General features: G+C 44.9%; 37 protein-coding genes and 2 tRNA genes. 35 read left to right on the top strand and 4 right to left on the bottom strand.

The features are described 5' to 3' along the window. The 4 genes from HUU58_13395 to HUU58_13380 all read left to right on the top strand — a co-directional run. Nucleotides 1-690 (top strand): PorV/PorQ family protein (locus HUU58_13395; GenBank protein NUN46665.1); only part of this gene is annotated, 690 nt, incomplete at its 5' end. A gap of 15 nt (nucleotides 691-705) precedes the next feature. After that, entirely contained in the window at nucleotides 706-1263 is a 558-nt protein-coding gene (locus tag HUU58_13390) for a hypothetical protein (protein ID NUN46664.1), read from the top strand. 27 nt (nucleotides 1264-1290) lie between these two features. Then, nucleotides 1291-3408 (top strand): adenylate/guanylate cyclase domain-containing protein, encoded by a 2118-nt coding sequence (locus HUU58_13385; protein ID NUN46663.1) that lies wholly within the window; start codon nucleotides 1291-1293, stop codon nucleotides 3406-3408. Between the two features lie 125 nt (nucleotides 3409-3533). Further along, nucleotides 3534-4484 (top strand): hypothetical protein, encoded by a 951-nt coding sequence (locus HUU58_13380; GenBank protein NUN46662.1) that lies wholly within the window; start codon nucleotides 3534-3536, stop codon nucleotides 4482-4484. 114 nt (nucleotides 4485-4598) lie between these two features. Here HUU58_13380 and lpxB read toward each other — a convergent pair whose 3' ends face one another. Further along, nucleotides 4599-5804 (bottom strand): lipid-A-disaccharide synthase, encoded by a 1206-nt coding sequence (lpxB, locus tag HUU58_13375; protein ID NUN46661.1) that lies wholly within the window; start codon nucleotides 5802-5804, stop codon nucleotides 4599-4601. Between the two features lie 11 nt (nucleotides 5805-5815). Here lpxB and HUU58_13370 point away from each other — a divergent pair, with 11 nt between their 5' ends. The 17 genes from HUU58_13370 to HUU58_13290 all read left to right on the top strand — a co-directional run bounded on the left by HUU58_13370 (nucleotide 5816) and on the right by HUU58_13290 (nucleotide 24121). After that, complete coding sequence (locus HUU58_13370) at nucleotides 5816-7039, top strand: site-2 protease family protein (GenBank protein ID NUN46660.1); 1224 nt, start codon at nucleotides 5816-5818, stop codon at nucleotides 7037-7039. A gap of 17 nt (nucleotides 7040-7056) precedes the next feature. Then, nucleotides 7057-7902 carry a rhomboid family intramembrane serine protease gene (locus HUU58_13365; GenBank protein ID NUN46659.1) on the top strand — a complete coding sequence of 282 codons (846 nt, stop codon included), beginning with the start codon at nucleotides 7057-7059 and terminating at the stop codon, nucleotides 7900-7902. Further along, nucleotides 7899-8720, top strand: a complete 822-nt coding sequence (pyrF, locus tag HUU58_13360; GenBank protein NUN46658.1) for an orotidine-5'-phosphate decarboxylase — start codon at nucleotides 7899-7901, stop codon at nucleotides 8718-8720. The genes HUU58_13365 and pyrF overlap by 4 nt, the downstream gene beginning before the upstream one ends. A gap of 90 nt (nucleotides 8721-8810) precedes the next feature. Then, nucleotides 8811-8885, top strand: a tRNA-Val gene (locus HUU58_13355). A 488-nt stretch (nucleotides 8886-9373) separates the two neighbouring features. Next, on the top strand, nucleotides 9374-9604 hold the full coding sequence (locus tag HUU58_13350) for a hypothetical protein (protein ID NUN46657.1): 231 nt from the start codon (nucleotides 9374-9376) through the stop codon (nucleotides 9602-9604). A gap of 115 nt (nucleotides 9605-9719) precedes the next feature. Continuing rightward, nucleotides 9720-10190, top strand: coding sequence for a hypothetical protein (locus tag HUU58_13345; protein NUN46656.1), 471 nt, complete (start codon nucleotides 9720-9722; stop codon nucleotides 10188-10190). A gap of 226 nt (nucleotides 10191-10416) precedes the next feature. Continuing rightward, nucleotides 10417-10483 (top strand) — tRNA-Val (locus HUU58_13340). Between the two features lie 344 nt (nucleotides 10484-10827). Then, the gene (locus HUU58_13335) at nucleotides 10828-11262 is read left to right on the top strand and encodes a hypothetical protein (protein NUN46655.1); all 435 of its coding nucleotides are present in this window, start codon (nucleotides 10828-10830) and stop codon (nucleotides 11260-11262) included. 224 nt (nucleotides 11263-11486) lie between these two features. Beyond that, the gene (locus HUU58_13330) at nucleotides 11487-11705 is read left to right on the top strand and encodes a hypothetical protein (GenBank protein NUN46654.1); all 219 of its coding nucleotides are present in this window, start codon (nucleotides 11487-11489) and stop codon (nucleotides 11703-11705) included. Nucleotides 11706-11903: 198 nt separating this feature from the next. Next, complete coding sequence (locus HUU58_13325) at nucleotides 11904-12395, top strand: hypothetical protein (GenBank protein ID NUN46653.1); 492 nt, start codon at nucleotides 11904-11906, stop codon at nucleotides 12393-12395. A 92-nt stretch (nucleotides 12396-12487) separates the two neighbouring features. Further along, nucleotides 12488-13690 (top strand): RHS repeat-associated core domain-containing protein, encoded by a 1203-nt coding sequence (locus tag HUU58_13320; protein ID NUN46652.1) that lies wholly within the window; start codon nucleotides 12488-12490, stop codon nucleotides 13688-13690. Then, the gene (locus HUU58_13315; GenBank protein ID NUN46651.1) at nucleotides 13690-14241 is read left to right on the top strand and encodes a hypothetical protein; all 552 of its coding nucleotides are present in this window, start codon (nucleotides 13690-13692) and stop codon (nucleotides 14239-14241) included. The genes HUU58_13320 and HUU58_13315 overlap by 1 nt, the downstream gene beginning before the upstream one ends. 114 nt (nucleotides 14242-14355) lie before the next feature. Beyond that, entirely contained in the window at nucleotides 14356-16068 is a 1713-nt protein-coding gene (locus HUU58_13310; GenBank protein NUN46650.1) for an RHS repeat-associated core domain-containing protein, read from the top strand. Nucleotides 16069-16077: 9 nt separating this feature from the next. Further along, nucleotides 16078-16509: a hypothetical protein gene (locus HUU58_13305; protein ID NUN46649.1), complete on the top strand. Its 432-nt coding sequence runs from the start codon at nucleotides 16078-16080 to the stop codon at nucleotides 16507-16509. A gap of 633 nt (nucleotides 16510-17142) precedes the next feature. After that, a complete protein-coding gene (locus HUU58_13300) occupies nucleotides 17143-17367 on the top strand; it encodes a DUF433 domain-containing protein (GenBank protein ID NUN46648.1) in 225 nt (74 codons plus the stop codon). Nucleotides 17368-18142: 775 nt separating this feature from the next. Beyond that, nucleotides 18143-20779 (top strand): glucosidase, encoded by a 2637-nt coding sequence (locus HUU58_13295; protein ID NUN46647.1) that lies wholly within the window; start codon nucleotides 18143-18145, stop codon nucleotides 20777-20779. Further along, nucleotides 20780-24121, top strand: a complete 3342-nt coding sequence (locus HUU58_13290; GenBank protein NUN46646.1) for a caspase family protein — start codon at nucleotides 20780-20782, stop codon at nucleotides 24119-24121. A gap of 77 nt (nucleotides 24122-24198) precedes the next feature. On the opposite strand, the gene HUU58_13285 is transcribed toward HUU58_13290, so the two are convergent. Next, on the bottom strand, nucleotides 24199-24564 hold the full coding sequence (locus HUU58_13285; GenBank protein NUN46645.1) for a hypothetical protein: 366 nt from the start codon (nucleotides 24562-24564) through the stop codon (nucleotides 24199-24201). 254 nt (nucleotides 24565-24818) lie between these two features. On the opposite strand from HUU58_13285, the gene HUU58_13280 reads away from it, so the two are divergent. The 11 genes from HUU58_13280 to HUU58_13230 all read left to right on the top strand — a co-directional run bounded on the left by HUU58_13280 (nucleotide 24819) and on the right by HUU58_13230 (nucleotide 38281). Continuing rightward, nucleotides 24819-25262, top strand: a complete 444-nt coding sequence (locus HUU58_13280; GenBank protein ID NUN46644.1) for a DinB family protein — start codon at nucleotides 24819-24821, stop codon at nucleotides 25260-25262. Nucleotide 25263: 1 nt separating this feature from the next. Further along, nucleotides 25264-25992, top strand: coding sequence for a DUF547 domain-containing protein (locus tag HUU58_13275; protein NUN46643.1), 729 nt, complete (start codon nucleotides 25264-25266; stop codon nucleotides 25990-25992). A gap of 31 nt (nucleotides 25993-26023) precedes the next feature. After that, complete coding sequence (locus HUU58_13270; GenBank protein ID NUN46642.1) at nucleotides 26024-26710, top strand: TIGR04283 family arsenosugar biosynthesis glycosyltransferase; 687 nt, start codon at nucleotides 26024-26026, stop codon at nucleotides 26708-26710. 354 nt (nucleotides 26711-27064) lie between these two features. Beyond that, nucleotides 27065-27922 carry an RNA polymerase sigma factor RpoD/SigA gene (locus HUU58_13265; GenBank protein NUN46641.1) on the top strand — a complete coding sequence of 286 codons (858 nt, stop codon included), beginning with the start codon at nucleotides 27065-27067 and terminating at the stop codon, nucleotides 27920-27922. A gap of 60 nt (nucleotides 27923-27982) precedes the next feature. Then, entirely contained in the window at nucleotides 27983-29317 is a 1335-nt protein-coding gene (gene dgt, locus HUU58_13260) for a dNTP triphosphohydrolase (GenBank protein ID NUN46640.1), read from the top strand. Between the two features lie 6 nt (nucleotides 29318-29323). Then, entirely contained in the window at nucleotides 29324-30262 is a 939-nt protein-coding gene (locus tag HUU58_13255; protein ID NUN46639.1) for a hypothetical protein, read from the top strand. After that, a complete protein-coding gene (gene tsaD, locus HUU58_13250) occupies nucleotides 30243-31277 on the top strand; it encodes a tRNA (adenosine(37)-N6)-threonylcarbamoyltransferase complex transferase subunit TsaD (GenBank protein ID NUN46638.1) in 1035 nt (344 codons plus the stop codon). The genes HUU58_13255 and tsaD overlap by 20 nt, the downstream gene beginning before the upstream one ends. A 93-nt stretch (nucleotides 31278-31370) precedes the next feature. Beyond that, complete coding sequence (locus HUU58_13245; protein NUN46637.1) at nucleotides 31371-33080, top strand: PD40 domain-containing protein; 1710 nt, start codon at nucleotides 31371-31373, stop codon at nucleotides 33078-33080. A gap of 97 nt (nucleotides 33081-33177) precedes the next feature. Then, entirely contained in the window at nucleotides 33178-34752 is a 1575-nt protein-coding gene (locus tag HUU58_13240) for an acyl-CoA carboxylase subunit beta (GenBank protein NUN46636.1), read from the top strand. 35 nt (nucleotides 34753-34787) lie between these two features. After that, nucleotides 34788-37094: a TonB-dependent receptor gene (locus HUU58_13235; GenBank protein NUN46635.1), complete on the top strand. Its 2307-nt coding sequence runs from the start codon at nucleotides 34788-34790 to the stop codon at nucleotides 37092-37094. A gap of 11 nt (nucleotides 37095-37105) precedes the next feature. Then, nucleotides 37106-38281, top strand: a complete 1176-nt coding sequence (locus HUU58_13230) for a hypothetical protein (GenBank protein ID NUN46634.1) — start codon at nucleotides 37106-37108, stop codon at nucleotides 38279-38281. A 279-nt stretch (nucleotides 38282-38560) separates the two neighbouring features. On the opposite strand, the gene HUU58_13225 is transcribed toward HUU58_13230, so the two are convergent. Both HUU58_13225 and HUU58_13220 read right to left on the bottom strand, forming a co-directional pair. After that, nucleotides 38561-40684, bottom strand: a complete 2124-nt coding sequence (locus HUU58_13225) for a thioredoxin domain-containing protein (protein NUN46633.1) — start codon at nucleotides 40682-40684, stop codon at nucleotides 38561-38563. Between the two features lie 70 nt (nucleotides 40685-40754). Further along, nucleotides 40755-42791, bottom strand: coding sequence for a S9 family peptidase (locus HUU58_13220; GenBank protein NUN46632.1), 2037 nt, complete (start codon nucleotides 42789-42791; stop codon nucleotides 40755-40757). Nucleotides 42792-42950: 159 nt separating this feature from the next. On the opposite strand from HUU58_13220, the gene HUU58_13215 reads away from it, so the two are divergent. The 3 genes from HUU58_13215 to HUU58_13205 all read left to right on the top strand — a co-directional run. After that, a complete protein-coding gene (locus HUU58_13215) occupies nucleotides 42951-43628 on the top strand; it encodes a hypothetical protein (GenBank protein ID NUN46631.1) in 678 nt (225 codons plus the stop codon). Nucleotides 43629-43661: 33 nt separating this feature from the next. Then, nucleotides 43662-44657, top strand: coding sequence for a hypothetical protein (locus HUU58_13210; protein NUN46630.1), 996 nt, complete (start codon nucleotides 43662-43664; stop codon nucleotides 44655-44657). A gap of 170 nt (nucleotides 44658-44827) precedes the next feature. Continuing rightward, a partial coding sequence (locus HUU58_13205; GenBank protein ID NUN46629.1) for an insulinase family protein occupies nucleotides 44828-45466 on the top strand: 639 nt, incomplete at its 3' end.

Here is a 45466-nt window from a genome sequence, read left to right as displayed (position 1 = left end):
ATCGGTTCAGGTTTTGCAAGTTATGTCCAGCCGTTGCCGCGTTGGGGTGGTAATATAGGCGTAGGAATAACGTATTTCACATACGGTGAATTTGAAGGTTATGATGCCAATGGTGCTGCGACGTCATCATTTCATGCCAACGATATGGCGTGGCATGTTTTTTATGCGCGCATGTTGGATGAACACATTTCCGTCGGCGGGACATTCAAATATATTCGGAGCACGATTGATGAATTCACATCTTCCGCATGGGCGATGGATGCCGGTGTGCAGTATTCACCTGAGGAACGTGTGCGCCTGGGCATTGTTTTGCTCAATGCGGGTTTCGTCAGTGATCCGTTTATCCGCCATAAAGAAAGCCTGCCGTTATCATTGCAAGCCGGCGTAAATTATAAACTGCGGAATGCCCCGGTTACGGTCAATCTGACATTTACCGATATACAAAATGATCTGATCAAAAGCCCGGTAGTCGGCGCAGAGTGGATGCTGCACGAAAGTTGGTCGGTACGTCTCGGTTACAGCTTACAGCGTGACCGTGAATTGCATGCAGGTTCTTCGGATTTTTTGGATCGTATGGCCGGAGCCTCCGCCGGTATAGGATTTAAATACGATAAATATATCGTGGATTATTCATTTGCATCATGGGGCATCGGTACACTCAATCGTTTTTCAATTCAATATCAATTCTGAAACATACGGCACGGTATGACCTTGTTCGAAAATCATTCTTTTATGCTGCTGATCTTCAATGCGCTTGTGGTATTTACGGTATTGGCCAATATCTATCAGGAATTATATGCGGTCATCCGATTTAGTGAACGCACGATGGGCAAAGCACAGTTTTATCAGGCGACCGCAGGGCGTTTGGAAACCATAGTGTACTGGTGCGGATTTTTTGTCACGTTACTTATCAGTGCGCTGATTCTCTTATCCGATGCCGAAAATCACACCAATCTGGTCGCATGCATAGCATTAGCCGTCGGTTTTTTTGTCAATGCGGTTGTGTCACGCATCTGCTTTTTCAATGAAATCGGCATCGGGAGTGTCAATGTCCAATCGGAAATGGAATTTCAGTGGAATGAAATAAAATCGTTTTATTGGCAAAACAACGTACTGCATCTTCAGTTGCGCCGGAAATTATTCGGCCACATTCGCATGCGGTTTAGCGATAGCACGTCTATTCTATTAATCAATGAACGCCTGCACCGCTTGGTGGACTCGGGCGTATCTCTGCGCACGGAAAGTGCGCCGATCCAAGGATAAATTGTTCCCCATTTTCCGGAGTTGTGTATGAAGTTAGAAGTCAAGCGCCATAATAAAAAATTGTGGCTCAGCATGATCGTCGCCGTCGCCGTATTAGTCGGGCTCAATGTCGCGCATGCACCGGCATTTCGTAGCTGGGAAGAAAGCGGTTTGGATTTTTTGTTTAAGATACGAACCGATGTGCCCGAACAAATTCCTGTCGTGGTTGTGATGGTGGACGAAAAGGCGTACGAAAAGGATTTTGGGTATTATGACCCATTACCGCGGCGTTATCTTGCGCGATTGATTGATACACTCAAGGCCAAAGGCGCGAAAACAATCGCTCTTGATATCGCCTTTTATGATAAGTTAGATCAACTCGACGCCCGGGGCGACACGCTTTTGCGCGATGCGATGCGCCGTGCCCGCAATGTCGTTTCGGTTTCGATTTGGCATCAACGTGAAGACGGTTCCATACGCATACAGGAACCGGATCCGTTTTTCCGTCCCGCTTTGCAAGCCGTGGGATATGCCAATCTTCAGATTTCCGGCGGCGGCGGTTTAGCGAGTGTGCGCGAAGTGCGTCCGGTGGCTACCATGTCCGACAATACCATGTTGCTTTCTTTTTCAGCGGCGGCTTACTGCCAGATGATGGATCTTCCGGCGGAGGAATTTATCCGTGATATACGTGAAAATCGCTGGCAACTTTTGCCGCGTATTCCGCGTGATGCCCAAGGCAACATGCTGATCAACTATATCAGCGCACCGAGCGAATGGGTGAAACAGGAGGACGGTACGTGGACGCAAATGACGCCGAGCCGCATTACGACCTACCGCAGTAGTCAGCTGACCGGCGATATCGAATGGCCGGAAGATATTTTCAAAGATAAATTGATCGTTGTCGGAAACGGTTCGGAATTTGTACCCGATCGGTTTATCACCCCGTTTTTCGAACAAACACGCCGCAATTGGATGTACGGCGCCGAAGTACATGCCAATGCATTTCTCACCCTGCTTAATAAGTCATTTATTGATAAACCCGGCTGGCCGGTGATCGCACTGTGTATGCTGCTGCTCAGTATCACTATGGTGATGGCTACGGTACGTTTGGGATTCGCCGCCGAAATGGCCACGCTGACCGTTCTTTTAATCACCGTATGGACCGGAGCGCATATTCTGTTTGCCGGGGGATGGTGGATTCCCGCCGTAAGCCTGTCTCTGGTGGTTCTGCTTTCATATTTTATGACATCCATATTTCAGGCGTTTACGGAAGAACACGATAAAAAGCAGATCAAAGGAATGTTTTCGCGCTACGCGCCACCGGCGTATGTAGACCAACTTGTGCTGGATCCGTCGAAACTGGAGCTTGGCGGCGAAGAAAAAGAAATCAGTATTCTGTTTTCGGATATCGAAGGATTCACGTCCATTTCAGAGACGATGGCACCGAAACAATTGGTCGAATTGCTCAACGATTATCTTAACGCGATGACGCAACGTATTTTTCAACAAGGCGGTACGTTGGATAAATATATCGGCGATGCGATCGTGGCCGTATTTGGTGCACCATTGCCGCAAAATGAACATGCGCTGCATGCGTGTTATGCAGCGCTGGACATGCAATCTTCCTTAGAAGAATTTCGTGCTAAATGGATGGCTAAAGGTATGCCGGCCATTCGCAATCGTATCGGTGTGAATACCGGCCGGGTAGTGTTTGGTAATATCGGTTCGGATATCCGATACGATTATACGGGCATCGGTGATGCCATGAACCTGGCATCGCGCCTCGAGGCGGCGAATAAACAATATGGCACCTATCTGATGATCAGCGAATTTACCCATGCTCAGGTGCGTGAGCGGGTGATCGTGCGCGAACTGGATATGATCGTCGTCAAAGGCAAAACCAAACCGGTCAAAGTGTACGAACTTTTGGGTCGTGCTAATGAGCCTTTGCCGGAAAACACACGCCATCTTTTGGCACGTTATCAGGAAGGTATTGATCTGTACCACAAACGTGAATGGAGCGAAGCGATCCGCCGATTTGAGCAAGCGCTTACCTATGCGCATACGGATGAACCGTCCAAGCTGTATATTCACCGCTGTAAGCAGTTTATCGCAGAACCGCCGGCGCCGGATTGGGATGGTACATACCATCTGACATCGAAATAAGCCTTGAGTTTACAAGAGGTTTTAAATTATATTCGCGCGAAGCGGTTTACCTGATGACTTTCGTTTGTATTCACATCAGTTCAACAAAGTTTTGAGATGAGTATTCTAACATAGAGAGGTGAGGTATGAAGTCATTTATGTTAACATGGTTCGTCGCATTGGCTTTGAGCCTTTCGGCGGTTAACGGGCAGGATAACGGTGTCGCGTTCCTGTCATCCATCAAAGGCACTATCAAAGTAACCGATGCGTCGGGTAAAGAAAAAAAAGCATCGCCCAGCCTCAAATTGCTGGCCGGCGATAAGATCACAGCCAGCGCCAACAGTTCCGTCAGCGTCATGTATTACAGCGGCAAAGAAGTCGTTCTGAAAGCCGGACAAAATCACGTGATTACGGCCGTCAAAACGGAAGATTCATTCCTGTCGGGATTGTACAAATCTCTGTCGGGAATGTTGTGGGGAGAAGCTTCTAATTCGTCCATGGCCGGAGCGACACGCGCTTGGGCCGGTGATGCCAATCGTAATATCACCGCGGTATATCCTTCAGAATCCAAAGTCATCAACGATAGTCCCGTTTTCGAATGGGCCGACCACCGCGCCACACCGGGCAATGACTATGTGATCACGATTTCGAGTGAAATTTCTGATTTTAAATACGAAATGACCATCAAGGGGTCAAAACAAGCTGCGTATCCTAAAACAGCGCCCAAATTGAAGTCTGATGAAAAATATCAATGGTCCATCAAAGATGCGACCGGCGCTGAAGTTTCTCCGACAGCCAAGTTTTCATTACTGGCTCCGGAAGATAAAGAAACGTTGGAAGACGACATCAAAGAAGTGGCCAAAGTTTGCAATAATGATAACACCAATCCGCAGTGGTATCTTTTGAGTGCGGCATTGTATCGCGATTACGGTTTGATGAAAGAAGCCGAAACAGCCATCAAAGCTTTGATCGCCATGAAGCCTGATATGGTGCAAGCGCACGTCATGCTCGCTACACTGTACAAAGAAACAGGCCGACTGGAAGAGGCCAAAGCCGCCGAAGAGCAAGCACGCAAATTGAGCGAAGGCAAAAAATAAAATTTAATACGGTTCAGCTTTTAAGAGGCTGTTTCAAAAGTTCAATGGGTAAGATTTTTTCGTCGCATGAAAAAATCAAGTTGAGCGGCTGAAACAGCCTCTTTTATTTTTCTGTTATCGGCAAATTATACTGAGCATGTCTGCGGCGATCTGATTTACAACCGATGGGGATTCCGATTCTGGAAATAGTGAGGCGCGCAGTTTATCCAGTTCGTCGAGCATGTGATGGCGATACACGTCATTGAGAAGTAATTGCTCGATTTCTTGCGCGATGGATTCAGGCCGGGCGTGGTGTTGTATAAATTCACGCACGACGGTATTTCCTGCGAGGATATTGATCAGCGAAATATGACGAATACGCAACCAGGCGCGTGCGATCAGGTAGGTGAGTGTGCCGGTACGGTACACGATCAACGACACTTTACGATGGTAGATCAGTTCGAGATTGACGGTTCCCGATTTGGCCAAGATGGCATCACTGTGAGTTATCACCTCATCGCTCGTATGGCACCATGTAATATTTAATGTCGGAAAATGCCGATGGGTCGTTTCATAGATGGACGCATCTACTTCGCCGACGCGACTTATATACAGATGAAGGGGTTGCCTTGATCGTTGCGAATAAAGAAGGATACTTTGTAACATGATAGGAAGTATGCGTACAACTTCCTGGTTGCGACTGCCTGGAAGAAGTCCGAGCGTTATGTGGTTATCTTGCTTTTGATGCGGGTTTTGGGGATATTTTCCGGCGCTAAGCATGTCGCGAATCGGATGACCGAAGTAGCGACTTCGTATTCCGCGGCTTTGATATAAGTCGTTTTCAAATGAAAAAAGCGGGTACACGGTATGGCATAATTTGGCGATGCGATGGATGCGTTTTTTTCGCCAAATCCAAACTTGCGGCGGAATAAAATAAAAAATAAAAGGACTGCGTTCTCCCAGCGTTTTTTTTATCAAGCGTGCGACGGATAGATTGAAATCCGGGAAATCAATCAGAATAATAGCGGCAGGTTTTTCGGCAATGATATGGCGGATTACTTTTTTTCGCAGTTTTAACCAGTAACGGATCGAACGAAAAACTTCAACGAAGCCCATGACAGAATGATACGTGGTATTTTCCCATAGTTGCACACCGGCTTTTTGCATCGCATCACCGCCGATACCGGACAGTCGGCTAGTCGGATTGATACTCAGAAGTCGCTGTGCTAATAATGCGCCATACAGATCGCCCGATTTTTCACCGGCGAGTAAGATGATGTGCTGTGGCGGAGTGAGGTTATGCATCGGTGCGATGATAATGTAAATAAGATTTAAAATCACGGATAATGATAATGGATGAACAATTGCGCGCCGCGCTGGGCGATCTGATAGCTATCGAAGAAATAGTTTTCGAGTGGGATACCGCCTACGTAGCTTTGCGTACACCGCAGATCAACACGGATCTTATGGCGCAAATCGAGGCACGTTTGGCGCCGCTCGGACTTAAAAGTTCGATTGCCAGCATCAACCGCATTCCGCGCGGAATGGAAGATACGATCGTGCTCAGGATCGAACCCGTAACGGCCGCATGGAATCCGATACGACGTTACACGATGACGCAGGAGGTCGAAACGCCCAGCCGCTGGGCATGGCTAAGCAATCCTTGGGTAAATGGCATCTTGTTTGTTATTACGTTTGCTGTCGTATTCATGACGGGCGCCGCAACGATAACCAACAGATCATTGTCCGATGACTGGGATTGGGTGATGGGTTTTCAGTTTTCTTTTTCGCTGTTAGGTATATTAACAGCGCATGAATTCGGACATTATTTTGCCGCGCGTTACCATAAGCTTAATGTGACATTGCCTTATTATCTTCCGGGGATTCTTATTCCGCCGATACCGTGGTTGGGTTTTCTTGGGACAACAATTATGCCCGGCACGTTTGGTGCTTTTATTCGTATCAAGTCGCCGATTATTAACAAACGCCAACTCATGGATGTCGGTGCGGCAGGACCGATTGCGGGATTCGTGGTGTGTTTATTCGTGCTCATATACGGTTTTGCAACCATCCCGGATAAAACATGGGCGTATCAGTTTTACAATGTAGAGGAAATTTTTTCGGGCCAGCCTGTGATGTATTTTGGTGATTCGTTGCTGTTCAGATGGCTTGGCCACGAACTCGCCGGTGATCGTATGCCGGCGATGTATGATATCGTGCATTATCCGTTTATCTTCGCAGGATGGTTTGGATTATTGGTCACCGCGCTTAATATGCTTCCGATCGGCCAATTGGACGGTGGTCATATTTTATATGCACTGATCGGATCAAAGCAACGTTTTGTGGCATATGGGGCATTTGCCGTGATCATTACGATCGGTTTATTCTATGGCGCGGGGAGCTGGTTTATCTGGGCGCTCCTGATTTTATTTTTGATTCGATTTAAACATCCGCGGGTGATGGATGAAGACGAACCGCTGGATAACAAACGAATTGCGATTGGTATTGTATCGTTCCTTATTTTTTTTGTAAGTTTTATCCCGTTGCCGGTGTATGAAAAAATACCGATTCCTTAAATAAAGAAAGTTAATGCATGCGTTATCATTCCCGATTTGACAGTTATAACCGGTGGTTGGGAACCGACTATCCGATGGTCAAACTTCTTATTTCGATCAATGTCGTGGTATATTTTATCCAGTACATCCTGATATTTTTTGGATTGGGACGATGGGTATCCATGCATTTGGCCTTGTCACCCTACATCTGGGATGGCGAAATCTGGCAACTTGTGACCTATATGTTTTTGCATAGTGCCAATGATCCTTTTCACATTTTGTTTAATATGCTGGCTCTGTGGATGTTTGGCAAAGAACTGGAAATGGTGTGGGGCAGTCGTGAATTTGTGAAATATTATTTTATCTGCGGCGTGGGTGCGGGTCTGACATTTTTATTTTTTTCGAACGGCATTGTCGTTGGTGCGTCGGGTGCGGTGTTTGGCATATTGTTGGCTTTTGGCATGACCTTTCCCGATCAAATCATCATGATGAGTTTTTTATTTCCCATCAAAGCCAAATACATGGTGATGATCTACGGTGTGATTACGTTTATGAATATCGCCAATCCCAGCGGAGATAATATCGCCCACCTTGCGCATCTTGGTGGTATGGTCTTCGGATTTTTGTATTTGAAAAAAGAGTGGTTCAAGCGGAAAATGCAGGAAACTCCGAAACCGCGCACCGCAGAACGTCCTCCGGTTACACCGCCGGTAATGACCGTTCAGAGCCGACCCAAACCGCCTGAACCCAAGCAGGTTATTCGTGATCGGGTGGATGAGATATTGGATAAAATCAATGAAGTAGGTTACGATAAACTGACGGCGGAGGAAAAAGAAATATTACTCCGTGCGAGTCAAAACTATGCGGAGCAAAAAAAACCATGAGCTTTCGCGATCGTTTGCAGCAGGCGATGCAGCTGAGCCCGGTGTGTGTCGGGCTTGATACGGACATGCGTTTGATACCGGAATTTCTGCATTCGGCTCCTAATCCGATTCTGGAATTTAACTGCCGCATCGTGGATGCGACGATAGATTTGGTAGGCGCATATAAGCCTAACTTTGCTTTTTATGAAGGGCATGGCGTGGTGGGCATGGAAGCGTTGCGTGAGACGGTAGCCTATATTCGTGCCAAAAATCCGGATATCATCACCGTGGCCGATGCCAAACGCGGTGACATTGGCAATACGGCGGCCATGTATGCGCAGTCTATTTTTGAAGACCTTGAGTTTGACTGTGTGACGGTCAATCCGTATATGGGATGGGATTCGGTGTCGCCTTTTGTCAAAGATCCCGAATACGGGGCGTTTATTTTATGCCTGACGTCCAATAGCGGTTCGCACGACTTTCAATACAAGATGATCGACGGAAAACCTTTGTATCGTCATGTTGCCGAAAAATCGCAATTATGGAATACATCCGGCAATATCGGATTGGTCGTCGGTGCGACGCATCCGGACGATATGAAGTCCGTTCGTGAAGCGGCGGGGGATATGCCTTTTTTGGTGCCGGGCATCGGAGCGCAGGGGGGCGACCTGGCTAGCGTCGTCCAATCCAACGCATCGGGGGAGACGCTGCGTGCATTGATCAATTCGTCCCGCAATATTATTTATGCTTCTAACGGAAAAGATTTTGAAGATGCGGCACGTAAGGCGACAGAATATTTACGCGATCAGATAGGAAAACTCTTGCAATCGGGGGTTTGAGGTATTATATTCGCCCCGCGTTTTTTGAAGTACATACTTCGGGCGCTTAGTCACGCCGTTGGCGTGACGTCTCGCTATCCACATTTTTTCGGGCGCTTAGCTCAGCTGGTTTAGAGCGTCTCGCTTACACCGAGAAGGTCCTTGGTTCGAATCCATGAGCGCCCACTTCTATTAGCATCTTCCTTCATCGTTTCAATCATTTTTTTACCACAGTGTCTTTTATAAGACGTAAGGTTTTTCTATTCTGCATATATTGATCCTATCGCAGAAAGCAGATCCATACTATGAAATTAGAGCAAACTAAAGATAAAGTGGGTTTATATATCAACCATTGTATTGCTCAGCTATATATTTCAGAGGTTTTTGTTCTACCTGTGGTCCCATACAGGTGTGGGCCCGTATCCATTTTGGAACATGAATCCGTTCACGCCTAAACTATTAGTACTGTTGGCAGCAAAAAACTTGGTGGAAAAGTTACTTAAAGAGTGTAGATGAAGCTGTTCAAGTGCTAGATGATACTCATGCAGGAGAAACATCCAAACACAAAAAGGTTTAAGTAAAAAATGACAATTGAACAAAAAAAACACAAGTTATACTCAATTGCTCTTAAATTTTTGACATTTAAAATAACAAACAATTTAAGAAGAATCGACATGGATGTCTATGTCGATTCAAACAGGATACTGCTAACTGCAGTTTATGCTACGGACCCATCTGAATTGGAATTAGAACTTTTAGATGATATAGTAACAGACACTAACGCTCATATCCCAGATTTTTTTGTAGAAAGTATGGTAGTAGCAATGAAGGACTACGATATAAATAAAGATCATGATTTTGTTCTATTTGCAGCATATGACGAGTATTGGGAAACAAATTTGTAAAGTATTTTCCGTAATGTTTCATTTGGTTTTTTTTGAAATAACAGCATGTTTGTGATGATTTCACTGTTATTTCCTACGCCGCCGGAAACAAGCATTTCAATAATGCAGTTACAATATGGAAAAAATAGAGAAAATAAAGCAAGCCAAAATAAGAGAAATCATAAAGGTTGTTTTACAAGACATACTTTTAGAACTCCATTTTAATGTTAGTTATTTAGATGAAAAACTTACTTTTAAATTAAGCATCGGCGATGATGGTGAAATAGTAGCCTTCAATATAGAGGAAAAATGGTTGTTTTTAAATGACATAAAATATGACTCTTTTTTGGTAAGTTATGTGACTGACCGCGATGCCGATTTGTTTAGATTGCTGCAAGATAATATTTTAAACATAAAGTTTGGATTAGAGAAAACTTTAGACACTAACAGTTGCGTTATTTATTATGTTAAAATTAATACAGATAGAAATGAGTTCTTGTTTTTTAATAACGGTGATGAGGGAGCGTATTCGTTTAATTCAAATATCAAAGATATCTTAAATAATGATATTTATGGTTATGAATGGTCTGACAAACCGCAGTGGTGATGCTAATTGGGCGATTAGCACTAAATGAAAGAATTACGCTCTTGAACGATGGTAAAGAAAAGTCTTTAATAAGATTAGTTGGATTCTGGAATTAAACTGATTTTTTCAATAAAACAGATTTTGAGGGTGTGGCGTGTAGAATGAAGAAAAAATTAAAAAAATATTACAATCGTTTCTTGAGGTATTGAAAATTTAGTTTATTTTTAACCGCATGTTTCGAACACATAGCTCAGCTGGTTTAGAGCGTCTCGCTTACACCGAGAAGGTCCTTGGTTCGAATCCATGAGCGCCCACATCATTTTTGATGTGTCAAAATGTAAAACCGATCATTAAATTATTAATGGTCGGTTTTTTAATTTTTATTAATTGAGAAACTTTAACATTAACTTAAAATTTTCAATGAATGTAGTTCTTCGTAACGGAGAGTTTTGCCGGTTTTAATCAAAAATCACAGATGATTTCGGGGGCTTTAAACACCAATATTTTTTCATTCTACAATCATTTCAGATAAAAATAATTTACATAGATAGGAAATGAACTTATGTACCACGTAATATTTTCTCGATTGAGCAAAACGATACTCCTCTTTTTGAATGTAGTCATTTATTCCTCTTGTTCCAGTTCGTTCTCGGTGAATATGGAAAACGCATCCAATCGAGATGCGCTTACTTCTAAATTAAATGACCGTACATGTGAAATAAACGTCAAAAAAAAGGGAACGATAAAGGCCGATCACATCACACTTACGGACACACATATTATCTGGTCACATGTGAAAACCACTCAAAGAGACAGTGCGGCATTAAAAGATTTGATCATGCTGTCATGGCGCAATCGTAAGGAAGGTATGTACCGCGGATCGGCGATCGGATTTGCAACCGGGGCAGTCGGAAGCGTTGCATTGACAAAACTTGGAAATTCCGGTGTTCCTTTTTCTACCGGTGATTATTTCCTGATTGCTATTTCTAATGGCTTATTGGGAGGATTGGTTGGAATTCCGACGGGATTGCTTTTCGGAACAAAATATGAAGTATATCCCTGTTTGCCGAATTCAAAAAGAGATTGTAAGTAATCGTTGAATATGGATTACATAAAAAGCGTGCTTACCTACTCTGCTCGTCTGATCCGCACAAGCGGGAGCGAATTAGCTTTTTTGTGTCCGAGGACCTATGCTACAATCAATTGGATATGAACATTAATGATAATTAAAAGTGTAAAGCGAGGGGATGGTTTTATATTCAAGCTGGTGGAGTAGAAATTGATATAAAACTAACTGATATAAAAAAGTAATTAAAAATGGCAGACAAACTTTATGATTTATTAGTTAGTATCGGAATTGATCCTATTTATTTTTCAGCAATAGTTGCACTACTAATATCGTTGACTTATTTCAAACACTGGCATGACTGGGAGAATTTACCAGGTTATCAGATGCGTTGGATAATCACCGTATTTATTGGAACAGCTTTTTTGGTATTTTCTAGTTTGATCAAATTCGCTTGTAATCACATGTAATTATGTTCACTCACAGTGGACAGTATTAAGTTCTAGATATACGTCTGTTGTGTTGGCGAGATAGTTATCCTGCATCTATTACTCACACTAGATGCGCTGTTTTGACTGAGCGTGACGTAGTTAACGGAAATAAGAGAGACGCCGAGGATTGTCACGCCTGACTGCGTGAAAGCCGAGGCGAGGAGAGAGGCCTCTAAAATGATTAAAACGACAGAAGATATTCGAGTACAATGGAAAATTGTATGGAAATTATTTATGCTTTGTGGTATTTGTTTGGCCGCTTATTTCACAATAAAATACTTTAGTTTTGATTTTCTAGTGAAAAATTGGAAAGGCATCTTTAGCACAATTTTTATGTTTTTAATTTTAGTTGTTATTCTAACTGATCGTACTTCTTTAAATACTATAGGAGGCATTTCATCATGGGGATTTAAGTATAGAACGAAATGGATTGGAAAAAAAAACGCATTTAATTGGACTGACATAAAAAGTGTTAATTGTTTTAGCCCATCATGGATGCCTCTTAAAATAATTTGGATAAATGTTATAACTTCCAGTGGTTATTTCAGTTTTAATATAGGTTTTTTTTGGTCAAACTATAAAAAGGCACTCAAACTCATAGCTTCGAAAGTTGATCGTTCTAAATTTGATACCAAAACTAAACAAATAGTAAATAAATATAATTTTTAAAAATTCCTTAGTTACTTTTATCTATTCACGTCTTGATCAGAGGTGCTTCCGAAAAAGCTTTATTTGGGTTTCATCAAAATGTCAATGGTAACATGACTTCCGATAAGAGCAAGGGAATCACGAGCATCGAATACAACTATCTCAATCTGCCGACGAAAGTCGAATTTGGAAGCAGCAATAACAGGATTGAATGGACGTACACGGTATCGGGCGTTAAACTTGAAAAACGTGTTTATACAAGCGGGAATCTCACACTGACTCAGAATTATGTAAGCCGGTTTGTGTACAAAAACGGAATTCTCGATTTCTTTTCTACAGAGACTGGTCGCATCAAACGCAAATCCAACGGTATTCTGAGGTACGAATACACACTAGCCGATCACTTGGGTAATGCACGTGTGACATTCACCGATGATGATGCCAACGGCTCGGCTGAGACACTCGAATACTCGGCGTACTATGCATTCGGTATGCGAATAGAAGGGCTTTCCACATCCAATCCGGATAATAAATTCACGTACAACGGAAAAGAACTTGAGAATGATCTTGGGCTTGGTTGGTACGATTATCAGGCTCGATATTATGATCCGCAACTCGGAAGATGGCACGCGATTGACCCAGCTGGTGAATTTATTTCACCTTATGCCTATGTCGGCAATGATCCGGTGAATTTGGTCGATCCCGACGGCACAGAAAGTGAAGGAGGAAACAATGGTGTAGCTCTGATCATAGTTGGTGGGGATGAGTCTGGTTTAAAAGACAAAAATGGGCACGAGGCTTGGGAAGGTTTTCAGGCTTATGCAGAAGCCAGAGCAAGGGAGCTGGAGGCTGCAGGATATCAAAAAGATAATATTAAAATAGTAAATGTTAATAAAGCATCAGAAGTTTCAAGTATCCCTAAAGAGATTGGCAATGTTCAACAAGTTACAAAAGTGATATTAGTGTCTCATGCAGGAGAGGGTATTCTTGGAGATCATTTTGGATTCAATGCCACAAAAAATAGTAGTGGTACGAAGGATATAACGGAACAAATGTCGGGGACCGAAATTTTTAAGACGCTTTCGGATGGAGGTGTATCTTTTAGCAAAGATGTTTCTGTGGAATTAGTAGGCTGTAATTCTGCTGGCGCAGTAGGTCTGGTATTTGCCAATCTTTTCCAAGGCAGTAAAAACGTATCTGTTACAGGATACGATGATTATATTTGGGTTGGAGACACAAAGGATGGAAAACCTGTTCTTACTCCTCTAAACCAGAAGAAAACATTAGAACAAATTACTGTTAAGAGAGGAAAGTGATGGCAATGTATCTTTTTCTTATAGTAGCAAGTATTTTGACACTAAATTCGTGTGTTAGTGAAAAAGTAAAATTGAGTCCAATTCAACAACAGCAACGAAACTATCTTTATGATAGAGATAGTGTATATGCCAGATTCTTTACTGAAAAAATACTAGCCATAATTGACAGCAGTGAAAATGCTGTAATTTATTTCTTTGATATGGATAGTTGCGTAAAAAAATTTAGCCATTGGGTGCTTCCTGAACAGTATGAGAATTGCGTAACGGATTCGATATTTGATTTATCTACTCTTGACATGGAGCAGATTAGGCAACAAGTCCATGATTTGAATAACTATGAAGACGGTGTGTTCAAGGGCCCAACCCATTATTTTATGAAACTCAAAATTGATTTCACACTACATCAGGATACAGTAAGTTTATATATAGGTCCGGAAAGCAACATCTTCTATCTTTCGTTTAATAAGAGATCGATTGGATCACACTATTATTCAAGAGGATCTATATTTACAGATTGGCTGATGTATCGATTTTATCGCAAGCCGAAATAGATTTGTTTTGAAAACATAACTGGTGCTGTCTTAAAGGGGTATTACAAGTACAACATCCGCGGCTGGATGACAAAAATAAACGACCCGGCTAATCTAGGGACAGATCTTTTCGGTATGGAACTCAAATACGAATCAACGGATGCGGCTATCGCGGGCACGGCGCAATATAACGGTAATATCAGCCAGCAAATATGGGCCTCATCTACCACAGTACGCCATGCCTATGGCTACACATACGATCAGATCAATCAGCTCTCCATCGCCGAATACGAAAAATACAACGGCTCGTGGAATCAGGATGCGGGAAGGTTTAACGAACAAGCGACGTATGATCTCAATGGGAATATTCAAAGTTTGATTCGCGGTGGAGCGACAGCTTGGTCGAGCGGGCAGCCTTCAGGGTATGGTACGATGGATAATCTGACGTACAAGTACAAAGGTAACCAACTGATGTCCGTGGGAGACGCGATCCCTGTGATCTCGGGAAATAATAAATATGATATGGCAGACAACGGCTCCAATCTGGTCTATGATGTAGCTAATCCCGTGGCAACGGCTGAATACAGCTACGATGTCAATGGTAATATGACCCAAGACAAAAACAAAGGCATCACGAGTATCGAATACAACTATCTCAATCTGCCCACCAAGGTCGAATTCGGGGCCGATCATCAGAATAGGATTGAGTGGATTTATACCGTGTCGGGTGCTAAGCTTCGTAAGACTGTTTATAAGAATGGAACAATCGACCTCACACAGGATTACGTATCAGGATTCGTGTATAAGAATGGGACGCTGGATTACTCCTTTACAGATGTAGGAAGGATAAAACGCAAGTCAAACGGCTCAGTAAGGTACGAGTATACCCTTAGTGATCATTTAGGTAACGCTCGTGTTATGTTTATAGACGATGATAATAATGGCGTTGCTGAGGTAGAAGACGAGTCTCATTTTTATGCGTTTGGCCTTCGTATAGAGGGTCTTGGAACACCTACAATTGACAATAAAGTCATTTACAATGGTAAAGAGATTGAAGAATATCTCGGTCTAAATTGGTACCATTTTGGTGCTCGCTATTATGATCCACAGCTTGGCAGGTGGCATTCAATTGATCCACTTGGCCAATATCTTTCTCCTTATCAATATGTAGGAAATGATCCTATGAATTTCATGGATCACGATGGCACTTGGGGAGATCCTTCCGATGGCGGTGGATTTTGGGATACTTTTGTAGATGCAATAGGAACTTTCTTCAGCGGCGGAATGGATGAACAAAAAGATAAAACTGAAGCTAAAATGACATCTCAAGTTGGAAAGCTTCAACAAAATGTCAATGAAGCTTTAACAACTACTGCAATTGTTGGTGCGGCAACGACGCAAGTGGTTCGCGCTGTTGATGAAAAAGTTCAACAATCTGGCGATATGTCTCTTTATGTCGGCACGGCTTCACTGATATTGGCTTTGCCGACTGGCGGTGCAACATTGCCACTTGCGGGCTTAGCCGGTGCTTATAGTTTGGCAGCAGACGCGACCTCTACACTCATAGAACAAACTGATGCCGTGTTGTTAGGCGGATCAGAGAATAAAGCAAACCTCCAACTGGTAAAGACCGCAACAGGCGCAGGGGCTGCAATTCGATTTGGGTTTGCGGCTGATAAAATTGTTCGAGGAACGGGCTTTGCTACGGGGCCTCAATACAGAGCTGCAAGTAATACTCTCGGTTTGGTTAACGGCAGGTTTGTTAGCAATAGTTTCGGAACAGGGGTGATTGCAACAAAAGAAGGGTTGGGTGCTGCGATAGATTGGGGTTGGAAAATTCTAAAATAAGGAAAGAATGTGAACAAAACATATCGAGGAATTTGGTATAGAGACCACCCGCAATTGAAAATGAACTTTGAGGAGGCCTTTAAAAGAGATAAAGGGAAATTAAGAATAGAGCACGGTCAAATCAGTTTCATTGGGAAAAAAAATAAAATAGAAATATCGAACTTGATTGCTTTGCATCTAGGTTTGCAAGGGACTGATCCTGTGAATTGTTTTATCAAAGTGACTTATAAAAGCGGAGATTCAGTTAAAACCTGTTACTTTGCAGATGGGAAGCTTTTCGGCTATTGGGGCGCATTCGGTGGTACATATCGACTATTTAAAGCCATATCGATTATTATGCCAAGGAACGCAACCGTCACGGCAAATTATTCTTTCGTTTACACACAAATAATCTTGTTTTTAATTCTCCTGTTTATGGTGTTTAAAATTCTTTATCTCTAAATGTTTTATCTTGTGGTTTACACGGGCTATAAGTGGTTTTCCGCATCGTTGTTGCTGATTGCGGTGAATTTTTCTGTGTGCTTGATCCTTTGGACCATCTCCTGCTGCCTTATCATTCTTGAATCCGAACGACATCTCGCTTTCGCGTGCTTTCGCCTAAGCGCCGCTACACCCCGCGTTTGGTGCGCGAGGCAGGCTCATGCTTTCGATTGACATTTTTTCATCGCTTTCCTGATCTACCACGCCCTTACTGGACGCTGACATTTCCACGCCGTAAGCGTGGCCACGTCGCCTATCTATATCTTAGGCGAGGGGAGAGACTTCTCCCCTGCATCATTTTTGGTTTTTAATTTGCTCTCACCGGCTAGCGATATGACTCGTACAACACACGTTGACCCACAGAGTTCCGTGACGTTTACCTGGTCGCAAGCCAATCGATGAACTGCGCACGTGTACTCAGGCAAAATTCTATTTCACATTGAACACAATTTCCCTCCGAAGTTTTTCTCTTGAATTTCTTCGCTACACTGATAGCGCGATGGTGCAATCCAAAGTTTATATTGCGTTAGCTGAAATATGGGTTTGTATTGCTAAACATACGGGAATGTTTTATAATTAAAACGGAGGTATTCTATGGATTATCGCGAACGCATCACAACCGATCCCGCCATCATGCTTGGAAAGCCGATCATTAAAGGTACGCGCATTACGGTGGAATTGGTTTTACGTAAATTATCAGATGGTATGACGATGGAAGCCTTACTGCAAGGGTATCCGCATTTAACAAAGGAAGATGTTTTAGCGGCGCTTTCCTATTCGGTGGACGTCATAGCCAAGGAGGAAATGCTTGTCCATTAGGATACTGGCCGACGAAAGCGTTTAATTACAATCTTATCAAAACTCTACGCTGCACATCCTTCGAAGTCATTTCCGTTCTCGAAAAATACCCAAGCGTTTCCGACGAAACGGTCTTAGCACTGGCGCGTGATTTTGCGGCCATCCTCCTGACCGAAGACAGCGATTTTGGAGAATGGATATTTGCGCATAAAGCCAAAGCTCAAGGCGTAATTTTCCTTCGGTACCGATCTGAGGAACTGGATAAAATTGTAAGCGCTTTACATACCGTTCTTGAAAAATCGAACGAATTGCCCAACCGTTTTGTCGTACTTACGGCCAAGAAAGTACGATATAGAGATGTCTTGTAAAATAGAACCGATGTAACGATCATCGAAATATTTTACATTTTTTTTAATATCCACATGATCGCAAGCTAACAGATGAACCGCACGTGTACTCAGGCGAAATTCTATTTCGCATTGAACTCAAATTTCCCTCCGAAGTTTTCCTCTTGAATTTCTTCGCCCGGTCAGATAAACTACCTGTACCAATCTCCGTCTACCTAAGTATTTATACGTTCTCATAAAGTTTTACACTGCGAGGTTCCATGCCTTCTGAAAAGTCCAAGTCGCAAGGAAAAAAAACGTCTTCAGCCACACCCAAAACGATGATTTTCGGCGTAGAAGATGCCAAAAAACTGCGCGAGGCCATTGCCGCCAATCCGACCGTCAACCCTTCACCCAATGAAGCCGATGCCAAAACGGCGGAGTCCAAAGAAACCGCCGAACACAAGCGGATGAAAGAATTTACGCCCGGCGTACCGCCGTGGCGCCGATGGGGCCCTTTCGTGTCGGAACGCTCCTGGGGTTCGGTGCGCGAAGACTATAGCAAAGACGGCAATGCATGGGCGTACTTTTCTCATGACCATGCACGCAGCAAAGCTTTTCGGTGGGGCGAAGACGGCATCGCCGGATGGTGTGACCGCTATCAGGTCGTGACATTTGCTCCAGCATTTTGGAACGGCAAAGATCCGATTTTGAAAGAACGTTTGTTTGGCCTCACGCCGCTGGAAGGCAATCACGGCGAAGACGTGAAAGAATATTATTTTTATCTCGACAGCGTACCGTCGCACGCATACAATAAATATCTTTATAAATACCCGCAGGCGGAATATCCCTATCAGTGGCTGATCGACGAAAACAAACGCCGTCAGGGACAAGGGGAAGAATTTGAACTTTTGGATACGGGTCTTTTTGATGAGGACCGGTACTTTGATGTTTTTATCGAATACGCCAAAGCCGGGCCGGAGGATATACTTATTCGCGTGGAAGTGCATAACCGCGGCGATCAGGATGCACCGTTTCACTACGTGCCCAACTATTGGTTTCGCAATCGCTGGGGCTGGAGTAAACCGCGTACGGGCGAACCGACCATCGTACCGGGTCCGAAAGGAAAAAACTTCGTCAGCGTCATCAGCGACGATACGACGATGGAGACATTTAAAAATCTTCCTTTTCTGTATCAACTCGGCAAACGCTATCTCTACGCCGAAGGCAATCCGGAAATTTATTTTACGGATAACGAATCCCATCACGAAAAACTCTACGGCGTACCGAGCGCCAAACCGCATGTCAAAGATGCTTTTCACCGCTATATCGTGAACAAAGAAAACTGCATCAATCCGGATCATATCGGGACGAAGTCGTGCTTTCACTACACGGATACGATACCGGCCAAAAGCAGCAAAGTATATCGTCTGCGGTTGACGCCGGAGACACTCCAGGCGCCGTTTGAAAAATTTGACGAAAAAGTAAGAACGTCCCAAAACGAAGCGGACGAGTTTTATGAAACCGTGTACCCGCCCAAACTCAGCGCCGATGAACGCAATGTCATGCGCCAGGCGTATGCGAGCCTTTTGTGGACCAAACAAATCTACCTGTACGATGTCAATCGCTGGCTGACGGGTGATGATCCTACGATGCCGCCCTCCGAATCGCGCTGGACGATACGCAATCACCACTGGCGCCATCTGAACTCGATGCGCATTATCTCCATGCCCGACAAATGGGAATATCCTTGGTTTGCCGCGTGGGATCTGGCGTTTCACACGATCGCTTTTGCCGATCTGGATATCGAGTACTCCAAAGAAATGTTGTGGATCATGCTTTTCGAGCAGTTTCAGCATCCCAACGGGCAAATCCCGGCGTACGAATGGGAATTTTCCGATCTCAATCCGCCGGTGCACGCCATGGCCGTGTGGAAAGTCTATACGATGGATCGCGATCGTACCGGCAAACCCGATCTGGTATTTTTGGAAAAATGTTTTCACAAACTGCTGATGAACTTTGCCTGGTGGATCAATAAAGTGGACGCGTCGGGCAATAATGTGTTTGAAGGCGGATTTCTCGGACTGGATAATATCACCGTCGTGGATCGCAGCGAAAAACTGCCCGGCGGTGCGGTGCTGGAGCAGTCCGATGCGACCGGATGGATGGGTATGTTTTGCCTCAATCTCATGCGCATCTGTCTCGAACTGGCGCGCTACAATAAAGTCTATGAAGGTCTTGCCACAAAATTTGTCCAGCACTACATCTACGTCGGTGCCGCGATGAAAAACATGGGCGAGCAAGGCATCGAACTGTGGGACGAACAGGACGGATTTTTTTATGATGTATTGGTCTATCCCAATCACAGCGGTTACGAAAAATTTCGTGTGCGCTCTTTGGTCGGTCTCATCGCCATGTACGCGATAGACATTCTCAATGCCAAAGATGTCGAAGCGAATAAAGAATTTGTTTCCAATCTGGATTGGTTTGTACGCAATCGCCCGGACATCGTTCAGCGCTGCGTGTATATTGACGAAACGGATGCTTCCAATCGCCGTCACATTTTGTCCATCGTGGATGCGCATCAGCTGCAGCGTATCATGGAGCGTATGTGCGATCCGGAGGAATTTTTATCACCGGCAGGACTGCGCAGTTTGTCCAAATACCATGCCGAGCATCCGTATTATTTCGGTGAGAAAAAAGTGGAATACGAACCGGCCGAGGCGACCAGCAAAATCAAAGGCGGGAATTCCAATTGGCGCGGCCCGATCTGGTTTCCGACGAGTTACCTGATGATCAACGCTTTGCAGAAATTTTCGGAAGCGTACGGCGATGATTTCGGAACCACACGCGACGGCAAATTGATTCGCCCCAAAGATCTGGCAAAGGACATCGCGGAGCGGATGATTCGCATTTTTACACGCGACGCCAATGGGCATCGTCCTGTCTATGGCGACATTAAGAAGTTTCAAAACGATCCGTATTGGAAAGATTATGTATTATTCTTCGAATATTTTCACGGCGATACCGGGCGCGGGCTGGGCGCTTCCCATCAGACGGGATGGACGGGCCTGATCGCGACGTTGCTTCAGGAATGGAGACGATAAATGAATGCATTGTGGTCTCTGGTGTTACGCTTGTGTTTTTATTTCATATGCGTCGCTTCATTTTTATCGGCACAGACTCCAACTTCCGGCGCTCTCAGCATATTCGTTCAAACCGGTCATTCGAGCCAAGTACTCGGGCTTGACAAAACATCCGATGATCGTTTTTTGGTGACGGGAAGTACCGATGCTACCGTCAAACTTTGGGAAATCGCGTCCGCCAAGGAGGTGCGAACGTTTCGAGGACACACCGCGCCCGTGACGCATGTGGCCATTTCTCCGGACGGGAAAACCATTGTTTCGGCATCGTCGAAAGATTCGAGTGTCATGATCTGGGAGAGTGTTTCGGGTGTTCGAAAATTGAAAATACGGTTGAATTACGAAATGACCGCCATGCTGGTGCGGCCCGCATGGAATTCGATTTTGGTATCGTCATCGGAGGATGCGGTCATCGAATACAGTCTACAAACAGGAAAAGAAGAACGTCGCTTTCAAAATGTCGGATCCCTCCTATGTATATCGGATGACGGTAAAAAAGCCATCTCCCGTCTCTATGACCGACCCGATGGGGTGATCGCCACCACGGCAGAGCGATTGCACATATGGGACTTATTGAGCGGACAAACCATCCGGAAGTTGGATTCATCAAACGCCATGACGGCCGCCATTACGCGCGATACGCGTTATGTCGTAACGGGCGAAAGGAACAATACAATCAAACTTTGGGACATCACGGCGGGGCTAAGTGTGCGCACATTCGGTTATGAAACCGAGCCGGCTATGTTTGCCAGTGATGAAATGGATGAAGCCATTTCGATTTTTTTCTCTCCGGATGAAAAGAAAATTCTATCCGCTCATAAATTATCAGGGTATTATGTATGGGATAGAAAGACCGGCGAACCATTGCGCCAACTGCAAGCGGATTCGTATCGCAAGGTCGATGAAATGAAAGCTGAGAATGGGGTCGTCAGTATCAAGGCCTGTGCATTTATGAAGGACGGGTCTACGATTTTTGGTATAGACGGTCGGCGTATTCATATGTGGAATAATGATACGACGGAACCTATCCTGCGTTATCAGGGTGTCGTGCAAGGTCGAATAAATGACGTACGCACAACCCCGGACGGTGGATCGCTCATCCTAGCAAATTCCGAAAACAGACTCCGCTTTTTTGATGTCCGCTCCGGAAAACCTGCGGCGGCCTTTCTTTCGACAGTCAGTGACGTGCAAAGTGTTGCGATTTCAAACAATGGGAAGTTTGCTTTGTTAGTGGATCACGCATCCGTGGCATCCCTGTGGGACATCACGGCCAAACAACCCTTGCGCACCTTCAAAACAGAAGTCCCGTTTGCGGCATTGTCCGATGATGGCGAAATAGCTATTTCGGCCAATGAAAATGAATTTGCGGCTTACCAGACCCGCGACGGTGTGATGTTGAGTACATGGCGATCGCCGCACATCACTTGGAGCGACATAACGTTTATTCCGAATTCGCGGCGGGTGGTCATCGGGTTTTGGAAAACGCCTTATGCGCCGTTCGACGGATTATTGACCGTGTGGGATATACCAAGCGGGCAATTGGTTTTTGAGTTGCACAGTGAAGCGGGAACACCGCGGTGCGTCTCCGTTAGCTTCGATGGAAAAATGATTCTTTCGGGTCATGAAGATAATACCTTGAAACTATGGGACAGTCAGTCGGGAAAACTGATTCGCAGTTTTAATACATTGATCCCGCTGGCTTTCATGAAACCGTATGAGGGAATTACGGCGGCAGGTCTTTCACCCGACGGAAGGTGGACTGTGTCCGGAAGTGCGGACGGAACAATCAAGATTTGGCGTAATGATAACGGAACGGAATGGCGCACATTAAAAGGACATACCGGCACGATAGGATTAGTATGTTTTTCTCCGGACAGCAAAAGCGCATTTACGGCAGGCGCGGATGGCAGTGTTCGCATGTGGGACGTCGAATCCGGGGCGGAGTATGTTTCATTCATTTCGCTCGGTGATGCGGATTGGGTCACCATGACACGCGAAGGGTACTTTGATGCCGGCGGTGCAGGCGCCCGTAATATCAATATTTCGGCCGGCGATCAGGTGTACACGATTGATAATTTTTTTGAAACCTATTTTCGGCCGGATATTATACAGGCTAAGTTAGCGGGTCGCGCTATTGAAACCATGGGTAGCTCGGACGGCCTGCTTCAAGGCGTTAAAATACCGCCGACGCTTAAACTACTGGCATTAGGTCATAACGGTCAGTATGTACCACTGGTTTCCGAAAACGAAAAAACGGCACATATCAGCAACGGGGTCATCCGAATAAAAATTATCGCCGAAGACGCCGGCGGCGGGGTTTGGGGTGTGCGCTTGTTTAATAATGGCAAGGCGGTCGGAGAAAATATTCGAGGATTTAAAACAACCTCACGTGATAAAAAAATAGAACATGAATTTTCCGTCACTTTGTCGGAAGGCGAAAATAAACTGTCGGCTATCGGAATGTCGGATGATAAATCGGAGTCCAATCCCGTCATAGCGCTTCTTACATACCGTAAGCCGATCTTATCAAAACCGGATATGCATATTTTGGCTGTCGGTATCAATCAGTATCGTAATGCCAAGTATAACCTAAATTACTGTGTCGGCGACGCGCAAGGTTTTGTCGATGCGATTACGCCCAAAGCGAAGAAAATATTTTCCAATATACATACCACACTTTTACTTGATCGAGAAGCCAACCGGGCCGGCGTTTTGGCAGCATTGGCATCCATACAAGCCGCGGCGAAACCGGAAGATGTGTTGATTATTTTTTATGCAGGTCATGGCATGGCCATGGATATCGAAGAAAACGGTCCATCGCGGAATGAATTTTTTTATATCCTCAGTGAAGTTACACAAATGTCGGATCCGATGAAGTGTGCGCAGGAAGGTATTTCCGGGACCGAAATGCGTAAAATTTTGTCTGATATCAAAGCGACCAAACAAGTCATGTTCGTGGATGCCTGCAATTCAGGCGCGTTTGCTCAGCAGTTTGCCGTGCGCGGTGCGGCAGAGGAAAATGCCTTAGCCAAACTGAGTCGGGCTTCGGGGTCGGTGATCTACGCATCCACGACGAAGGAACAATTTGCCACGGAGTTAGCCGCACTCAAACACGGCGCTTTTACGTATGTTTTGATTGATGCGCTGGGCGGTCAAGCCGGTTTACCCAACGGTCAATTGACCGTCTCAAGTATCAAAGCGTATGTGGATGATAAAATCCCGGAGATCACAAAAAAATATAAGGGAGAAGAACAGTATCCGACGATTTTTATTTGGGGGCAGGATTTTCCGATAGGAATGAAGTAATCATCATAGATACGTTTCGCATACAAAACAAAAAACCCGCTTCGTGAGCGGGTTTTTTTATCGGTTGCAAATCGCGATTAAGCAACGTTTTTGGAAACGAGCTTGGCGAGATCAAACATGGAGACTTGGCTCTTGCCGCCGAAAAGGGCGCGGAGTTTGTCGTCTGCATTGATCATGCGTTTGTTCGTTTTGTCCTGGAGACCATTCTTCTTGATGTAGTCCCAGATCTTTTTGATCATTTCCGTACGGGGACGGGCTTGATCGCCGATAACAGCTGCTAAAGTCGCGCTGGGCGTGAGTTTAGCCATAAACGCCGCATTGGGTTTACGGGCTGTTTTTTTCTTCGCCGGTTTGGCTGCTTTCTTCGGTTTAGCAGCTTTTTTTACGGTCTTCTTCGCAGCTTTTTTAGCTGGTTTTTTCTTGGCAGGCTTCTTTGTTGCCATGGTGGTACTTCCGTTGTTTAGTTAGTGAGAGTAAGTTAAATGACCCTATATTATCTCGTAAAAAAAGGAATTTTTCAAAGTAAAAATTAAAAAAATTAAAAAAACTCGCCCGTTGCCTATTATGAAAAATAATTGCCAAAATGATAATTAATAGATAACATCGCTTCATTTCTTCGTGCGATGTGAAGGACGTCGTCTAAATAATTTTCATAAAAAAAAGCACGTAGTTTTTTATACCAAACTTAAGGAAAAATATGAAATCAGTATTTGATCCTGCAGCGCGTCAGGAAATCATTGATCGTGTAAATAAGCTCTCGCCCGCGACACAGGCCCAATGGGGTAAAATGAATGCGGCGCAAATGCTGGCACATTGCGGCATCAGTTTTCGTGTTCCCACCGGCGACTTTACGATCCAAAAGACGTGGGTCAGATTTATCGGCCGTTTTTTTAAATCGCTTGCGACAAACGATAAACCGTTTCAAAAAAATTCACCTACCGCGGCAGAATTTTTGATCACGGATGAACGTATTTTTGAAACAGAAAAAAAGAATTTTATTGATAACTTTCAAAAAGTCAGTCGTGGTCCGGAAGCGATCACCTATTTCGAACACGGCTTTTTCGGTTATCTGACCGCGGAGGAGTGGGGCAAAATGATTTATAAACACACCGATCATCATCTTCGGCAGTTTGGCGTATAATATGATTAAAATTTTTTGTATAGCTAGCTGGCTTTTTTCATCCGTCGTTTTCGCGCAGTACAATGACAGTGAATTATACGTCACCGTTTTATCGCAACATGTTCACTCCGGAAAAGTGGATTATGCACGATTACGCTTGGATCGTCGATTTTCCAATTATCTTTTCAGCCTGACGGAAGTGAATCCCGATACCATTCAAAATTTGAACGCCAGGAAAGCATTTTGGATCAACGTATATAATGCCTATACCCTGAGCGTGGTGCGCGAGCATTATCCCGTCAAAAGTATTCGCGATATTGACACCGGATTATTCGGTACGAGTGTTTGGGATAAACCGTATGTCCATGTAGGCGGAAAGAAATATTCTCTGAATGATGTCGAACATAAAATCTTGCGACCGATGAATGATCCGCGCATTCACTTTGCCCTGGTATGTGCAGCTAAAAGTTGTCCGGTTCTGCGCAATGAACCGTATCGTGCCGAAAAATTGGATGAACAGTTGAACGAAGCCGCTCGTCAATTTATGAACGACCCGGTACGTAACAGGGTAGATCATCAAGCCAAGGTCTTATACTTGTCGTCCATTTTCAAATGGTACGGAACGGATTTCGGCAAAAGTACTGGGGATATGGTCAGGTATCTTTTGCGGTATATGGGTATAAACGATACGGATCGCGTGGCGTCTTATCGTGTAGAATATCTCGATTACGACTGGTCACTCAACGAATAAGTGGCCGCATCCGGCGGCAAGGTACGGCTATTTGATTTCTATTATCATTCCTACGTATAACGAAATCCAAAACATCCCTATTCGGATCGAAGAATGCAGTGCATTGACGGATGCACAAATCATCCTTGCTGACGGCGGTAGTACCGATGGCACGGCGGAATACGTTCGTGATGCCGCCATACGGAATAACCACTTAGATTGGGTACAATCCGGTAAAGGGCGTGCCCTACAGATGAATGCCGGAGCCCGTTTGGCTTCAGGGGTATGGTATGTTTTTTTACATGCGGATACTTCTTTATCTCAAAGCAGTTGGGAGGTATTACGTAAAACCATCGAAGAAAAGCGACAATTAATTGGTGGTGCATTTTATTTGCAAATGGATCATCCGGGGTGGAAATACAATTATTTGGCGTGGTATTCAAAGCAGCGGAGCCGTTTATTCAAAACACCGTTTGGCGATCAGGCCGTATTTGTGAAAGCCGATGTATTTCGGGCATTGGGTGGATACCGCGAGGATTTTCCGATCATGGAGGATTTGGATTTTGTCCGGCGATTAAAAAAAGCCGGAGATTTTGAAATGCTGCCGGCTTATGTGGTGACGTCAGCGCGTCGCTTTACGGCGGAAGGTTTTTTTAGGCGCAGTTGTAAAAATCTTTTCATGCAGACGTTGTATTGTTTTGGCGTTTCGCCGTCGAGGTTAAAACGATGGTATGAATAGAACATAATTTGAACGAAATTGAAAAAACGAGTATAACTAATTTAAGAACTAAAGTTCATTTTTCGGTCAAATACCTTAGCACGGTTAGGCTATCAGAAAACGCATCATTTTACGGTTTAATAATATAATATTTCAATTCTCCCGATCCTTCATTCAGATCAAACCTTTCGCCTGTTTTTTAACTCATATCAGTTAATAAAGTTCACTGTGTTTCGTTATCCGGAAAGCGTAACATTATTTATTTTCAAATTTTCAAAAAAAATGGAACTAAGTGGAACTTTCGGGCGTTTAATGAAAGCAACCAAGAATTAAAGTATTTGTAAAATATAAACTTAACACGAAAGAGAATGTATAATGGCCCGCATTAAAATGCGCATTAACAGCCGTGAAGATCAGTCTATCGAGCGTTATCTGGAAGAGATAAACAAAGTACAACTTTTAAAGCCGCATGAAGAAATCGAACTTGCCAAGCGGATCAAAAAGGGAGAAAAAGAAGCGCTCAAAAAATTGGTAGAAGCCAATTTGCGTTTCGTGGTGAGTGTGGCCAAGGATTATCAGAATCAAGGTTTGCCTTTGAGCGATCTGATCAATGAAGGTAATCTCGGCCTTATGAAAGCAGCGGAACGTTTCGACGAAACGCGCGGGTTCAAATTTATTTCGTACGCCGTGTGGTGGATTCGTCAGTCTATTTTGCAGGCTATTGCTGAGCACTCACGTATCGTGCGTCTTCCGCTCAACCGTGTCGGCATGCTCAATAAAATCGGTAAAGCGTATAACGAACTCGAGCAGGAATTTGAGCGTGAACCGAGTACGGAAGAAATCGCACACGAACTCGAAATCAAAGATTATGACGTATCCGATGCGTTGCGTATTTCCAAGCGCCACTTGTCCTTGGATGCGCCGCTGCAGGAAGACGAAAAAAGCGTACTGATGGATACCGTGCCGGATAAAGTCAATCCGCTTCCGGACGAAACACTTATGCAGGAATCGCTGCGCCGTGATATCGAAAACACGCTGGCTTCGCTGAGTGAGCGCGAATCCAAAATTATCAAATTGTATTTCGGCCTCGGTATCGAGCGTTCGCTAACCCTCGAAGAGATCGGGGAAGAATTTAAACTGACCCGCGAACGCGTGCGGCAGATCAAGGAAAAAGCCATCAATCGCCTGCGCCACAAATCCCGCAGTAAGTCGCTGCGTTCATATCTGGGTTAATGTTGTCTCGGGTCCCGATGCTAAGCGTCGGGACTTCTTTTTTGATCGAAAGTATTAACTATGGTTCAGGAAACACTCCACCCGCAAAAAGTTTTTTTTGAGCGCGGACGCCAGTTCGTCGAAGATTGTGAAGAACAGTTTCTCGCGCCGTACGCCTGTAAAAGCAAAGATGCGCATAAAACGCGCCAGCATGGTGAAATGGAAGACGTGCACCGCACGGCGTTTCAGCGCGACCGCGATCGTATCATTTATTCCAATTCGTTTCGTAACCTGTCCGACAAACGCCAAATTTTGGTCGAGCACGACAGCGAACGAAACCGCAGCCGTCTGACGCATACCGTAGAAGTCGTACAAGTTTCCAAAACCATCGCTAAATCAATGGGTCTCAACGAAGATCTTACTGAAGCCATTGCGCTCGGCCACGATCTCGGCCATCCGCCGTTCGGGCATACCGGCGAAGCGATTTTGGATGCGCTGCTCAACGGCGAAGATACCGCCGAAGGTACACTTCCGGGCGACGATTTCGGCGGATTTAAGCACAACTATCAAAGTTTGCGCGTGGCGGATATTCTGGAAAAAAAATACGAATACGAAGGGCTTAATCTGACTTCTTTCGTACGCGAAGGCATTCTCAAGCATACCAGTATTCGCTCCGAACGATACCGTTATCCTGATATTGATACGGACAAACTGCATTGTGATCAATTTGTTTCGCTGACGCTGGAAGGGCAGGTCGCCGCGATAGCTGACGAAATCGCGCAGCGCACATTTGATCTCGAAGATGCATTGCGTGCCAACTATATCCGTCTCAAAGATGTGCGCGAATTAAAACTCGTGCAGGATGTGGATCGTTCATGCAGTATCGCGCATTTTTATGAAGAAGATCCGGATGAATACATCAATTTTATGATCAGCGGATTGGTGCGTGTTTTGGTGAGCGACGTGATTCAAAACACCATTCGCCGGGTGGAGGAATTCTGCGGACGTAAGCAGCGCACCGATCACTTTGACGAATGGCTCGTGATTTTTTCGCTTGATATCAACCGTAAACAGAACGAACTGGAAACGTTTATTCAGAAAGAAATGGGTAATAATTTTCTGGTCAATCGCTACAATAAAAAATGCGAAAAAGTCATTCGTAAGTTATTCAAAGCGTATTACAGCAATCCTTTGCAGATGAATGATAAATTTTTGATGCGTTTTACGCAAAAACAGGTCGATGCTAAGTTTGATCTGCGCAAGCTCCCGCCAAAAATGGTGCAGGAAAAAGTCAGCGAGTTCAAAAAGAACCCGCTCTATGCGCGCCACATCGCGGACTATATCGCCAGTATGAGCGATAGTTTTGCGATTCAGGAGTACAAAGCTATCTACATTCCCGAAGCTTCGGTATTATAAACTGCCATGCGCCTTCTCAAAAGCCATCGCATTTTTTTTCTATCGCTGTGCATCGCCATATTTCTTTGGTTATACGTGCGCCTCGGCGCGACGTACCAGATGGAGATCCACGTCCCGTTTCAAGTGACCAATATCAAAGACGGTTACGGCGTAGTCTCCGATATTCCGGAGGCCGTCGATATTCTTTTTGAAGGCGACGGCAAATCCCTGCTTGGTATGCGCTTTCTCAATCCGCCGCGTTTTGTTTTGGATATGGCACAGCACAAAGACAAAAGCCGTTTTATACTTTCGGAACATCTCCACGAAATCGTGTATCCGTCCAAAGTGCCGGTGCACGCCATCGCCGTACAATGGCCGGATTCGGTCATCGTACGAATGGACCGCATGATCGCGCGCCGCGTTCCGGTGGTAGCGGATGTGCAGATCACATGCGAAGCCGGTTTTATATTAGTTGGCGGCATGCAACTCATGCCGGATTCCGTGACAGTGACAATGCCCTGGAGTTACCGTGACAGTGCGGTTGTTATCGGCACCGCATCGCACCGCTGGGAAAATCTCAATAGCGATGTGCGCACGGAGCTGCGACTCACAGCGCATCCGGATAAACGCATCAACGTACTTCAATCCACAACTTCAATTTTTCTGGATGTACAGCCTTTAGGCGAAATCGTTCTGGAAAACTTGCCCGTGCGATTGATCAATGTGCCGCCTTTTACGACGGTAGCGGTACAACCGTCCACTTTTTCCGTACGTGTACGCGGCGGGGTGGACTATCTTTCCACGTTGCCTAAAGAGAGCGTCGTCGGAGAAATTGATTATCAAAAAGAATACAATTCCGTCCAACCGCGTCTGGACATCCGCGTTCCTGCGGATCTTACCTGGACGCAAGTCACACCGTCGCGATTTAACCTCGTGCGTATCGAAGATGATAGCCTCGAACGATGATCTGATCACACTGGCGATCGAAACTTCCTGCGATGATACGTCGGCGGCGGTTTTGCGGGGATCGTCGGTATTATCCAATATCGTATCGTCGCAAATTGACGGACTTCGTTTCGGAGGCATTGTCCCGGAACTGGCTTCCCGCGCACATCAGGCCAATATTGTACCCGTTATCCGGGCCGCACTTTCGGCAGCCGGTATCTCGCCGGATGATATCGGATTGATCGCGGTGACCAAAGGCCCCGGGCTGATCGGCAGTCTTTTAGTCGGTGTCAATTTTGCTAAAGCGATAGCCTTTGGTTTACAAAAACCGCTCGTCGGAGTCAATCATATCGAAGCGCATGTATTGGCCAGTTTTTTGGAAAAAGACAAACCGGTTTTTCCCTTCATCGCACTGATCGTGTCCGGAGGGCATACGTTATTGGTGGAAGCACAAAATCCGGGTCAATACCGTATTTTGGGTGAAACCGTGGACGACGCGGCCGGTGAGTGTTTTGATAAAACTGCGCGATTGCTAGGTTTAACACCGGTAGAAGGCGCTTTGATGGCCGGGCCGGTTATAGATCGTCTTGCATCGCAAGGCAATCCTAAAGAGATCGCCTTTCCCAGACCGATGCTCCAGTCCGGCGATTTGAATTTTAGTTTCAGCGGCTTAAAAACCTCGGTTCTCCATTTTGTGCAAAAGCAAAATCAACCGCTTGCGCAAAATTTGCTGGCGGATGCGTGCGCAAGTTTTCAGGAAGCCGCAGTGGATGTTTTAGTCGGAAAAACACGTGCCGCCTTAAAAACGACGAGCATCCGTCAATGCGTATTATCAGGCGGTGTTGCGGCCAATAGCCGCTTACGTGCCAGGCTTACGGAAGTATGTGCACAGGACGGAGTACAACTATTCATGCCCGCCCGCCAGTATTGTACGGATAACGCCGCGATGATCGGTATCACGGGTCTGATGCATTATCGTATGGGGCGTACCGATAATTTGGGTCTATCTCCTAAAGCTTCGTTGCGTATCGCCTAAAGGGCTTTTTTTCAAAAAATAACTGTAGAGCTTTTCTATCGTTTTGTGTATGTTGCGTCAGCAATATTTTCATTTGAAATCGTAACGTCCCACATGCCCAAAAGTTTTATTCTTGTCGCACTGGTCGTCGTGTCAGCCGGTTGCAATCCCTTTAATCAGGAACAAATTACGACCTTATCGTGTTATGAAGGTCAGCCGGCATTTTCACCGAACGGCGATGTGATGGCATTTGTCACTACGCAAACCGGCGATCGGCACATCTGGCTTTACGATTTGGGCGAACGTATTACGATCCCCGTAACCGTCAATGAAGGTGTTGATGAGCATCCGTCGTTTGCACCTGACGGAGAGCGCATCATTTTCACGTCACGTCTCAACGGACAAAACGACTTGTGGATTGTCTCTCCCAATGATGAATTGATTCAGGTTACCAAAACGGATTCGGTTGACGAAATTTTTCCGGTGTATTCGCCCGATGGCATGTATATTTGGTATATAGCCATAAGCAAATCGGCGGTCGACGGCGGATATGCCATCCATCGAACCGAAGCCCGTAATTTTTCCAAATCAGAAGTTATTTATCGCAGCCGCGGGCCATTGGAAAAAATTACTGTCGCTAAAGACAAAATTGTGTTTGGTGAAAAAAACGAAGCATCGTGGGTTTTAATGCGTTTGGATCCCGCGACAGGGTCCGTCGCACGATGGAGTGACGGATATCGTGATGTGCGTCATGCAGCGCTTTCTCCGGATGGCAAGCATTTGTTCTTTTCTTCCGATACCAACGGCTATGCGCAGATTTTTTTTACACGTGCCGATACGTTCAATCCGGTGCTGATCAGCGGCGAATCCAAACATTTGGATTTTCCGGCGTGGACGCCAGACGGGCATGCGATGGCCTATCAGGCAGAGACCTCGTATGATATTCGCCGTATCGAAGTCAAAACACAAATGGAACAAATGCTGATCGAGACCAATGGCGATGATCGTTCTCCGGTCATGTTGGCGGATGGCAAAACACTGTTATATGTGAGCAATGCGGAAGGCCGCTACGCGCTGTATGCGCGTAATCTGAGCGCCAATAAAGCAATTCGCATCGCCTATTGGCCGGATGCCGATGTGACCGAATGCGACTTACGAAATGACGGCAGGGCCGCGGTGGTTTCCGTGGTTCGCGGCGGGTTATCCACGCTGTATGAAATGCCCATCACGCAAGCCAATCTGATCGAGGAGTATGCGGCCGGAAAATCAGCCTACGCTTTATTTCAAGACAGCGTACACCGCTATGCAGCGCATTATGCTATAGACGGCAAAGCGATCACATATGTTTCCCTAAAAGGCGGCAGTCCCGATATTTGGGTGTACGATACCGCGACCAAAAAAGAGAAACAGTTGACCATAGATATGCGAACCGAAGCGAACCCCGTTTTTTCAAACGATGGCGCGTATATTTATTTTGACGCCGATTGGGCCGGTCGCTGGAGCATTTGGCGCGTGCCTGTTTCCGGAGGAATGCCTTCACCTGTGACGCGCGATAAAACGCCCTACGGCTCCGATCGGGAACCGAGTTGGTCACCCGACGGCCAATGGCTTGCCATCACGCGTACGTGGTATGACGATGCGGATATTTGGCTTTATAAAACCGACGAAGGAGAAAAAACGTCGCGTACTTTGTCCAAAGACAATAACCATCAAGAACGTCGCGGTCGATGGACGCATGACGGAAAATATATGATCTACGAGTCAGGTGGGAACACCGACATCTGGATGCAAAGTGTGGCTAAACTTTTGGAAGCAACGAAATAAATCATCAGCCTGTGTGTATAAGGAGTGCAGTATGCCCGTGATAGGATCACCGGCCGGTCAGTGGAACCCGGAAAAGTATCAGAAGAATCGTAGCTTTATGGAACGTTTGCTGAATGCCCTTCGTCAAGATGGCGAGGCGATCAAACGCGGCGGCGGTCAAAAAAATATTGATAAACAGCATGAAAAAGGACGGCTCACGGCCCGTGAGCGTATTGTTAAACTTTTGGATCCAAATGCCCATTTCATGGAACTGGGGCTTTTTGCGGCTTACGAAATGTATACTGATTTTGGCGGTTGCCCGTCGGCGGGTTGTGTGTCAGGCATAGGTTTGATTCACGGCAAAGAAACTGTCATCGTTGCACATGATGCGACAGTCAAAGCCGGAGCGCATTTTGAAATGACGGTCAAAAAAACATTACGCGCGCAGGAAATTGCGATGAAAAATTTTCTGCCGATCGTGTATCTCGTGGATTCCGCCGGTGTATTCCTTCCGCTTCAGGATCAGGTTTTTCCCGATGAAAATCACTTTGGTCGCATTTTTTATAACAACGCCCGCATGAGTGCGATGGGCATTACGCAAGTAGCGGCCGTGATGGGGCCGTGCGTCGCAGGCGGCGCCTACCTGCCCGTAATGTGCGACAAATTTATCATGGTGCAGGGTGCGAGCTTGTTTCTCGCCGGGCCTGCGCTAGTCAAAGCGGCCATCGGGCAGGTGATCGATGCGGAAACTTTAGGCGGAGCGACCACGCACAACGCGATCAGCGGTACGGCGGATTATCATGAGCCCAATGATGACGCCGCATTGGACCGAATTCGGGATATCTTGAGCAAAATAGCCGAGCGCCCCAAAGCCAATTTCAACAAAATCGCTGCCGTTGCACCCCAATGGGCGATGGATGAAATCGCAGGTATTTTACCCGAAGGTCTAGGTCAATATGATGTGCGTGAAATCATTGCACGTCTGATTGACGGATCGGATTTCAACGAATACAAAGCGACTTACGGCAAAACCGTTGTCTGCGGGACGGCACGCGTCGGCGGTTATGCGGTCGGATTTGTGGCCAATCAAAAACTGGTCCAACGCACGGTCAAAGGCGAAATGCAAATGGGCGGCGTGATGTACAATGAAGCGGCGGACAAAGCGGCGCGATTTGTGATGAATTGTAATCAGGACGGCATACCGCTGATTTTTATGCATGATGTAAATGGTTTTATGGTAGGCCGCGATGCGGAATATGCGGGCATTGCCAAAGACGGCGCGAAGCTTGTAAATGCCGTAGCCAACTCCGTAGTGCCAAAAATTACGATCGTGATCGGCGGAAGTTATGGTGCAGGGAACTATGCCATGTGCGGAAAAGCATACGATCCGCGGTTTATTTTTACATGGCCTACAGCGAATATTTCCGTGATGGGCGGAGCACAAGCCGCATCAACGATTACAGAAATCCGATTGGCCGGTAAACAAGTCAGCGAAGAAGAGAAGAAAAAGCTTTACGAAGAAATTCGTTCCAATTATGAAAAACAGGGCAATCCGCGTTATGCGGCGGCACGTCTCTGGGTTGATGCGATCATCGAACCTACAGAGACACGTGACACGTTGATTCGATGTTTAGATGCGGCCAGCAATAATCCCAATGTACCGCCCCCTAATTTTGGTGTATTACAAGTTTAAGCTTAAGATATAATGTCATAACAACGGAGGTACGCATGATCTATCGTTTAAGTCTTTCGGGGTTGTTTCTGCTTGTGGGTATTTTTTCTCTTTCAGCACAAGTGACATTTTCATTGGATGGAACAGTCAAAGATCTCTACACGGGGCGTCCTATGCCATCGGTCAATGTGTACGTTCAGGAAATTCAAAAAGGCACTCTCACAGACACAGCCGGTTATTTTGCAATCAAAGATCTTAAGAAAGGCTATTACACACTTGTACTCACGCGTGTAGGCTATAAGCGTGTGACGCGCAAAGTGCAGCTTTTCAAGGATATTAACTTTCCCATTAAGATGGAGGAGCAAGCGATCGTTTTCGAAGCGCAGGAGATCACGCCCGGCGTGACGGAAATGTCCATAGATGAAGGGGCATCATCGACGGTAACAACACAGGAAATTATGAATTCTGTACAAGTTTTCAGTAAAGATGTTTACCGTACATTACAGACGGTTCCCGGTATTTCTAATAGTGAGTGGAGTTCTAAGCCGCACGTCAAAGGCGGTAATCCGGATGAGACGGCGGTTATTATTGATAATCTCGAAATTCGTGAACCATTTCATCTTGAAGAAATTGACGGACCTTACAGTGTTATAAGTTCCGATCTTGTGAAAAGCATGAAGGTTCTAACCGGAGGTTTTGCGCCGAAATACAGTGATCGTATGTCCGGTGTTCTTTTTATTAACACCGTAGACCAGATTCAGGATGACTCGATTAAGGCGACCATAGATTTTAGCAATGCTTCGGCAGCCATTCATCAGCGCATTAATGATCGGACCAATGTTTTCATCAGTGGCCGCAGAAGTTACCTTTTTCTTCTTGAGAATGCGATTGACAATAATTTTCCTGCTATAGTATGGGACTTTTGGTCCAAAGTAGACTACAAAGCAGACTCCAAAAACAAACTATCGCTAAATTATATGGTATTAAGTGATAAAATATCATATAAAAAAGACTCTAAAATTATTCGAAACGAGTTTTTTAAAAGCAATAAGACTAATTATTACACATGGTTAAATTGGTATCACTACACGAATGATGATCGTTTCTTTTCGACAACTGTCGGTTACCAACATTTGGATAAAGCCGCATCCTTTTCTTTTGATGGCAGTTTTACTGACGACAACCGCGATACACGTAGTACACACTTGATTACGGCCAAGCAAGATCATTTTTGGAAACTAAACAAGAAAAATATCGTCGAATTTGGAGGTGAGTTTAATCAGTTCTGGAGTGATTACTATTACCGTGAATTCAGATTAGACCCGACAGAAACTACGCCTATCGTCGTATCAACCGACATCATTTTTGTTGACAGCAAGTTTTCAGGATATACAGGGGCCGGTTATCTTCAAAACACACATAAGTTTACGGATAGGACCTCCTTTCTTATAGGGGTGAGGGGTTCTACGCAAAGTTATAGCACGGGATTTCAAATTTCCCCGCGTGCGGCGCTAAGCCACGATATAACCGAAGCCATGACCTTGCGTTTTGCTTATGGATGGTATTACCAGCCTGATAACTTTCAAAAATTACGAACCTATGACAATCAACACCTTCCAAACAAAAAGCCTGAAAAAAGTATTCATTACATTGCATCTTTGTTATATCAATACGATGATAATACAAGCATGACCTTAGACGGGTATTATAAAGATTATCCGGTTTTATTCGATGATTTTACATTTGATTTTTCAAATCGCATCGAAGGTGTAGGGGTTGTGGATAAGCCGTATCAAACTCGAACAGGATTTGCAACCGGAATTGATCTGCTAATCAAGCATAAGTACAAGACGCAAAACTTAGTAAGCATTGCCTATTCACTGGGCACGAGCCACATACGAGATGAGAATGATTTTGAGACGTATCGTGACCTCGATCGAACGCATATGCTAACAGTAAATAATATTATTGACTTGGGGAAAATGGTGAACTTTTCCGGAATGTTTAGAGTGCGCAGTGGAGATCCTTATACGCCGAGTAATGTAAAAATCATAGGTGATGGCACAGTGGAAAACAGTAAGGTCTATTATCAAACGCAAACGAAGAATAGCGGCCGTCTTCCGACTTTTTACACGGTTGATCTGCGCATTGACAAAAAATGGGTGACAGGGCAGATGAATTTCGTTGCGTATGGGAGTATAATCAACATTACGGATCATAAAAATGTTCGACAGCGCGCATGGAAACGCCATGTAAAAAGCGATGGTACGCTTGCACCTTTTACGGTCGAAGATCAGGAGTATTTTCCTAGATTCTTTTCGCTTGGAATTAGCATGGAGTTTAGTTTACCACGCACGAAGTAAGGAGAACGACAATGAAGAATCATATAATAATAGGAATGATTATAACGATCATATTGTCCTGTGAGGAAGTAAAGACAATCCAAAAAGAGACAATGATTGATTTTGGTAAAGACGAATATGCCGTATCCTCTACTGCAACTTTTGACGGAGGCATGGTTATCGGCGGAACGACAACGAGTATCCGAGACAATCAAGAGATGCTATTTATGAAGTTTGATAAAGATAATCGTAGGCTGTGGGCAAAAACTATTGGTGGACATACGATTGATAAATGTTATGACGTGATGGAATTGAAAGATCGATCTATAGTAGCCATTGGGAGCGTGGAATATTCGGCTTTTAATACGGACATGTTGGTAGTGAAGATGAATGAAAGAGGTGAAGTGTTGTGGTCAAGAACATTTGGGGGGCGGAATACGGACGAGGGTCGGGCGCTGGCGCAGGCGGAGGATGGTGCGATCATGGCGCTCGGAACAACGTTAAGTTTTGGAGCGGGAGGAGGAGATATGTTTTTAGTTAAAATAGGCCAAGACGGAAGCCTGATTTGGCAACGGACGATAGGTCAGGTTTATGCGGATGCGGGGCGTGATATACAAGCGTTGGCCAATGGAGGATACATAATAGCCGGAAACCGCTCTGACGGTCAAACACCTTATCAGGCATCACTTACTCAGATAACTTCAGATGGAGAAGAAGTGTGGAGTAGAGTTTATGCGGCCGGATCTGTATCTGAGGCACGAAGCGTGATCGTATTACCGGATGGCGGTTTTATTTTTGCCGGGCGAGCTCGTGTTAGTACTGTGGTGGGCTCGACGTCAACGTTCGCTGTTAAGACCAATGCTATCGGAGATGTGAGTTGGGCGCAGAATTATTACACAAGCAAAAATAATGAAAGTAGTTGTATAGTTGCGATTAATGATAACGCAGCGTTGATAGGCGGATTCATTGATACAAGAGTTCGAATGACACAGGCTTTTTCAGTAATCGTAAAGATAGAAGATGGTTCAGAAATGGATATGAACACGTATAATGACAGTACCTACAGCCTAGGTTATTCGATCGTACGACGTGATAATGTCTTTGATTTGATAGGTGGTGCAATTCCGAAAGGCACGGCCGTTGGTGCCGATAAACTTAATGTCGTAATTAATAGAGTTAAATTACCGACTGATGTATTAAGTAAATAAAAGTTGATAGTATTGCTTCGCTTTCAACGTCAATATGTGTAGCCGATTTGGCGTAAAAAGTTGATTCATAATTATTGATAATAATTGCTATAACAGCATTTGCTCAATGATAAATTAAAATCGCTTGTTGAAAGCGCAGTGTGTATGGTTGGTGGGGAAGCGTTGTAATTATTATACTATATACATGCTCATGTACATGATTTGGAGATATAATTTGAATCTATCAACAAGAAATAGCGTGTATCTTTTTTGATTAATTCGTGTTTTGACGTGCTTGAGTTAATGCATATTTAATAGATTCCTAAATTCTTCTGCCGTCGCTGTCGGTGCCTCACAATGAAAATCGCGGCATACATAGGCTTTAGCATTATCTGAATTGTTCGGATAATTTTTATACTGAGGTGACAAATCATCCCACGCATCCGATGATTTGATGATTAAAGTTTTGTTCGCATGGTATGTGTGATGTGCCAAAGTTGACATAGCCTGAAATATAGCGTTGCCTTTTGTTCCCGTGATAATGATCTCCATCGGCGCTTGGTGCAGTCGATCCCATCCGCTCAAAAATTGTGCATACGCCATAGGCATGCGATGAATGGTATCGGCGAATGATAAACCGATACGTTCTGCTTTTTCGGCTAAAGCCGGTTCGTGCAGCAAGCGGCTCATACGGTACAGATTGGATAGCATTACGGAGTTACCGGAAGGTATTGCGCCGTCGTATAGTTCTTTAGCACGGCGGATCAAGGATTCACCGTATTGCGAGGTAAAATAAAATCCGCCGTTGTCGCGATCTTCAAATTCATCAATCACGATAGTTGTTAATCGTCGCGCTTCTTTTAGAAATTGTACTTCGCCCGTAGTTTCCACAAGTTCAATCAATCCCCATATCCAAAACGCGTAGTCGTCCAAATGAGCCGGTAATCCGGATTCACCCAGACGATGACGTTTATACAGGTGACCATCCTTCGTCATCATACGCGTGCGGATAAAATGTTCGGCACGCATCGCGGCATGTACATAGGTTGCGTCGTCAAAAACCTGAGCGGCCTTGCATAATGCGGCAACCATCAAGCCATTCCAATCCGTAAGAATCTTATCGTCTTTTAAAGGCCGCGTGCGACGTGAGCGTACTTCAAGCAGTTTTTTTCGCATTAGGTTTAGTTGTTCACGCAATGCATGTTCAGTAATTCCGGTTTCGGTCGAGATCTCTGACCATTCTTTGGTCAAAAATATGATGTTCGACCCATTGGGCTCGCGTGTGGCTTCATCATAATAATTACCATCTCGATCCAGGTTATATACCTTTGCAAATAATTCAGCGTCTTTAGTTCCAAGTATGGTCTCGATTTCACTGAACGTCCATAAATAAAATTTTCCCTCTTCACCCTCGCTGTCGGCATCTTCGGCCGAATAAAATCCGCCGTCCGGCGCTTCCATGTCGCGTAGTACATACTCCAAAATATTCTGTGCTGTTTCTTTAAATCGAGCATATCCGGTCACTTGATAGGCTTCGGTGTAGGCGATAGCCGTTAAAGCCTGATCGTAGAGCATTTTTTCAAAATGCGGTAAAAACCATCGTGCATCGGTGGAGTAGCGGTGAAATCCAAATCCGATATGATCATAAATACCACCCCATCGCATAGCGTCCAATGTTCGTACGACCATTTGGAGGACGTCCGCATCATGCGTGGTATGATAATATCGTAGTAAAAAAGATATGTTATGTGGTGTGGGAAATTTGGGCGCATTTCCGAAACCTGCATAACGCTGATCAAATTGGTTTTTAAACATCTCCACCGCTTCCGACACGATCACCGTACGTAAGGGCTTAGGCTCGCTTGCTTCGGCTTTTGATACAGATTCAACGATTTGACGGGCATTGGTCAAAACATCGTCTTTACGGTGCAGCCACGCGTCGTTGATAGCTTTGATCAGATCATTCATGCCGATGCGGCCGTGCCGGCTGCGTTTGGGAAAGTACGTTCCGGTAAAAAAAGGTTTTTTATCCCATGTCATCAGTACCGTCATCGGCCATCCGCCATGACCTGTCATGGCTTGCGTGACGGCCATATAGACATGGTCAATGTCGGGCCTTTCTTCGCGATCTACTTTGACGCAGATAAACGATGCGTTCATCGCTGAGGCAATTTCGGCATCTTCAAACGATTCATGTTCCATTACATGGCACCAGTGGCATGTCGCATAACCGATGGATAAAAAAACAGGCTTATCTTCGGCGCGTGCTGTTTCAAACGCTTCGTCACACCATGACCACCACTTTACAGGATTACGTGCGTGTTGGAGCAGGTAGGGGCTTTTTTCAAAAATTAGCCGGTTATATTCAGTGCCACCGTCCGGGGGCAGTTGGGATAATTCTTCGTTTGTAAGTACAGGCAGCATAGTGATGAAGTAAAAAAATAAAGGTCAAACGTAGTCGTTTGACCTTTTGTGCTATAATTATATGAAATGTTTATTTCAACCAACGTGCGAACCAATCGCGCACTTCTTTGTTCCAATAAATGGAATTTTGCGGCTGCAAAATCCAGTGGTTTTCATTGGGATAGTACACGAGACGCGCGGGAACGCCTTTACCCGTAAGTACACCGTATATTTCAATACCCTGAGTGACGACGACGCGATAATCTTTTTCGCCATGAATAATCAACATAGGTGTTGAAAAATTATGAGCAAAAAAAGCCGGGCTCCAACGGTTGATTTGTTCGTAACGACCGGCCCAAGGTGATCCGTCATAATTGATAACACGATCAAAAGTCACATCGGAGGCAAATTGGCCCATCAGGTTATATACGCCGGCATGGCTGATGAGGCATTTGAAGCGATTGGTATGGCCGGCAATCCAATTGACTAGATATCCGCCGTAACTTCCGCCGCTGGCCGCCATACGTGTGCTGTCGAGAAAGCTGTATTTTTGCAGCAAATAATCCGTACCGCGCATAATGTCGGTAAATGGCTTATCTCCGTGTGCACCGACGATGGATTTCATAAAGGATTTACCGAAACCGGTCGAGCCGTGAAAATTGATCAAAGCTACGACATAACCCGGCGCGGCAAAGGCATGCGCGTTCCAGCGGTAACTCCAGTCATCGCCAAAGGCACCATGGGGGCCGCCGTGAATCATATGAACCAGAGGATATTTTTTGTTCGGATCAAAATTTGGAGGGTAAACTACGTACATCTGGACATCGTCATTGTCCGCGCCTTTGAAAGTGAGCGATTCCGTTTTACCGAAATCCAAAGAATCCAAAAGCGATTTGTTAAACGACGTTACCGCTCCGGCTTTTTTGGTTTTGAAATTATATTCCCAGATTTCAGCAGGGGATGAAATACTTGTGCGTAAGAACCAAAGTTTGTCGGCGCCCACATTCATATTGGCCATGCCGCCTTCGGTGAATATTTTTTCAATTTTCTGGTTTTGCGTATTGTAGTTATATACGGACGTACGCCCCATGTCTTCCGCTACAAAGTACCAGTCTTTTTTATTATCGGACTCCGTGTAGGAACCGAAACTGCGATCCATTTTATCGGTTATGACTTTATGTTCTTTTGATGTCAGATCATAGCGGACGACATGGCTCAGATCGGGATGATTTTTCTCAAACGAACGGCTATACCACAACGATTTACCGTCTTTGGAAAAAACCGCACCGCCGTCATCATCGAGATTATCTGCCGTGATATTAACGGCCGAAGCGTATTCGCCGACCTTAAAGAGAAAAACATCGCTGTTGAGCTGTGCGTAGGGAGGATGAGAACTATTACGGGTAAAAGTTATCCATTGACCGTCCGGGCTGATATCGTAATCCAAAGAGCCATCGGAACTGACCAACGCATTGAGCCCCGGTGTGAGGTCTTTGCGTTCTTTAGTTTCGATGTGATAACTGTATAAATGCGGGACATAACCGTCTGTCAGCCATGTATCCCAATAACGGAAAAAACGATTTTCAGACACTTTAGCCGACATTTTGGAATCTTTGCGTTCTTTCAAATTTTTTTTCATCCCGTCAAAATCATTTTCATACGCGGGCAATATCGTACTCACGAAAGCAATGCGTTTTCCGTCAGGAAAAAATTTCGGAGCGGCGGCTCCCATCGGCATCTCTGTGATCAAGGAGGCTTCGCCGCCGTCAATGTCTATCTGATGAAGTTGGGCGTAATCGCCTTCACGTTTGGAAATAAAAGCTATCGTTCGACTGTTGGGGTGCCATGCAGGCGAGTTGTCGCTGCCGACATTGGTTGTAAGGCGTTTTGTTTTTCCTGTGGCCAATTCGATCAAATACAGATCTGAATTACCTTTGTTTTCTTTCACATTGTAGTCTGTGACAACAAAACAACCATATCTATTATCGGGCGACACGGTGAAACCCGACAGACGCTTAAATGCCCATAAGTCGTCGGCAGTAATTGGGCGTTTACCTTGCGCCTTTAGCGTGTATCCAAATAACAAAAAAATACTGATCATCAAATAATAGCGACGTACTTGAGGCATGGTAAGCTCCTTTGATTATCGTGGGCTAGGGATAAAATGACCCGACAACATATCCATTCCGTAACTTTTATGCAACTACATAGATATTGAAAATGGAAGGCAAAAGAAGTACAATAATAGCGGATTTTGTGATGTATTACTCTTGTTTGGATTTTAAAAATGTCAAACCCTCTGCTATGGGTGTGGGAAGCCGTCCAGAAAAAAGCCGCACGGGTACTTGCCGAAAGACTCAATCGGGATCTTATCAGTTATCACTTACGTACACGCAATAACATGGAAAACCTTAAGCGAGCACTGAAGCCCGGTGATGTTATTTTGGTTGAAGGTAATAAATTGATTAGCCGTGTTATTATGGCCGTGACCCATTCGACATGGAGTCATTGTGCGCTTTATGTGGGTGACGGGAAGATCATTGATCCGTTGCCGTCAACGGGAACGGTAGTCAATCCGGTTGAGGCGCTTGCGCACCTCAATATTCGAGTTTGCCGCCCTTTCGGATTGAGCGGTGAGGCCATAGACAAAGTAGTTTCTTTTGCCATGTCACATGTCGGGCGGGGTTACGATCACATCAATATCAGTAACCTACTTTTCAGTTTTTTTAAAAAGAAAGTGGATTATACTGAGTTTTTAGGGGATATTTCCGGTTCCAATGAAGTATGCTCCGGCCTGATCGCTGAAGCGTACAATCAGGTGGGATTTCCTGTTTTGCCGGGAGTTAATTTTTCACAAATCGTACCCGGTGATTACGATTTGAGTCCCAATTTTGAGATCATTAAGTTTAATAAAATTTATTTTAATAAAAACGAATCTCTTGTAGCGCGCGAATGGCATGGCTGAAGGGCTGGGGATTTTTAAGAGGAGTTTTGGGTTATGAAATGGTTGAAATACGGCATGATTTTTTTGGCCGCATCGCTTTCTCTTTTTGCGAAAGATGATTTGGACGACGTGATTGAGAATGCCAGTAAACGGGTTATTCGCAGGCTTCGTGATCGCATGAAAGATCCCACGACACCGGTGCGTATCGGCGTCTTTAATTTTGAACGACTCGATACGTATGAAAGCTTGACGTACCATGTTTTTGAAAATTATGTGAACGATCAAATTGTTTTGACGCTGATGAAAAATCGGGGAAAACTACAGTTTGAAGTGGTCGAACGCAATTCGCTCGAAAAAGTGATTCGCGAACAGGATTTCGGCGCATCGGATTATGTGAATCAAGATCAATCGGTGCAAGTCGGCCGGCTACTCAACGCCAATGTTATCATTGTAGGTACGTATCAACCTTTGAAAGAATACATACTCGTTAACACCAAACTCGTGGATGTGGAAACAGGGAGTATTCTCGATGTCATGAGCTACGAAATGGAAATTGATGCCCGTGTGGATAATCTTTTGGGTATTGGCGATGAAAAATTGCGTCGGGAAGAAGAAAAGCGCCGTCAAAGAGATTATGAAAAGTCCCTGGCCAAATCCAAAGACAAGTTTTTCGGAGGAGGCATGTCCGGTTACTATTCTTGGACATCGGGAAAACCTACATTTAAAAATTTTATGGCTACGGTTGACTTTGGTTTATTTTTTCGCCGCATTATCGCCAAAGCCGGGTATAGTAAATATACACGCGAAGTGGATGGCCACTACATGACCTTTGGTGGCGATTTCAAAGTTTATGATTATTTACGCTTCGGTTACTTGCGCGGCATCTCTTTGAAAAAAGATGAAACTATCGCCGATAACCTTACCGGTCAATCCTCATCGGCAAGTATTTTTTATTGGACACCGATCGAAGGTGACGGCGTAAGTTTTTCGATCCTACGGTCTACGGTCAAAGGCAATAAACTTTGGGGACTCGGACTGAGTTTTTATTAAAAAACGACAGCTTCATTTTAATTTTTAAATTATAAATAAAATCAGCTTTCTTGCGCGGTGTTTGTTCTCCGCACTGCGCAGTTTAAGTTTCCGCTATACTACAATATTACCGTACTTCGTTTTTTGCACTTCTGTGTTTTAGTTTATGTTCATCAGCATAAAATGAATTTATGACTCGTTCTAACCTTGATATACGACGTGCTACGCTACCCGGCGGTTCGCGGCTGTTGATCAATGCCGATCATCGTTTACCGATATGTACCGTGATGGTTTGGTTTGAAGTCGGCAGCCGCACCGAAAAAAATGGCCAGTCGGGCATATCGCATTATCTGGAACACTGCTATTCGATGGGTACGAACCGCTTTAAACCGCGTGAAAATTCGTGGATTATTCAAAGGCTGGGCGGTACTAAAAATGCTTTTACTTCGCATGATTATACGGCGTATTACAGTCAGGTGCCTTTTTCGGCTATGGAAATGGTAATAGATATGGAAGCCGATCGGTTTTATAATCTTGCGCTTCCGGAAAACATGGTAACGTCGGAGAAAGAAGTCATCAAAGAAGAAAAACGCTTACGCTACGAAGATGCGCCGATGGGTAAATTGTATGAACATGTACTTGATCTTGCGTATGAAAACCATCCGTATAAAAATTTAGTGATCGGTTCATGGGATGATCTTGATCGTATCGGTCGCGATGATTTGATGGCGTATTACCGACAGCAATATGTATCAAATAAAATGACGCTCGTGATTTCCGGGGATGGCGATCCGGATGCATGGCAAGTTATGGCCGAACGATACTTTGGT

Source organism: bacterium (genome assembly GCA_013360215.1).
In the GTDB taxonomy this organism is placed as follows: Bacteria; CLD3; CLD3; order SB21; family SB21; genus JABWCP01.
Note: the sequence above shows the minus strand (reverse complement) of the source record. Positions and strands in the feature narration are given on the sequence as shown.

Coding starts and splice junctions, on each gene's coding strand:
- HUU58_13390 (NUN46664.1), top strand. CDS start 706: ATGACCTTGTTCGAAAATCATTCTTTTATGCTGCTGATCTTCAATGCG.
- HUU58_13385 (NUN46663.1), top strand. CDS start 1,291: ATGAAGTTAGAAGTCAAGCGCCATAATAAAAAATTGTGGCTCAGCATG.
- HUU58_13380 (NUN46662.1), top strand. CDS start 3,534: ATGAAGTCATTTATGTTAACATGGTTCGTCGCATTGGCTTTGAGCCTT.
- HUU58_13370 (NUN46660.1), top strand. CDS start 5,816: ATGGATGAACAATTGCGCGCCGCGCTGGGCGATCTGATAGCTATCGAA.
- HUU58_13365 (NUN46659.1), top strand. CDS start 7,057: ATGCGTTATCATTCCCGATTTGACAGTTATAACCGGTGGTTGGGAACC.
- pyrF (NUN46658.1), top strand. CDS start 7,899: ATGAGCTTTCGCGATCGTTTGCAGCAGGCGATGCAGCTGAGCCCGGTG.
- HUU58_13350 (NUN46657.1), top strand. CDS start 9,374: ATGGATGTCTATGTCGATTCAAACAGGATACTGCTAACTGCAGTTTAT.
- HUU58_13345 (NUN46656.1), top strand. CDS start 9,720: ATGGAAAAAATAGAGAAAATAAAGCAAGCCAAAATAAGAGAAATCATA.
- HUU58_13335 (NUN46655.1), top strand. CDS start 10,828: ATGGAAAACGCATCCAATCGAGATGCGCTTACTTCTAAATTAAATGAC.
- HUU58_13330 (NUN46654.1), top strand. CDS start 11,487: ATGGCAGACAAACTTTATGATTTATTAGTTAGTATCGGAATTGATCCT.
- HUU58_13325 (NUN46653.1), top strand. CDS start 11,904: ATGATTAAAACGACAGAAGATATTCGAGTACAATGGAAAATTGTATGG.
- HUU58_13320 (NUN46652.1), top strand. CDS start 12,488: ATGACTTCCGATAAGAGCAAGGGAATCACGAGCATCGAATACAACTAT.
- HUU58_13315 (NUN46651.1), top strand. CDS start 13,690: ATGGCAATGTATCTTTTTCTTATAGTAGCAAGTATTTTGACACTAAAT.
- HUU58_13310 (NUN46650.1), top strand. CDS start 14,356: ATGGAACTCAAATACGAATCAACGGATGCGGCTATCGCGGGCACGGCG.
- HUU58_13300 (NUN46648.1), top strand. CDS start 17,143: ATGGATTATCGCGAACGCATCACAACCGATCCCGCCATCATGCTTGGA.
- HUU58_13295 (NUN46647.1), top strand. CDS start 18,143: ATGAAAGAATTTACGCCCGGCGTACCGCCGTGGCGCCGATGGGGCCCT.
- HUU58_13290 (NUN46646.1), top strand. CDS start 20,780: ATGAATGCATTGTGGTCTCTGGTGTTACGCTTGTGTTTTTATTTCATA.
- HUU58_13285 (NUN46645.1), bottom strand. CDS start 24,564: ATGGCAACAAAGAAGCCTGCCAAGAAAAAACCAGCTAAAAAAGCTGCG.
- HUU58_13280 (NUN46644.1), top strand. CDS start 24,819: ATGAAATCAGTATTTGATCCTGCAGCGCGTCAGGAAATCATTGATCGT.
- HUU58_13275 (NUN46643.1), top strand. CDS start 25,264: ATGATTAAAATTTTTTGTATAGCTAGCTGGCTTTTTTCATCCGTCGTT.
- HUU58_13265 (NUN46641.1), top strand. CDS start 27,065: ATGGCCCGCATTAAAATGCGCATTAACAGCCGTGAAGATCAGTCTATC.
- dgt (NUN46640.1), top strand. CDS start 27,983: ATGGTTCAGGAAACACTCCACCCGCAAAAAGTTTTTTTTGAGCGCGGA.
- HUU58_13255 (NUN46639.1), top strand. CDS start 29,324: ATGCGCCTTCTCAAAAGCCATCGCATTTTTTTTCTATCGCTGTGCATC.
- tsaD (NUN46638.1), top strand. CDS start 30,243: ATGATAGCCTCGAACGATGATCTGATCACACTGGCGATCGAAACTTCC.
- HUU58_13245 (NUN46637.1), top strand. CDS start 31,371: ATGCCCAAAAGTTTTATTCTTGTCGCACTGGTCGTCGTGTCAGCCGGT.
- HUU58_13240 (NUN46636.1), top strand. CDS start 33,178: ATGGAACGTTTGCTGAATGCCCTTCGTCAAGATGGCGAGGCGATCAAA.
- HUU58_13235 (NUN46635.1), top strand. CDS start 34,788: ATGATCTATCGTTTAAGTCTTTCGGGGTTGTTTCTGCTTGTGGGTATT.
- HUU58_13230 (NUN46634.1), top strand. CDS start 37,106: ATGAAGAATCATATAATAATAGGAATGATTATAACGATCATATTGTCC.
- HUU58_13225 (NUN46633.1), bottom strand. CDS start 40,684: ATGCTGCCTGTACTTACAAACGAAGAATTATCCCAACTGCCCCCGGAC.
- HUU58_13220 (NUN46632.1), bottom strand. CDS start 42,791: ATGCCTCAAGTACGTCGCTATTATTTGATGATCAGTATTTTTTTGTTA.
- HUU58_13215 (NUN46631.1), top strand. CDS start 42,951: ATGTCAAACCCTCTGCTATGGGTGTGGGAAGCCGTCCAGAAAAAAGCC.
- HUU58_13210 (NUN46630.1), top strand. CDS start 43,662: ATGAAATGGTTGAAATACGGCATGATTTTTTTGGCCGCATCGCTTTCT.